We start from the raw sequence: 53,122 nt of genomic DNA on the forward strand, positions 1-53,122 counted from the left end.
GCTGTGTGAGGGCTACACCGCATCGGGCCAGCTACCCGAGCGATCCAGGGGGTCATTTTTGAATGCCGATAGGGGGTCAAGATTGCCTGCCGATTGACACTTTACGGGTGCAGCGGTGAGCCAGCTGCGGCGGTCGGCCTTATGCACGTGAAAAACGACAATGGCCCTGGCCTAAGGAACACCACCACTATCAGTGCCCTGATGCAACTTGGCAGCATCAACACCATTGGACGGACCTTCGAGGCGACGGACAAGTCCTACGTCGAACGCCTCTTCGGCACGTTGCAGGGCCAGGTCTTCCAAATGCTTCCTGGTTACACCGGAAGCGGGCCCGGCGATCTACCCGGATATGACGCCTTGAAAAATGGGGTGATTACCAAAGAGCAGCTTTATGGCATCGTGACGAGATACTTCATCGACGAGTATCCGTCCACCCGGCACCACGGAGCAGATATGCTCGGTCGACGCCCGCGGGAGGTCTATGACTTACTTAACCGAACCCGGGGGCAAATTGGGTTGATCGATCCGAACCAACGGCGCCTGAGCCTCGGCTGGGAGGAAAATGTCACACCGACTGATGAAGGTGTGCGCGTATTCGGAGGGATTTGGTTCAATTCTGACGAGTTCCAGATTTCGCGGGAGGGGCGCGAGGGGAAGATACAGGTTTTTGTAGATCCGGACGACCTGAACTTCGCCACGGCAGTTATTCCTGGCGTCCAAACAAGCGTCGAGCTCGAACTCCAGACAACGGCATTCGCCGACATGACGCTTCCCGGTGTGCTCAATCTGATGGCAGAATTGCGCAGGGAAGATCCGGCCGCGACAGAGTTCCATGATGACCAGATTATGCGGTCTCGCAAGCATCGCTACGCTCTGATCCACGCTCTCGAAATCGAGCACAATCTGCCGCGGAGCTATTCGACCATCGAAGAGTGCCGGGCGAAAGCAAAAGCGGTCTTTGCCGGGTCCCGCGTGGTGTCTGCGCCGGGGCTGCCAGGCACCACGCGGCCTGGGAACATCACGCAGCTCAATATCACCGAGGGGCTTTTCGAACTGGGCGGCGAAAACGCGGCGGAGCAGTCATCCAATCAGGCCCCTATTCCGGAGGAGGCGGTTTCCAACCCCATTGGTTCGGAGCAAGCGGACAGCGGTCCTGCGTCCGTTGTTCCAGGGACGGCGAAGGCCAAGCCCCGCAAGCGCAAGGCGACTTCTGAAAACGATGTGAAATTGGGGCGCCCCAGAAACCTGAAAGGGCTCAACTAATGAACTTTGTAAACCAATCCGTGGCCGAGGTCACCGCACCCCTTAAATCAGCGCACTTTCCGTTCCCAAGGGGTAAGGAACTGTTCGAAGCAATGACCTGGTGCACGACTGACTATTATGCGAAGGCGAAATCCGGCCAACCCTTCGAGGCGCGAGGCATCATGGTCATCGTGGAATCCCGTCAGGGCAAGTCCCGGGAAATTCAGCGGCTTCGAGAGAAGTTCAACGATGGCACCGTTATCATGCCCGACGGGCGTCCGGCCAAGATCCTTCACTGCATACTTTCGGGCAAGGTCACTTGGAAAGATCTGGGCGTAAAGATTCTCGGCCTGCTCGGCTACCCTCTTAAAGGGCGCCGGACCCAAGCCGAGATCTGGGAAAAGGTCATCAAATACGCCGAACTGCAAGGGGTAGTTGGTATCCACTTTGACGAATGCCAGCACGTCTTCGTCGAAAAGGGTGACCAAACCAACCAGCAGATACTCGACAGCTTCAAGATCCTGCTGAAAGAATCCCGCTGGCCGCTGATGCTCATCTTGTCTGGTGTTCCGAGCCTGGCGCAGCACATCGCCCGGGAGGAGCAACTTGCATTCCTCCTCAGGACCGTCCGCTTTGAAAACATCGACATGGGAAAGCAACGCGATGTGGATGAGATGCTACAACTGACTTTCACCTACGCCGAAAAGGCTGGATTGGATTTCGACCCGCTCGCAACGAAGGATTTTTTTGAGCGGCTTGCCTTCTCCTGCTGCAACCGTTGGGGACTTGTCATCGAAATGCTGATCGAGGCCTTGACCCATGGCCAGCAGAATGGAGACGAGGTCTGCACTAAAGACCATTTCGAACATGCCTATGCACAGATTTATTCGGCACCTCCCGGATACTCCCCATTCAGCATGTCGGAGTATCGCGACGGGTTCGATCACGCCCGGATGATGGAACTTGTCAGTCGCACTTAGCAACTCGGCATCGGCAATGTGAATTCAGGCTCGCTTCGGCGGGCCTTTTTCTTTGTCCGGTCTACTGGGCCGGTGCGCATGGTTTTGATGTCAGTGCGCACCCTTTTCCCGGCGCCGGAAAGTGAGTCAGTTTAATGCATTGAAAGCAATAACTTAGAACGCCCCGAATCGCCAATTTCAGGAGGTGCGCACGCTTTCGGTTAGTTGGCAACAGTACTTGCCTTGCATGGACTTGCGGTAGTTTCGTGCAGCCAGATCGAGGATTTGTGCACAATCCGTGGGGCGTCGGAAATGCTGCCGTTTGGCTAACCGGTGTGGCCCGCCGTTTTTCGAGGGGGGCGACCCACTGGTATGAGCACTCAATTTGGAAACTTATGCAAGCTTTAGCGAATGAGTGCTGTCAGCCCGAAGCGGTTGTAGACAAGGGGTGTCGTGCCAAAGATGCTGCCGGTGCGAAATTCCCTGGTCTTTTGCCGGAAAGCTGACCCTCGGAAAGCCAAGCTGCCTCATGTGTTGCCCCGGGTCACATCAGCGGCGGCGGAACGCAGGTAGTGGACATCGCACTACTGGGTTAAATGTCTGATAGTTGCCGTTCACGCGACCGCAACCATCGGCCTCACCGAACCTAAAATTACTAATGGGCGGGGCGAGTCAACGGTCGCTTCAAGCCTCTAATATGGGCCTAGACCCACCATCTGTTCCATTCCAAGCCGCAGGCGCGGCCCCGATGGAATGGGCCATTCATTCCACGGTGACGTGCTATAAAGGCGCATTTCAAGAGTCTTCATCGCCGGTCCCGTCGCCCAGGTCCGGCTGGCTAGCCAGCTTGAGCAAACCATCCACTCTCCTTGCAATCTTCACAAAGCGCATTCCGGCGTCGCTACCCGAAATCTGCGCTTCGAACTCGTGGGCGAAGTTGACGATCTGGTACGCCCGCGCAATGACGGTCTCCCGCTTCTCGGACGACACCGTTCCCGATACTGGATGACCACAATCCGGCCCGTCTGAACCCTTGAAAGATAGTTCCAAAAATTGCTCGACCGCGACGAGTTCGGGCGTCGTGCCCATCGCTTGCTCCACGGCATGGAGCCGCGCGCTCATGGCGATCCCATCGAGTATTCTGTCCTCGACACTCTTAGTAAGGAACATCGAGAAGACAATGCCCAGGGCGGCGGCAGAGGCGCCGAGGGCCGCATCCAGCAACCCGCCATCAACCCCCTTTAGAACCACCCAGGAAAGCAGTAGCAGCAGAACGCCAAGGGTAGCCGTCAGAGCGAAGACGAGGCTCGGAAGCTCGTTTTCGAACACCAGCCTGTCATGCCCGCGGAACTTAGGGTCCGAGGAAGCGATCCCGCCCGCAACGGCCCCCATAACTACGACGACCCGCCCATCGTCCACTTCCCTTAGGATGTCACACAAGTCCAGCGTGAGGTGCAGCCCGGTCTGATCACCCGGGTCGGCACCCTTTGCGCCCTGTTCGCGGAAGTTACAATTATAAACGATCGGCAGCTTTTCTTTAGGAAGCCCATCAAGATCCCGCTGGCCGTTGCGTGAGAAAGTCAGCCAACCTGGCCTAATCGGCGCCTTCCATTCTTCCCACGGTGCGTCCTCCTTCGGCAGGGGGTAGCACCATCGCCATGCTTCCAATGCCAACCGAACGCCGACGGCCGCGGCCCGAGCTGGGAGTACCCTCCGAAGAGTGCGCACGGACGTCGTGAGGCCATCCGCGTTCTGTGCGGGAGACTGCTTCATGCCGGGTCCCTCACCAGTTTCGGGCCCTAGGTACTAAGAGGCCAACACGCCGCACAATCGCGTTGCCGAAGCGGTCGCGGACTCTCCCGATCATAGGCTCGTCAAGAGTACTGATGTAGCGATCAACAGTTCCGATAAATTCTGAAAGCATCTTCAAATTCACCATGAACTCAATACGGACGCCATTGTGCTGACGACTCCGCGGCACGTTGAATAGGCTAAGCGATTTCCGTGAAGTTAGTACTTCCTGGTAGTAATTGGGGGAACCATCGGACTCGGTACGCCTTGAAAACAGCCCCGCAGTACCGGACTGAATGGTGAATGCCACCGATGCATGCCGAAGCACGGATAGCCCGGTCCCGCGGTTTGCACCGCCGTCACGATCACCTCTAGCCGCACTGGAGGAGCCGCCGAAAGGGACCAGTAGACGTAGGGCGGTGCGATCCGGAGATTCCAAAAACATTTCGCGCTGGTCCACATTTGCGTTGTCCAGAACGGGAATTCTTCGCGCCTCAACATCTTCAAATAAATCCGAGATCGTTGCCGCTAGGCCGCAGCCGTCGCCTTCGATGGACACTGAGACGAAGTACTGTGTCCTGATAACGAATAGTGTCGCGGAAAAGTCGTCGGACTCGGGGGCACCGTGGGTGACAGCGTTGCGCATCGCCTCCAACAGGCATCGCGCGAGCAGTCCAGACGCGTCTGGGAAGTCTGCGCCGCAGATCATATTGGCAATCTCTTGCGATATCTCAACGACGTTGCCAAGACGGAAGCTGCGGAAGGCTAGGCAAGCCTGCTTGCCGTTGCTCAGCCGGACGATACTATCCTGGTCCTCCTCTTGCTTGACGAAGTCCGCAATCTGCTTGGAGGTGGGCCCAGCGAGAATGGGGTTCGGCTCCTTAAGGCCTCGCATAGCGAGGTACGTGCTTGATGAGATGACTGCTTTGTCGAAAGCTGGCTCCTTGGCACCTCTTTTATAGAATTCGTATCAATCGTACATGAGCTTTCAAAGTTAGTTCTTCTGGATCATCACGAACACCCTTTCCGGGCCGACATGACCCCAAATGCTTCAAACCTCCATATAAAGCAACAAGATAAAACCGCAGAAAAGCAGCGGTCCTTCATTCACCGAAATCCCAAGCCTGCTTCAACTCGCTCCTTAAACGGAAAGCGGCTCCAAGGTGAAGGTCCGCTTGGCCCGGCAAGGCGCCTCGAGGCGAAGGTCACGTTTGGGCTGGCTGTCGACATCCGGTGCAGCCAGACTGTCAGAGGGTGATCAGCTTCACCGGACCGGCCTTTCGATGCATTTGCGAACTCCAACCGCAATGACAATAACACGGCGAGGACCGAGCTCGGTACTGTTCTGGCGAAGGAACTCTCCCAAGGCGGGCCGTACTCTCCAGGCTACACCAATCCCGCCGCTTCGTTGTACCGCTGGACGCAGCGCTGCACATGGCCTGAGATGAGCGCATCCGGGTCGGTCGGCATGCCGCCAAACTCCAGACCGGTGAAGTATTGCGAGACGATGGTCTCGGAGACCTCGGCACCCTTGAGGTTCGCAATGAGCGTGTCGAGCGCCTCGGCAATCTCCGGATCGGTCCAGTAGTACCGAATGCGATCGCTGTAGCTGAAGATCCGCAAAAGCGCGGTTTCACTCTCGGAGCCGTGGTAGTAGTCGCGCCAGTAGCCGTCGTTCTCGGCCATGCGGCGCTTGACGATGCTCTTGAGGCCGGAGGGTTTTTCGGGCGCAATCTGGGCTTCGATCTCGGCCAAGGCAAAGACGGCCTCGCGGAAGCGGAAGGTCAGTTCGGGCCCGACTTTCAGAAAGAAGAAGTGGTTTTCGACCAGTTGTGCCAAAGCCTCTGTGGGCTGGTAATCGGTCGAATGGGCCTCATAGCTGATGGCCGGTTCCGTCAGGATGGCCTCGGCCAGTGGCTTTGCGGGCGCCGGATCGAAGGTGAAGACCGAGGTGTGGCCGAAATCAACGCCCGGTTGGGTGACGACCGAGACGATGCGCGACCAGGCGGCGTCGAGGCCGCGCTTGGCAAAGGCCTCGCGGTGGGTCTCGATCGTGTCCTTGAAGCGGGGCACGGAGGTCACGTCAAGCGCATCGGGCTCTTTGGTTTCGCCGCCGGGGATCGGGACCTCGGTGCCGATGATGTAGACCAGCTTGTCCGGGTCCGGCGCGTGTTCTTCGGCAACGGTGCAGAGATCGGCGGCGCGTTCGGCGATCTGGGCAAAGCTGAGCGGCGGTTCACCGCCAAGCTGCATCGAGGCGTCGAGGTGGATCTTGCGAAAGCCTGCCGACACGTAGAGCCGCACCAGTTCCCGGGCCTTCTCCATTGCGGTATCCGCCGCTTCCTTGCGCCATGGGTTGGGGCCGAGGTGGTCGCCGCCCATGATGATCTGGTCCATCGGCACGCCGGCCTCGGCCGCCATCTCGCCAATCCAGGAAAAATAGTCCGCGGGGGTCATGCCGGTGTAGCCGCCATCCTGGTTCACCTGGTTGCAGGTCGCCTCGATCACAGTGGGCAGGCCGGTCCTGGCCGCGTCCTGAAGGATCGCACGAATGACATGCTCGTTGGCGGTGCAGAAGCAGGGCAGGCCCTTGGCCTCTCCGTTGCGATTGGCTTCGATCATCGATTTGATATCGATCATGACGATACTCCTGCGTTCGGGGCGTCCTGTCCTGAGAGAAACGCCTTGATGTCTTCGGGTGTGGAATTGCCCTCCATCGGGCCGCGCCGCGTCACCGCGAGGGCGCCGGCGGCATTGGCCATCCGGCCTGCCTCTTCCAGCGAGGCGCCGAGGGTGACGAGCGAGACGAAGGTGCCGCAAAAGCAATCGCCGGCGCCGGTGGGGTCGATCTCGTCGACCCTGTGGCCGGTAAAATCGTGACGTTCGCCGTTGCCGATGACGGTGGAGCCGCCTGCGCCGCGCTTGACGACGACGATCTCGGCACTGCTTTGCAGCATTTTCTCCACAGCGGCCTCTTCATCCAGATCGGGATAGAGGAAACCGAGGTCGCTGGTGCTTGGCATCAGAATGTGGCTCTGCGCCACGACCTCTTGCAGGGCATCCTTGGCCGCGGTGTCGCGCATCAACTCCGGCCGCGCGTTGGGATCGCAGCAGATCTTGCCGCCGGTCTCCAGCACATGGCGCACGGCTTTCATGATCTCGGCGCGCAACGGGGCGCTGCCAAGGGATGCCGCGGAGACATGCAGCATCACCGACCCGCCCTTCAGGCTGGCAGGGTCAAAGGTGAAGGTGTCCGCCGCCGTGTTGGCGAGGTGGAAGATGAAGTCGCGGCTGCCGTCCTCATAGTAAGAGACGAAGGCCGTGCCCGTGCTCTTGCCGTCAACCACCGACACACCGTCGGTGTCGATGCCGTCATCGCGCAGGCGTGTCAGCACCGCGCGGCCGAACCCGTCGTCGCCGACGCCACCGAACATCTGGGTTTTCGCCCCCATCCGCGCGGCCTGATCGAGGAAGATCGCGGGGGCGCCACTGGGGAACGGGCCCGAGTAGGGACCGATCCGCTCAAGCGCACAGCCCTTGGTGTGAGAGACGAACTCGACGAGAATTTCGCCGACGGTTGCAATGGAGCTTATCTGTTGCACGACGCCACCTTTCGTTTGCCTGCTTGATGCGCCTGTGTTTTACATATGTCAAGATACTTTGGTGGAGAGGACATAGTTGACGCGGTCAGGCGCACCGCTAGGGGTGGTGCCGACATCAAGAGAGGCCACATGAAGAAACCCAGGATCAACACGATGAAGGAGCTGTCGACGGCGATCGGCGTCTCACGTCCGACGCTGTCGCGGTTCTTTCAGGATCCGGAGAGCGTCAGCGCAGTGTCGCGCAAGAAGATCCAGCAGGCGCTCGAGACGGTCGATTATGTCCCGAACTTCTTCTTCACCCGGCTGAACCGCAAATCCACCGGCGTCATCGGGGTGATCCTGCCGCATTTCAACGACCCGTTCTTTACCAGCCTGCTGGACGTGATCGAGCTTGAGGCGATCAAGGCCGGCTTTACCATCATCACGCAAGGCTCGCACGGCGACCCGGAACTCGAAGCGCGTGCCGCCGAAAAGGTCCTGTCGATGAGCCCCGATGGCGTGCTCGTAGCGCCGCTGGGGGGCCGCGAAGGTGGCGACGCCTTCGAACGCCTTGCCCGCAAGGTACCCCTGGTCTTTGTCGACTCGCGGCCCGCCGACACCACGACCGGGATCGACTTCGTCGGCACGGATAACGCGCAAAGCATTGGTGTTATTGTAAATTACCTCTGTCGGACCGGTGCGCCGCCGGCCCTGCTCGGGATGCCGAAACTGAACTCCAACAGCTATGAGCGCGAGACCGCATATATAGAGAGGATGGAGGCCCTGGGTCACGAACCCCTGCTCATCGATCCCAGCGGCGTCGCGCCTGACTGGCGATTCGAAGAGTATGGCTTCAATATCATGGAGGCGCATTTCAGCCGTGGCAGGTTCGATGACAGCACGATCCTCTGTGCCAACGATCGTCTGGCCTTCGGCGCGCTGCGGGCCGCAAACAACCATGGCCTTTTCCCGGGCGGCGGGAAATCCAGCGCCGCGATTCGCATCGCGGGCCATGACGACAACCCGGTCAGCCGCTTCATGACACCGTCGCTGACGACCATGGCGCAGGATGTCGAGTCCCTCGGGCGGGCCGCGATCCACAAGCTCTCGACGCTGATCGATCCGAAGCCCGACGCCGAGGAAACGCCGGGAATCCAATTGTTTGACGCCGCGTTAAGGCTGCGCGACTCCGCCTGAACACAGGCAAATGCCGCGTCGAACATGGCCGCCTCCACGGGAGGCGCCGGACATTTTTCTTGACTTTGAAGCCGCCTCCACCGACAACATGTTTACACATGTAAAGGGAGGACAACATGTCTGTGAAACACATGCTGCTTGGCACGGCTGCCGGCCTTGGGATGGTCACCGCCGCGACTGCAGAAGAGATCACCATCGCCACCGTGAACAACGGCGACATGATCATCATGCAAGAGCTGTCGTCGAAGTGGGAGGAAGACACCGGCAACACGATCGCCTGGGTGACCCTGGAGGAGAACGTGCTGCGCTCGCGTGTCACGACCGATATCGCCAGCGGCGGCGGTCAGTTCGACATCATGACCATCGGCTCTTACGAAGCGCCGATCTGGGGCGCCAACGACTGGCTGGTGCCGGTCGGCGACATCGAAGGCTATGACTACGACGACCTGATCCCCGCGGTGAAGGCCGGCCTGTCGCACGACGGCACCCTCTATGCGCTGCCGTTCTATGCGGAAAGCTCGTTCACCATGTACCGCACCGACCTGTTCGAAGAGGCCGGTCTGGAAATGCCCGAGCAGCCGACCTACGAACAGATCATGGACTTCGCCGAAAAGCTGACCGATCGTGAAAACGACGTCAACGGCATCTGCCTGCGCGGCAAGGCCGGCTGGGGCGAGAACATGGCCTTCATCGGCACGCTGATCAACACCCATGGCGGCCGCTGGTTCGACGAGAACTGGGTGCCCCAGGCGGATCAGCCGGCGTGGGAGAACGCGCTGAACTACTATCTCGAGCTGATGAACAACTACGGCCCCCCGGGCGCGTCGAGCAACGGCTACAACGAGAACCAGGCACTGTTCCAGCAGGGCAAATGCGCCATGTGGATCGACGCGACCTCGGCCGCGGGCCGGGTGTTTGACCCCAGCCAGTCGGAATATGCCGACAAGGTGGGCTTCGCCGCCGCACCGGTCGCAGAAACCGAAAAAGGCAATGCGTGGTTCTGGGCCTGGTCGCTGGCCATCCCGGCAAGCTCGCAGAAACAGGACGCCGCCAAGGACTTCCTGGCCTGGGCCACCAGCGAGGAATATGTGAACATGGTCGGCGAAGCCAAGGGCTGGGTCGCGGTGCCTCCGGGCACGCGTCAGTCGACCTATGCGAACCCGAACTACACCGAAGCGGCGCCCTTCGCCGAAACGGTGCTCGAGTCGATCCTCGCGGCCGATCCGTCTGACGCCACCGCCGATCCGGTGCCCTACACCGGCATCCAGTACGTGGCGATCCCGGAATTCGCGGGTCTCGGCAGCCAGGTGGGGCAGAACTTCTCCGAAGCGCTTGCCGGCACCAAATCCGCGGAAGAAGCTCTGAGCCAGTCGCAAGATCTGCTGGTCGAAGAGATGGAAGCCGCCGGTTACAACTAAGTACCCTCCCAGGCGGTGGGGCCGGCCCCGCATGACGTCGGCCCCATTCCATATCACTTCCGAAACCACCACGGCCGCCGGGAACCCCCGGCGGCCGGACCCTCAACCAAGGAAATCCAGGCCATGAAAGCTGTAGTCTATGACGCTCTTGGGTCTGTCGGCCTCTCCGACATCGACGTTCCGAAACCTGCTGCCGATGAGGTGCTGATCCGGGTCGAGGCCAGCGGCGTCTGCCACACGGATATCGAGATCCTTCACGGCGGCTATGGCAATGCGGATTTCCCGCTGGTGCCCGGCCATGAATACGCCGGCACAGTCGAAGAAGTCGGTGCAGACGTCAAAGGCTTCAAGGCCGGAGACCGCGTCGTCGTGGACCCGAACCTCAGCTGCGGCACCTGTCGCGCTTGCCGCCGGGGCCTGACCAACCTGTGCGAAACGCTGGGCGCTTACGGCGTGTCGACCAACGGCGGCTTCGCCGAATACAGCACGGTCAAGGCCGAAAATCTGGTGTCCATTGGCGACATGCCCTTCGATATGGCGGCTCTGGCCGAGCCGATGGGCTGCGTTCTGAACGGTGGACCGTAGCGCCGATCGGTTTGGTTAAATGAACCTATTCTTGTGCCATCGCCGAACGCAGCCGAGGGGGTGGCGGAAGGTCGACGGCGGGCGTGATCCTTCAGGGATCGCCGGTCTCGGAATGAAAAAATAGTGTCTACAGTGCCTTGCGCGTTTTCAGTGCGGCTCGATCGGGGCTTCGTGCAAGTCCGCAGGCTCGCGGTCAAGCTGGTGACGACACCCCAAAATCATACGATATTGCAGTCGCCATGCTTGGTGCGGACCCGAAACGGATGGCCTGCGCGAGAACTTATCCAAAGAGAACCACGGGCGAATGGCCCTGCCGCGCCGGGCGAGCTCGCCGTCTGCGGGGTCAGACCTGTCGACGCCCCCTCTGTTGCGCCGGCGTGCGTATCGGATACCCTTGCCGCGTTGACGCGAAAGAAGACGGAAGGACACGGGATGAGCAGCTTTGACGAAGACCTGTTTCTCAAGGGGCTCTCGCAGCGAAAGGCGACGCTGGGAGAGGCCTATGTGGCCAAGAACCTCGATGCCGCCGATGATTTCAACCGGCCGTTCCAAGAGGCGATGACCGCTTGGTGCTGGGGCTTCGGATGGGGCGACGAGGTGATCGATGCCAAGACGCGCTCGATGATGAACCTGTCGATGATCGGCGCATTGGGCAAGATGACCGAATGGGAAATCCATTGCCGCGGCGCGATCAACAATGGCGTCAGCAAGGAAGAAATCCGCGCCATCATTCATGTGGTCGGCATCTATTGCGGCGTGCCGCAGGCGCAGGAGTGCTTTCGCGTCGCGCGGCGGGTGCTCGAGGAAAACGACCTGTTGTGACCAGGCGCAGGCGTTGAGTGTCGCCCGCACGAGCCGCATTTGCTCGAAAAGTCGGCGCCTGGCGCGGATCATTGTGATGTAGATCACCGATCCAGGCTGAAATCCGGCCCGGGGCATGGCAAGATCTTTCTGTGCCGGCCGTGCCTGTGATATCCGGGACGGCAATATGACGCCGCCTCGTATCGCAAAAGGCTGCGCAGTGTAGAGCCTGGTGGTCACCCGCACGTACCGCTTCCGGGCCTCCGGCAAAGTGACGCCGGAGGCTCAGGCTGCGGTGTCGAGCCAGATGGTGACCGGGCCGTCATTGGTGAGGCTCACCTGCATGTCGGCACCGAACCTCCCGCACGCCGTGCAAATCCCCTCGGCCCGCAGCGCCGCGACAAAGGCCGCGTAGAGCGCCTCGCCGATCTCTGGCGCGGCGGCAGCGGAAAAGCCGGGGCGGTTGCCGCGGCGGGTGTCGGCGGCGAGGGTGAACTGGCTGACGACCAACGCGCTGCCGGCCACATCGGTGACCGAGCAGTTCATCTTGCCGGCCGCATCGGGAAAGATCCGCAGCCGGGCCACCTTGGCGGCGAGTTTGCGGGCCTCCTCTTCGCGGTCGCCCTGCATGGCGCAGACCAGGATCATCAGGCCACGACCGCAGTCGCCGATTGTCTCGCCATTGACCGCGACGCTGGCCTCGGTGACCCGTTGCAGCAGCGCCCTCACGCCAGTTCGTGTGCCCAGGGCGGGTTGGCACCGGCACGGCTGACGGTGACGGCGGCGGCGCGCATGCCAAGCGAGATCGCCGGTTTCAGGTCCTCGAGAGAGGCCGCCTTGAAGGCCGCTTTGGTGGCCAGCCCCTGCTGATGCAGACCCGCCAGCATGCCGGCGTTGAAGGTGTCGCCGGCGCCGACGGTATCGACCACCTCGACCTTGGTGGTGGGCAGGTCAAGGCTGCCGTCCGCGGTCTGCGCCAGAACGCCTTCGCCGCCGCGGGTCATCAGCACGAGGCCCACGCCCTTGTCGGTCAGCGCCTTGGGATCGGTGCCGCCGGTCAGCCACTCAAGGTCCTCGTCGGAGACCTTGACCACGTCGGCCACTGCCAGCATCCGGTCGAGCCGGGCGCGATAGCGGGCCTCGTTGCGGATGAAGCCGGGGCGGATGTTGGGATCGATCATGATCAGGCGGGTCTTGGCCTCGCGGGTGGCCAGCGCCGCATAGGTGTCGCCGCAGGGTTCCACCGGCAGACTGATGCCGCCGAAAAACAGCGCCGTCACCGTCTCGGGCACCTCGGGCAGATCGGCCTCGGAGAGCATCCGCCCGGCGGTGTTCTCGTCATAGAAGGCATAGGTGGCATGGCCGTCCTTCAGCGTCACGAAGGCCAGGGTGGTCGGCCGGTCGCTGCGTGGCGCCAGCGTGGTGTCGACCTTGGAGGCGATCAGGTCGGCCTCGAGCAGCTGGCCGAACATGTCAGAGCTGAGCCCGCCGAAATAGCCGGCCGGCGCGTCGAGGCGGCCCAGCGCGATCGCCGTGTTGTAGACTGCGCCGCCGGTATGCGGGGCAAAGGCCGGCTCATCCAGCGTGGATGTGCGCGGCAGCATGTCGATCAGCGATTCTCCGCAGCAGAGGATCATGGGCTCTTCCTGTATCTAGGGATAGATGTTGGCGCTAACTGTGGCGTAATCGGGCGGTTTGCGCAAGTATAGCGCAGGTTTCGCCCCAAGGCAGGTGCGGATTTTTGCGGCCGGATATGCCATACTGCCCCGCACCGGAAGGGCCGCACGTCGCGTCGGGTCAGGGAGCGTATTGACACCCTCGTGACATCCGCCCGGCCAGGGGAGCTTGCATTGGCCGGGTGGGGACGGACTTCCGGTACTGGCTGGCGTGCCAAGGGGAGGCGCGTCAGCCTATTGCTGCGTGGTGGCCCAGAGATAGCCCAGCCCTCCTGCCACGATCAGCCCGAGGATCACCGCGATGGCGATCTTGATCGCCGACCAGGGCCGTTCGCCCTGCACCCGCCCGGTGCGGCCGTTGACCACGAAACGGTAGCTCTTGCCGCGATACTTGTAGGCCGCCAGCCAGACCGGCAGCAGGATGTGCTTGAAGGTGACATCATCGACCGTGGTGTCGATGGCGGTGATCCTCTGGCGGTCGCCGCCGATGTCGAACTTGACGTCGCGCTGGATCATCCGGTCCATCTGCGCGCGCGCCTCGGCAAAGCCCTCGGTCAGCTCGACCGAATACCCCTCGGCGCGGAACCCTGCGAGAAACTCCGGGCGATAGGGTTCGAGCGCGGCAAGGTCCCAGGGCTCGAGACCGTCGGTGTAGCGTTTCGGCAGCGACCGCGAGGCCAGCACCAGCACATCGTCGAAGAACCGCGCCACCCGGCCAGAGACCGAGCGCCAGCGCACCTTCTGCACCCGCTGGGTGACCCGCTTGCCGTTGCGGGTGACGGTGCGGCTCTCATAATAGACCGTGCCGCGCTGGCCGCTGTAGCGTGACTTGGTGTCGGCGTCGAAGGTCCAGTACGGCACATAGATGCCGTCCATCTTGCGGCCCTTGCGGGCATAGTCCTGCAGCCCGTTGGGCGCGAACCAGAGCTTGCTCTGCCAGTCGGTCATCGCCTTGTGAGCCTGGCGTTCCTCGAGCGCGAAGGGCAGCAGGCCGCGCGGCTTGATATGGCGGTGTGTGCCGGTGTCGATCACCACCGGCGTGGCGCAGAACGGGCACTCGCGGGAATGCACCTCGGCGTCGAACTCGACCTGTGCGCCGCAGTTGGGGCATTTCGAGACCCGGGTCTCCTCGATCTCTTCCTGCGGCAGGCGCTGCGCCAGGGCCGCCTCGAAATCCAGCTCGCGCAGGGCGCTGCCGCCCCAGGGGCTGGTGGCGATCTCGGCGGTATTGCCGCAGTGGTCGCATTTCAGCTCGCCGGAGGCCGGATCGAACCGCATGTCGGCGCCGCATTCATCGCAGGGAAAGCGGTGCTCGGCCTCTGGGGCAGGCGGCGGGGACAGCGTGTCGGTCATGCGGGGCTCGGTCACAGGGGGCAAGGGGTCAGGCGGAACCTGCCACAGGTGGGGCCGGGGCTGCAATGTCCTTGCACCCCGGCCGGCGCCGTGCGGCCCTGATCAGCCCTGAGCGCTACATCGCGAGCTTGTGGCTGCAGGTCACGTCAAGAACCTCGAGCTGGGTCTCGACGAAGGCAAATCCCAGCACATCCTCGAGCAGGGTCTGCACCAGCCCGCCCTCGGTCGTCCGCGGGGTGACGACATTGGCCTGTGTCAGCGACAGGGCAGACGTCACGGTGCCCAACACGCCAAACAGTCCGGCACCTTGACCGGAGGTCTGACCGGCGCCGTGCCCCAGCCCGGTCGAGCCCACCGTACAGCCCAGACCCCGGCAGGCCTGCGGCGCGCGCTGATCTTCGATATCCTGGCCAAAGGCGCCGACAAGGTCCGACAGCGCGTCGGTGACCCGAGACAGCCCGTGGATGTCAATCTGGTAGTCGTCGGCGCGGATCTCCTTGACCACGCCGCGCGCCACCTCGTCATGGGTGAACTCCAGTGCGGTGGTGCTGCTGTCCATCAGCTTGAGCGATTTCACCGGCGCCAGCCGCTGGTCCAGCGGCAGGCCCAGAAGCTCGAGCGAAAGATCGACGTTCAGCAGCTCGGCGGTGACAGGGTCGAAGACAGCGGCGGTGTCAGTCGCCTCGCGAGAGCAGTGCCGGCCGTCGCCCGCGAGCGTGGCGGTGCTGTGGGCGACGTTGATCCCGAGGCTCAGGCGCAGCAGCGGCGACAGTTTCAGGTCGTTCACCGCCACGCGGATCTGGGCGCTTTCGGCCTGCGCCATATCACTGCCGGGACGGGCGCCGAGCACGATCACCCGCGGCTCGGAGACCGTGACCTCGATGCCTGCGCCGGCGAAGGTGCCCAGCGACAGCTCGGTCTCAAGCTCGACGATCCGCGCGCCGAGCACCTCGAGCGAGCCGAAGACGAGGTCAGCGAGGTTCAGCTCGAGCGGTGGCAGCAAGGTGTTGGTGACCTGAAGTTCGCGGATGCCCTCGCCGACGCTCAGCAAGGAGCCAAGCTGCAGCGGCTCGAAGGCAAAGACCGGGGTGGCCAGTCGGGTCGGCAGCCCCGCCTGCGCGTAGGCCGCCTCAAGGATGTCGAACAGCGGCAGTTCGGCGTCCAGAACGTCGCCGAAGGTGGTGTCGGGCGACAGCAGCGCGCCGCGCAGCGCAAGCTGCCGGAACAGCGAGATCGCGTCGATCCGGAGACCGTGGCCGGAACACAAGAGGTCGGCCTCGGTGCCCACCAACTGCTCCAGCATCCCGTTCAGAAGGTGCAGCGACAGCAGGCAGTTCGAGAGAGCAAAACTGACCCGCGGATCGACCACCGCCACCGCCGAGCGGGTGACCAGAGGCGCATCCTCGCGCAGGAAAAAGCGGCCGAGGATGGGGAAGCGGGCCGGAGAGGCGCCCACCACCCTGACCGCGGTCACCCCGCCAAGATGCGACTGGTCGGCGTTGGCGACAAACGTTCCATTCTCCAGCCGGCCGAACTGGATGTGTCCGGGGGCGGGGGGGTGCATCTCGTAGGCGTCGGTGCGCAGCAGGGTGTCTGCGGCGGCGGTGCGCGCGCCAGAGGCGCTGGAGAGGTTGCGCACCGCCGAGAGCGCCGCGAGATCGGCCTGTCCCTGCACCAGCTTGCGCTGGGCATTCAGGTCGGAGATGTCGATGGCGATGCCGGCGACCATGATCATCGCTGGCAGCAGAATGGCGATCACCACGCTGAGGGAGCCGTTCTGGCGGCGGGTGAAGTTTCGGAGGTCGGGGCGGGGGAGCGGGAAGCGAGGAGGCATGTCGGGGTCTCAGAGCACGATCTGCGCCGAACGCTCGATCCGGTCCATGTCGAGGCCGAACAGCCCCGCGGCGCGTTCGAGAAAGCTCTGGTCGACAGAGTAGGAGACGGTGACGCTGCCGATGGTGCCGGTCTCGTCAAGCGAACAGGCCAGCGAATGCACCCCCGAAAGATCGACAAAGGTGAACTGCGCGACCACGGTTTCGAGCGTCTGGGCCTGCAGTGCGGCGCAGACCGCCTCCTGCCCGAGACCTGAATCGATATACCTCAGGGCCTGTCTGGTCAGGTCATGCGCGGCCTGCTGAACCTCGCTGGTGGTGGCGATATGGATGGACAGTGAAACAAACATAATGATTACCAACATGATCGCCGTGAGAATGATCGAGAACTCGACTGTCACGCTGCCATTGTTGTTTCTGGCAAAGCGGCCGAGATGAAATTTCACACAGGTGTTGGACATGGTCTTCCTTTCCGTCATTGGCGAGTAATGCGCTCGCCTTAAGGATGTTTTGCCTTGGCAAATGCGGCGGAAATCAGGCGGACTGTGGCGGCTTTGCGGGATGAGGATGGCGGAATTCGGTCGACACGCAGAGGTGTTAAGAATTCGTTAATAGATTTCAGTCAGTTGCGGTTAACGTTCAGTCAATTTACATGTTAAAATTAATTGTTGAGGTGGAGCACAACCAAAGCGGTTGTGGGTGCTTGACTTCCCGATCCTATTGGCGGGTTTGCGACCAAAGTATTAGAGCTGAGGCATGTTTCCCAATTCCGGTCGCAATACTGACGATTGCACGCCAGACGCGATTCGCAGTCGCAGCATTTCTCCATGACACGGCAAGCCGCGCGACGCCGCCCAATGGCGACGCTGGATCAGGTCGCCACTTGCCGCCGAGGGCGGCCAGACAGGGGATTGATATGCTTTTGCGACAGCGGGCCAGAGACGCCGAGCCTTGCGCCCGGCGTCCTGGCCTCGGCCGTCAGTGCCCGGGCGGGGGCGGCGGCAGAATGGTGAAAAGCTGCGCCAGTTCCTGCACGTCCTCGGCGCGTTTCCAGCCGTCCTGGCCGGCGGTCCAGACATAGGTCTCGCGGGTGAGCTCGCCGTCCTGCGCCATGCGGCCCAGTCGCGCCTTGGAGAACGGGCCGCGGGTCTCGCCGGCCTCGGCGATGTGCCAGACATGTTCGACCGGCGGCGGCGGCGGGGCGGCGTGCGATTGCGGCTGCTGACCCCAGGGGCCGGGATTGCCCGACGTCTGGCCCGTCGTCTGGCCTGACGTCTGACCCGACATCTGGTGCGCCATCTGGTTCGCCATCGCCATGCCCATCCCCATGCCGAGCCCGGCGCCCATGCCGCCGCCGCCGTTGGGATTGCTGGCGGCGCGGGTCATCGCCTCGGCGGCGGAATACTGGGTGAACTTGCCGAGATCTCCGGCCAGCCCCATCGAGGTGCGCTTGTCGAGTGCTTCTTCGACCGCCGGCGGCAGCGAGATGTTCTCGATATAGAACTCGGGGATCTCGAGCCCGTAGCCGGCGACGATCTGGCTGATCTCGGCGGCGATCATCCGGCCGAGGTCGGCGGTGTTGGCCGCCATGTCGAGCACCGGGATGCCCGAGCCGGCAATGACGCGGGAGAACTCCTGAACGATGATGTTGCGGATCTGGTAGGAAATCTCGTCCATGGTGAACTCGCCATCGGTGCCGACGATCTCGGTCATGAAGAGGGCGGGCTCCTTGACGCGCACGCTATAGGTGCCGAAGGCGCGGATGCGGGTCGGGCCGAATTCCGGATCGCGCAGCATGATCGGGTTCTTGGTGCCCCATTTCAGATCGGTGAAACGGGTGGTGTTGACGAAGTAGATCTCGGACTTGAACGGGCTCTTGAAGCCGTGGTCCCAGTGCTGCAGCGTCGTCATGATCGGCATGTTGTTGGTCTCGAGCATGTAGAGACCGGGGGTGAAGACATCCGCCAACTGGCCCTCGTGGACAAAGACCGCCGCCTGGCCTTCGCGCACCGTCAGCTTGGCGCCATACTTGATCTCGTGGCCATGCCGCTCGAAGCGCCAGACCATGGTATCGCGGCTGTCATCGGTCCAGTGGATGACGTCGATGAACTGGCCACTGAGAAAATCGAAAATTCCCATCGGGGGGCTCCCTTGGTTCAGCTGGGTCCGCCCAGCATTTCGTCGGCGATGGTCTCGACGATCGGCTTCGCCTCGTCCCAGGACATGCCGGCGCGCAGGCGGCGGTCATAGAGCATCTTGAGCAGAAGCTCGTCATGGCTGGTGAGCAGGGCAAATTCGTCGTCGTCGTTGAAGATCGAGGGCCGGGCGCGGGGGCTGTCATTGGCCAGGCCAAGGCCCTGCGCCAGTTCCTCGTGCACGCAGCTCTTGCGCAGCAGCGAGGGGTGCTCGGTGCGGATCAGGGCGATCGACTTGGCGTATTCATGACCGCCCGGCTCCGAGGAAAAGGCGATCACCAGACAATGGATCGAGCGCGGCAGGCCACGGAAGATGTCGAGCGCATTGGCGTTGATATTGGGCACGATCTGCTTGATCCGGGCGGGCAACTCGGCGCCGTCATCCTCGGACATGTAGAGCACGTAGTAGTTGGGGTCCTTGTCGGTCATGCTGATCGGATGGCCGGTCACCCGCGACAGCCGCGCGGCATAGCGCGCCACTTCGGCGCGATCGATCGCCTGCTGCGCCTCTGGCACGGTGCTGCCGAATTCCACCGACATGCGGATCGGCTGGCCCCAGCGCTTGAGCCGGCTGGCACCGCCGCGGCCCGACTGCAGCCCGGCGCCGCGGACGTATTCGTCGAAGAACGCGATCCGCTCGAAGTTGTTGACCAGCATGCGGCGGCTGAACTCGGTGTCCGGCCCGCCGCCGTCGGTGCGCAGCAGCCCCTGCGCCACCAGCTCGGCCTCGACCCGGGTGTAGTACGCCGCGAGCTTGCGGCTGTCTTCCGAAGGCGCAGCGGGGCGCACGGCCTCGGGCGGCTTGGGCGAGACCGGTGTGGCCGGGCGGTCGGGGGGCACGGGCACCGGATCGACCGGCATGGTGCAGGCCGCCAGCGCCAGGGCGCCAGAGGTCAGTGCAAGGAGGAACGCGCGCCCGCCCATCATGCGCTCAGGCCGCCGGAACGGCGGTGCCGGCGTTGTCGCCCAGCCCGGTCTTTTTCGCCTTGGCCGAGGCCAGCGTGTCGCGCAACTCCTGCTCCATCCGTTTCAGCTCCTCTTCGGCCGCCGCCCGGCGGGCCTTGCCTTCGTCGGCGATCTGCAGGCTTTCCTGAATGGTGCCGATCAGATCGGCATTGGCCTGTTTCACCGCCTCGATGTCGAACACGCCGCGCTCCATCTCCTGACGGATCATCTTGTTGCTGTCGCGCAGGTTCTTGGCGTTGGCGGTCAGAAGTTCGTTGGTCAGGTCGTTGGCCTCGCGCACCGCGCCGGCGGCCTCGGCCGAGCGCTGGATGGTGACCGCCTGCGCCAGCTGGGTTTCCCAAAGCGGCACGGTGTTGACCAGCGTCGAGTTGATCTTGGTCACCAGCGACTTGTCGTTTTCCTGCACCAGCCGGATCGAGGGCAGGGACTGCATGGTCACTTGGCGGGTCAGCTTGAGGTCATGCACCCGGCGCTCGAGATCGTCGCGCGCGGCGCGCAGATCGCGCAGCTCCTGGGCCTGCATGACCTGTTGGTCCTCGGATGCCGCCTTGACCTCGGCCTCCTTGGCCGGAATGGCCTCGGCGTCGAGCTGTCTCAGCTTCTCTGCGCCGGCGGCGATATAGAGCGCCAGTTCGTCGTAGAAGTTCAGCGTCTTCTCGTAGAGCATGTCGAGCGACTTGATGTCCTTCAGGAGCTTGTGCTCATGCTCGAGCAGGTTGTCGGTCACCCGGTCGATCTGGCCCTGAACCTCTTCGAACCGCGCGGTGAACTTGGCAAAGGGCGTGGCGCGGCCCAGCAGCTTTTCCCACCACGAGCGTTCGCGGCGCACGTCGAGCTCCGAGACCGAGAAGCCGCGGATGGTCGAGACGATCGAGCGCAGCGAGTCGCCGGCCGGGCCCACATCCTTGTTGCGCACGTCGGCCAGCATGGCCTGGCTGATTTCCTGCAGTTCGGCCTGCGCGGCCGAGCCGAAGGAAACGATCGAATTGGTGTCGGCCATGTCGATCTCGTCCATTCGCTGGCGGATCTCGCTGCTCACCACCGGGTCGGCCTGTTCCAGCGAGACGATCTCCTGTGCGTTTTTCGGCTCGGGCAGGACCACGGCGCTCACCTCTTCAACCAGGGCCAAATCCTGTTTGGCCTTCTCTCTCACATTGTCCGACATGGGTGTGTCCTTCCCCGTTTTGACTGTCTCGGGCTCAGTCGAGCCTGACCCCTTCGCGCTGCAAGCGGTCGCGCAGCACATCGATTTCGATCGCCAGATCGGCGTTGCTGTCGGTCAAGAGCTTGCGCGTCTTGGCGACATAGTTCTCTTCCAGATCGGACAGCAGCGACAGGTACTCTGATTTCGCCGCCACGTCGCGGTCGCGGGCATAGATGTCGGCGAACTTGATCGTCGCGTCGCGCGCGCCCATCAGGTAGACGCCGAGATACCTGCGCGCCGAGGTCAGATCGCGCGGATCCTCCTCGACCGTGCGCAGCATCTCGCGGACCGTCTGCTGAAACCGTTCGACCCGCGCCTCGAGCCGCGGATCCCGGGCCCGGCGGATCGCGCCCATCATCGCCGCCAGATGCGCCTCGGCCTCGTCGATCACCCGGGCCACCCGGTCCTGCTGGAATTCGTCGACGCCCTCGAGCGACTTGTTCTTCAACGGATCGGGGCCGAAGGCGGTGATGTGCAGTGCAGCGGCGATCACCCCGTAGAGCGCGCTGGCGGTCAGGCCGACGTCATGGCTGAGCCCGGCCAGCGTGGTGCCGACGCCGATCAGCGCCATGCCCAGAAGCTTGCGGGGCAGGGCCGGGCGGCGGGCCACCTTGCGGGCATTGTACGCGGCCTCGGCCTTGAGCCCTTCGCGGGTGAGCCAGGCCGCCAGCGTCCAGACCCCGGCGCCGGCAAGGCCCAGCGCCAGCGCTTCGGGTCCGGAGCCGAAGGCGGTGAACGCCAAAAGCGCGCCGGGCACGAACAGCAGGTTGGAGCGTGCGCCGGTGGGGCTGACCGTGGCCTTGAACGGCCGCGCGTCCTGCTGCGCCGTCCCGGGCTGCGCGTCGGGGCTGTAGGTTCCGCCGAACTTGCGTGCCATCACTCTGCCCCCAGCCAGCCGACGGCGACGCCGGACATCAGAAAGAACAGGCAGGCATAGGCAACCTTCTGAACGCCGTTCAGCCGACCGCCGCGGTCACCCGTCGACCAGACGGCCACCGCCATGGCGCCCACCGCAACGATCACCGCAGCCAGAACCAGCAGCGTGACAAACCGGATCATCCGAATACCCCCTCAACCACGTTCACAAGATAGGCGATGACTGGCGCGACTGCTAGTGCCGTGCTGTGGTGCGGCGTTCGGCATTCAGCTTGCGGGTATAGCCCGATTGCAGGATTTCCACCGCAAAGAGCACCACGACCGCAAAGTAGAAGGTGGTCTTGGACATCGGGATCACCTCGTAGCCGAAGACCCTGAGCGCCAGCGTCTCGTCATGCATCGCATGTGCCGCCGCCTGTCCGGCCTCGCCCAGCAGGACCACGCCGACAATCAGCAGGATGAAGAGGCCGAGCACCTCGTACATGCGGTTTTTCTCCAGAAACCGCGTCACCCCGTCGGCCAGCAGCAGCATCGCCAGCCCCGACAGCACAATCGCCGTGGCCAAAATCGGGAAGACATCGGTGATGGCAATGGCCGAGAGCACGCTGTCGAACGAGAAGATCAGGTTCATCGTCACGATTAGCCCGATCACCTGCGCGGCGCTCTTGCCGGGTTTGCCCTCCACATCCGTGGTCAGATGCTCGATCGAGAGCATGTGGCCGATCTCCTTGACCGCGGTATAGATGATGAACACCCCGCCGAGGATGAAGACCAATGTGGCGAAATTCACCCCGCCGGTCAGCACGCCCTCCCAATTGAGCACGAAGAACGGCTCTGACAGCCCGTCGATCAGCCGGACCATCACGAAAAGCAGCACCACCCTGAGCACCACAGCGATGATGATCCCCCAGTAGCGCACCGCCTTTTGATGCGCCACCGGGGCGCGCTGGCTTTCGATTGAAATGTAGAGCAGGTTGTCGAACCCGAGCACCGCCTGCAGGAAGCAGAGCATCAGCAGATTGCCCAGGTTCTCGATGGTCAGAAGATCGGCCATGGTCCTGAAATTCCCCTTAAAAATCCTGTCGCTTCTGCATAGCGCAGAAGATCGTCAAAGAACAACGACAGGCAGGGGGAAAAAGGTCCGCGCGCGCTCAGCGAATGCGTTTTCTGCGGGTCCGCTGCGGTTTTGGGCGGTCGGGCTGGGCGCCGTCGAGACCAAGCTGGTCGCGGACGATCTTGGAGCGCACCTCTTCCACTTCGCCGGGTTTCAGCTGGCCCAGTTGGAACGGCCCGTAGGACACCCGGATCAGCCGGTTCACGCTCAGCCCGATGCTCTCCATGGCGCGGCGGATTTCGCGGTTCTTGCCCTCGCGCAGCCCGATGGTGAGCCAGGCGTTGGCGCCCTGCTGGCGGTCGATGGTGACAATCATCGGCAGGTAGTCGGTGCCCTCGACCCGGGTCCCCTTGCGCAGCGGCTCGAGCAGGTCGTCGTTCGGCCGGCCCTTGACCCGCACCCGGTAGCGCCTGAGCCAGCCGGTCGAGGGCAGCTCGAGCTTGCGCTTGATGCCGCCGTCGTTGGTCAAGAGCAGCAGCCCCTCGGAATTGAGGTCGAGCCGGCCCACCGACATCACCCGCGGCATGTCTTCGGGCAGCTCGTCAAAGATCGTCGACCGGCCCTGTTCGTCGCGGTGCGTGGTCACAAGGCCCGCGGGCTTGTGATAGAGCCAGAGCCGCTCGGGTTCGGGCGCGTCCAGCGGCTTGCCGTCGACTTCGATCTTGTCCTTGTCGGTGACGTTGAGCGCGGCACGGGCGATGATCTCGCCATTGACGCGCACGCGGCCGGCTTCGATCATGCGTTCCGCCTCGCGCCGCGAGGCGACGCCGGCGCGGGCGAGGACCTTGGCGATCCGGTCGCCTTCGGGGGTGTTCTGAGCCATGCCGCAGCCTTAGTCAGTTGCGCGGGATCGCGCAAGCGGGCAAGAGGGGCCATGACCTTCCGTTCCCACATGGATCTGGCCCTCGAAGAGGCCCGCGCCGCCGCCTTGCGCGGCGAGGTGCCGGTGGGCGCGGTCGTCGTCTCGCCTTCGGGGGAGGTGGTGGCGCGCGCCGGCAACCGCACCCGCGCGCTCTGCGATCCCACGGCCCATGCCGAGGTGCTGGCGATCCGCAGCGCCTGCGCCGCGCTGGGGTCCGAGCGGCTGGTGGGCCATGATCTCTATGTCACGCTGGAGCCTTGCGCGATCTGCGCCGGCACCATCGCCGCGGCACGGATCGCGCGGGTCTATTACGGCGCCTCCGATCCGAAATCCGGCGGCGTGGCACATGGCGCGCGGGTGTTCTCGCACCCGCAAGCGCATCATTGCCCCGAAGTCTATGACGGCATCGGTGCGGCCGCGGCCGAAACCCTGCTGAAATCCTTCTTCGCCGAGCGCCGGTGAGCTGCCCATGACCAGACTGATCCTGTTTCACAAGCCCTTCGGCGTGCTGTCGCAATTCACCGACAAGGGCACCGAGGGCTCCGCCCGCCCGACGCTTTCGAGCTACATCGACGTGCCCAAGGTCTATCCCGCCGGCCGGCTCGACCGCGACAGCGAGGGGCTCTTGCTGCTGACCGACGGCGGCAAGCTGCAGCACCGCATTGCCCACCCCAAGGCCAAGCAACCCAAGACCTATTGGGTGCAGGTCGAGGGTCTGCCCGACGATGCGGCACTCGCGGCCCTGCGCGCCGGGGTGACCCTCAAGGATGGCCGGACGCGGCCTGCCAAGGTGCGCCGGATCGCGGCGCCACGCCCGCTCTTCGACCGCGATCCGCCGGTGCGGTTCCGCAAATCGGTGCCCGACTGCTGGCTCGAGCTGGTGATCACCGAGGGCAGGAACCGACAGGTGCGCCGGATGACCGCCCATGTCGGCCATCCCACCCTGCGGCTGATCCGGGCGCAGATCGGGCCGTGGCACCTTGGCGGGCTGCGGCCGGGGGAATGGCGCGACGGGTGAGGCGTGGTGGGTTGCAAACCCACCCTACGGCGATGTTCTCCGCAGCATTCCCGCCCCGCGTAGGGTGGGTTTGCAACCCACCGCCCCGCCTAGACCCACTTTGCCAGCGGCGGCAGCGACATCAGCACCGCATCCGGATCATGCCCGGTGGCCAGCCCGAACTTGGTCCCGCGGTCGTAGACCAGGTTGTACTCGGCATAGAGCCCGCGATGGATCAGCTGCTGCTCCTTCTCGGCCGCGCCGAAATCCATCTCGCGGCGTTTCTCCACCAGAGGCAGATAGGCCGGCAGGAAGGCCCGCCCGATATCCTGGGTCAGGGCGAAATCCGCCGCCCAGTCGCCGGTGCAACGGTCGTCCATGAAGATGCCGCCGACGCCGCGCGCCCGCTTGCGGTGCGGGATGTAGAAATACTCGTCGGCCCAGTCTTTCAGCCGCGGGTATTCCGCTTCGCCATGCGGGTCGAGATGCGCCTTCTGCACGGCGTGGAAATGCGCCGTGTCCGCATCGTATTCGATGCAGGGGTTCAAATCCGAGCCGCCGCCGAACCACCAGGCATGCGGCGTCCAGAACATCCGGGTGTTCATGTGCACCGCCGGCACATGCGGGTTGCGCATATGCGCCACCAGCGAAATCCCCGAGGCCCAGAACCGCGGGTCCTCGGTCATCCCCGGCAGCCCCTTGCGTGCTGCCATCGCCGATTGTGCCGCCGCGCCCAGCTCGCCGTAGACGGTCGAGACATTCACCCCCACCTTCTCGAACACCCGGCCCTCGCGCATCACGCTCATCAGCCCGCCGCCGGCGTCGGATCCGTCGTCAGAAGCGCGCGTGGTCTCGGTCACCTCGAACCGCCCGGCCGGCAGATCGGCGAAGGGCCCGCGCGCATGGCTCTCTTCCAGCGCCTCAAAGGCCGCGACAATGCCATCGCGCAGATCGCGGAACCAATCCGCGGCCTGCGCCTTCTCGGCGGCAAACTCTTCTGTCATGTGAACTCCCATCGCTCGTGCCACAAATCCCCGGCTTTGGTGTGTCCCCGGTTGGCAAATATCCTCGGGGGGTGGGGGCCGCTGGCCAAAGCACCAGACAGCCCCCGGCAGACGCCGGCCAAAACCACCTGGCGGCGATCAATGCGCCGGCGCGGTCACCGGGTCAACCAGGGTGCGGCCGCCATCCACCGTCATGATCTGGCCGGTGACAAAGCCCGCGCCCTCCGAGGCCAGAAACTGCGTCGCCTCGGCCAGCTCGCCCGGCGAGGCGATGCGGCCCAGCGGCGTGTTGTCCTCGATCTCGCTGCGGAACTCGCGATTTTCCTTGAGCGCGCCCTTGAGACTGGCCGACATCACCGACCCGAAGGCCACGCCGTTGACCCGGATGCGATGCGGCGCCAGCGCCACCGCCAGCGACCGGGTCATCTGGTCGAGCGCCGCGGTCGAGACCGAATAAGCGAGGAGTTCGGGATGCGTCCGTCGCGCCGCGATCGACGAGACGTTGACGATCGCGCCCAATTGGCCTTCCTCCTGGCCCTCGCCCTGCTTGATCATCCGCTTGGCCACCAGCTGCGACAGCCGCAGCGAGGTCAGCAGGTTCTGCTGTATCAGCATCTCGACGGTATCATCGTCGATGTCGAGCGGATCCGAGGGCAGAATTTGCCGGCTACCGTTGACCAGGATATCGACCCGGTCAAAGGCGTCGAGTGTCGCCGACAGCAGGTTCGCCAGTGTCAGCCGCTCGCGCAGGTCGCCGGCGAAATAGCGTGCCGGGCCGTCATCGGGGGTGTCGCCGATCTCCTCGATCAGCTTGGCCTCGTCCATGTCGGCAAAGACCACATTGGCGCCCTTGTCGATGAAATGCCGGCCAATGGCGAGGCCGATGCCATTGGCGCCGCCGGTCACGATGGCGGTCTTGCCTTCGATCGAGAAACCCATGTGTCGCTCCTGATTCCCTTGCGCCAGCCTAATCCGTCTCAGCGGTGGCCGCGAGCGGGGCGTGACGCCTGCAGTATCTTGAATTTTCCGTCGCCGGCCAGTTCCTCGACCTTGCCGAAGGCGCCCGCGAGCGTTGCTTCATAGGGCAAATGGCGGTTGGCCACCAGCAGCAGCCGGCCGCCGGGCCGCAGGATGCGCCGGGCGGTGGCGATGAAGCTCTGGCCCAGCTCGGGCACGCCCTTGCGGCCCTGGTGAAACGGCGGGTTGGTGATCACCGTGTCGAACAGCACCGGCGGCTCCCAGCGCCGCACGTCGGCCCAGTGGAACCGCGCCCGCGGATCGGTCACGTTGTGGCGCGCGCAGTCCAGCGCTGCGGCGTCGCTCTCGACCAGGTGCAGCTCCTCGATGCCGGTGTTCTCCAGCGCCCGGGCCGAGAGATACCCCCAGCCGGCCCCCAGATCGGCCAGGTGCCGCCCCGGTTTCGCCGGCAGGTGCTGCGCCAGCAGCGCCGACGCCGGATCGATCCCGTCGGCCGAGAACACCCCGGGCAGGGTGCGGAACCCATCGGCCGTGGCCGGCGCGGCCTGCCAGTCGTCAAAGACCGGTGCAGCGGTGAACCAGAAGGCGCGGCCATGCGCCTTGGTCATCTGGCCGATAATCTGCGTCCGGGCGCGGCAGGCCTTGAACAGGCTGTCGGTGCCGTCGGTCTTCTGGCCATCGACCAGGATCATGCCGCCTGGGCAGTGGCGCACTGCCTCGGCCAGCAGCGCCCGCGCCTCGGCCTTGGCGCGCGGCACGATGACCACGGCGGCGGCATAGGGGCCCTGCGCTTGGGTCACGCAGTCAAGCCGCGCCAGCGCGTTGTGCACCTGCGCCTCGCGGCTGATCACCTGCACACGCGCGGCGGGCAGGGCAGAGAGATCGGTCTCGGCGTCGGGCGCAAAGACCGCGATACGGCCCGCCTCGGGCATCGTGGCCTCGGCCAGCGCTAGGGATAAACGGGAGGCAGCCATGGCAGGGGCGCGCGACAGGGCGCGGCTATTCCTTTTCCATGGTGCATTGCAGCGGATGCTGGTGCCGTCGGGCGAAATCCATCACCTGCGCCACCTTGGTCTCGGCAATCTCGTGGCTGAACACGCCGACCACGGCGATTCCCTTCTTGTGCACCGTCAGCATGATCTCGAAGGCCTGGGCGTGGTTGAGCCCGAAGAACCGCTCGAGCACATGCACCACGAATTCCATCGGCGTATAGTCGTCGTTGAGCAGCAACACCTTGTAGAGCGGTGGCCGCTTGGTCTTGGGGCGGGTCTGGACCGCGATGCCGCTGTCGGCGTCGTCATCCTTGTCCGGAGACACGGGCGGGCGTGCCATCGAGAAGGGAGATATGATCATGTCCGTCAGTCGCGTCCAAGCTGATGCAGGTCGGTTCCTCTATATAACGCGCCGCGCGGCTTAGAAAAGGGGCCGGGGCCGCTTTGTCGAGATTCCGTCGTGGCGATTCCACCTGTCAGGCGCGGCCGGGCCGGCAAATGGATTCGCCACATTCCCGCCACAATGGCCGGTTTAGTAAGGCCGCCGCGCTTCGCCCCAACATGTGGCTGATTTCTAAAGCGATTTGGTGAATTCCTGTGGTTGATTAAGGGTTTAAACAAAGAACTTCATATGATAAGCTCCAATTAATAATAAGCTGACCAGAATACTGGCGGCACGAGAGGCAAAAGGCAGTTTTATCGTGAAGGTCCGGAACATCGAGTCCGCCCGCCTGGGCGTCATGTGTATCGCACTGATCTGGCTGTGCGTGGTCATCCCGCTCAGCGTCGCGGCCGCGCCCTATGCCGCGATGGTGATGGATGCGCGATCTGGCAAGGTGCTGCATTCCGAGAATGCCAATACCAGGCTCCATCCCGCCTCGCTGACCAAAATGATGACTTTATATGTCACGTTTGAGGCCGTGCAGAACGGCGAGATCTCGATGGACACCATGGTGACGGTCTCGCGCAAGGCAGCCTCCGAGCCGCCGTCGAAACTCGGCCTGCGCGCCGGTCAGAAGATCAAGCTGCGCTATCTGGTGCGCGCCGCGGCGGTAAAATCGGCCAATGACGCGGCCACCGCGATCGGCGAGGCGATCTCGGGGTCCGAGGCGGCCTTTGCGCTGCGGATGAACCGCACCGCGAAATCGATGGGCATGACCCGCACCACCTTCAAGAACGCGCATGGTCTGACCGAAGAGGGTCATCTGAGCACCGCGCGTGACATGACCATCCTGGGGCGTCACGTGATCTATGACTTCCCGATGTATTACAATCTGTTCAGCCGCAAGACCGCCGATGCCGGCGTGCGCAGCGTGAGTCACACCAACTCCCGCCTGCTGTCCAGCTACAAGGGTGCCGACGGCATCAAGACCGGCTACACCCGCGCGGCGGGCTTTAACCTGACCGCCTCGGCCGAGCGTGGCCGCGAGCGGGTGATCGCCACCGTGTTCGGCGGCCGCTCGACCACCACCCGCAACGCCCGCGTGGCCGAGCTGCTCGATCTCGGCTTCAACCGCGCGCCGACGCATGTGGCACTGAACCTGCCGCGCAAGCCGCAGTACCGTGGCAATCAAGGCTTGGTGACCGGTGGCAGCGACGCCGCCGTCGCCTCGCTCGCGCCGGTCGGCGGCGAGCGTCCTGCGGCCGGCAAGACCATCGCCGTCAAGCTCGACGTGACCCGAAGCCTGCGGCCGCGCGCCCGGCCCGGGGCCACCATCCGGATGCCGGAGGCAACCATCGTCGCTGCGGTCAAGGAAGGGGTGGCCGACGCCGTGGCCGAGGCCACCGCGGCCAAGATCGCCAAGGCCTCGCTGGCCGATATCGCCGAGACCCCGGCGGTGCGCCCGGAGCCGCGCCCGGCCGAGGTCGTGCTGGCCAGCGCCGGGGCGATCGCTGCCCCGCCGGTGCCTGATCCGGTCATTCGCGAGCAGGTGCAGGAGATCATCACCCGCGTCTCGACCTCTGGCGGTCGTCACTGGGGCATCAACATCGGCCGCTACGGCTCTCACTTCGCGGCGGAAAAGGTGCTGCTGAAGACCGCACTGACCGAGATGTCGACGCTGGACGGCGCGCTGCGCAAGGTGGTCAGGCGCTCCTCGGGCTTCGACGCCAACTTCATGGGTCTGTCGCGAGAGACCGCAGACCTCGCCTGCCGCCGGCTTCAGGCGCGCAACATTTCCTGCTTCATGATCGGGCCGTCGTGAGGGCCTGTGACCAAGCCGGAAACTGCCGCTGTCGCAACAGCTTGAAAAGCCCTGCTCACGCAGGGCTTTCGCTTTTGCGGGTGGTGGCAATGAGGGTCCGAGGCGCGCGGAACGCGTTGCTGAATTCGGACTCGAAAGGCCAGGTTATCCCCGGACGCAGCCTCGATACTTTCAAAATCCGGACACTGCCCGACCGTTCTCCACAGCGTCAGAGCCAGGTCTGGCGATCGGTGCCGACGGCTTCTGCCACCGTGTCGAACCCGTCCCGCGCCAGCAGCCGGTCGAGGCCGGTGACGATGTCATGCACCAGTGACAGCCCGCCAAAGACCAGCGCGGTATAGAGCTGCACCGCGCTGGCGCCGGCGCGGATCTTGGCATAGGCCTGCTCGGCCGTGGCGACGCCGCCGACACCCACCAGCGGCAGGTCGCCACCGGTCAGCTCAGAGAGCCGCGCCAGCACCCGGGTCGAGCTGGCAAAGAGCGGCGCGCCCGAAAGGCCGCCCGCTTCGCCGTGGTGCGGCGAGCGCAGGCCGCTGCGGTCGAGCGTGGTGTTGGTGGCGATGATGCCGCTGATGCCACTGGCGCCGGCGACCTCGGCGATCTCCGCCAGCGCGGCGTCGTCGAGATCGGGGGCGATCTTGAGGAACGCCGGGATCGGCCGGGCCATGCCGGCGCGGACCTCCATCACCCCGGCCAAGAGCGCCATCAGCGCGTCGCGACCCTGCAGGTCGCGCAGCCGTTCGGTGTTGGGCGAGCTGACGTTAACGGTGGCAAAATCCACGTACGGGCCGCAGCAGGCCAACACCTTGGCGAAATCGCCGGCGCGGTCTTCCGAGGTCTTGTTGGCGCCGAGATTGAGGCCGATCACCGCGCCTTCGGGCCGCTCCGCCAGACGGGCGGCGATCGCGTCCATGCCGTCGTTGTTAAAGCCGAAGCGATTGATCGCCGCGCCGTCCTCGGTCAGGCGGAAGAGGCGCGGTTTCGGATTGCCGGGCTGGGGCAGGGGGGTGGCGGCGCCGACCTCGACAAAGCCGAAGCCGGCGCGCGACAGACCCTTGAGCGCGGTGGCGTTCTTGTCGAAACCGGCGGCCAGACCCAGAGGGTTGGGCAGTTCGAGGCCGGCCACTTGGGTGCGCAGGCGCGGCGTGGTGACCGCGCCGGGGGACGGTGTCAGCCCCATCTGCAGCGCCCGGATCGCCAGCCCGTGAGCGGCCTCAGGGTCCAGCCGGTGGAGCGCCCTGAGGCCGAGCGACTCGAGCAGGCTCATGCCAGGTCCTCCGGAAAGACGTGGCCGCCGTCCGAGAGTGGCAGCTCGCGGTGCCAGAGCACGTCGGAGTGGCGCAGCCTGCGATAGAGATGCGGAAACAGCGCGCCGCCGCGGGAGGGCTCCCAGGTGAGGTCGTCCTGCAGTGCGTCGCTGTCGCAGGCCAGCAGCAGCAGGCCGGTCTCGCCGGCGAAATGCTTGGCAGCGGTCTCGCGGACCTGCGCGGCGGTGGAGAAATGCACGTAGCCATCGGCCACGTCGATCGGTGCGCCGGCGGTTTCCCCGTCACGCACCAGGGCGGCCCATTCGTCGGCCCGGAAGATTTTGTAGATCAGCATGGGGCTGCATATCCCGCGCCCATGCCCTTTGGTCAAGAGCCGCGCGCTGTCACCGGCCTGTCGCAATCAGGCGCGATGGATGTGCCGTTCGCGGCCGGTGCCGCAGGGTGGCCTTGCGTAGCCTTTGACAAGCCCCCGGTCCCGATGCAGCATCGTCGCATAAAACCAATGGAGAGGTTCCACGTCATGTCAGTTCGCCTTTTGACGAGCGCCGCAGCGCTCGCCCTGAGCGCCGGGGTCGCCAGCGCAGATTATTCGCTGACCATCCTGCATACCAATGACTTCCACGCCCGGTTCGAGCCGATCAGCAAGTATGACGGCCCCTGTTCGGCCGAGGACGACGCCGCCGGCGAGTGCTTCGGCAGCTCGGCCCGGCTGATGACCGCGATCAACGAGGCCAAGGCGCGCAGCAACAACTGGGTGCTGGTGGATGGCGGCGACCAGTTCCAGGGCTCGCTGTTCTATACCTATTACAAGGGCAAGCTCGCCGCCGAGATGATGAACCAGATGGGCTATACCGCGATGACCGTGGGCAACCACGAGTTCGACGACGGCCCCGAGGTGCTGCGCGGCTTCATGGATGCGATCGATTTTCCGATCCTGATGTCGAACGCCGATGTCAGCCGCGAGCCGCTCCTGGCCGACGTGCTGCAGAAATCCACGGTGATCGAGCAGAACGGCGAGAAGATCGGCCTGATCGGCCTGACCCCGCAGGACACCGACGAGCTGGCCAGCCCCGGTCCCAACATCACCTTTACCGATCCGTCTGATGCGGTGCAGCACGAGGTCGATGCGCTGACCGGGATGGGGGTGAACAAGATCATCGTGCTCAGCCACTCGGGCTACAAGGTCGACCAGCAGGTGGCCGAGAACACCACCGGTGTCGACGTGATCGTCGGCGGCCATTCCAACACGCTGCTCGCCAATGACGACGACAATGCCGACGGCCCCTATCCGACGGTGGTCAATGGCGTGCAGATCGTGCAGGCCTATGCCTATGGCAAGTACCTGGGCGAACTGAACGTCACCTTCGACGACGCGGGCACGGTCACCGAGGCCTCCGGCAACCCGATCCTGGTCGATGCGGCGATTGGTGCCGATGAGGCGGTGGCGGCGCGGATCGCCGAGGCGGCCAAGCCGCTCGACGAGATCCGCAACAAGGTGGTGGCCGAAGCGGCCGAGATGATCGAGGGCGACCGCGCGGTCTGCCGGGCGATGGAATGCTCGATGGGCAACCTGATCGCCGACGCGATGCTGGCCCGGGTCGCCGACCAGGGCATCGACATCGCCATCGCCAACAGCGGCGGCATCCGGTCCTCGATCGACGCCGGCGAGGTGACCATGGGCGAGGTGCTGACGGTACTGCCGTTCCAGAACACGCTCTCGACCTTCCAGGTCAGCGGCGCGACGGTGATGGAGGCGCTGGAGAACGGTGTCAGCCAGGTCGAGGAGGGCGCCGGGCGCTTTCCGCAGGTGGCCGGCATGAGCTTTGCCTTCGACGCCGCGGCGCCGGCAGGCGAGCGGATCTCGGATGTCATGGTCGGCGGTCAGCCGCTCGAGATGGACAAGACCTACGGTCTGGTCTCGAACAACTACGTGCGCAACGGCGGTGATGGATATGCGATGTTCGTCGATGCCGAGAACGCCTATGACTACGGCCCCGACCTGGCCGACGTGACCGCGGAGTATCTGGCCGAGCAGGGCCCCTATGCGCCCTATACAGACGGCCGCATCACCGCGAAATGAGCCTTGGCGCGGCGCCTTGCGAGGCGCCGCTCCTCGCCCCCTTGCGGGGGCTCCTCGCTTGGGCGAAACTGGTGGCATGGACCATCCGCTGATCGATCTGATTTCCGCCCGCATTCGCGAGGCCGAGGCGCAGGGCGCCTTTGACAACCTGCCCGGCGCGGGCCAGCCCTTGCCGCCCTGTGACGACCCCGAAAACGCGCTGCTCAACCGGCTGGTGAAGGAAAGCGGCGGCGAGCCGGAATTCGTCAGCCTGTCGCGCGAGCTGCGCCGGCTGCGCGCGGAGTTGCGCGAGACCGGTGACCGGGTGCGGCGGCGCGATCTCCTGAAGGAGATCTCGATGATGGACGCGCGGATCGAGCTGGCGCGCAAGGCGTTCCGGTGAGCTGAGGGACGGGGGCTTTGCCCCCAGGCCTGCGGCCTTCCCCCAAGGGTATTTCTGAACAGAAGAAGAGTTGGATCGGGATGGTCAGCGTCAAGGAACATTACGAGGCCTTTCCCTATCCGGAGCGCGACCCGGAGGATGAACGGCATCGGCTGATCACCGGCTCGCCGTCACATCCGGTGGAGCTCGATCATTTCGTCTTTGGCGGCCTGCGCGACTGGCGCACGCCGCTGCGGGTGCTGGTGGCGGGCGGCGGCACCGGTGACGGGCTGATCCAGATCGCCCATTACCTGGCGCTGGCGGGGCACCCGCATGAGATCACCTATCTCGACCTGTCGGAGGCGTCGCGGCGGGTGGCGGAGGCGCGCGCCAGGGTGCGCGGGCTTGAGGCGATCCGGTTTCACACCGGTAGCCTGCTGGAGGCGGCGGACCACGGAGAATTCGACTACATCGACTGCTGCGGGGTGCTGCATCACCTGCCCGACCCGGAGGCCGGGTTTCGCGCGTTGCGCACGGCGCTGGCGCCCGGCGGCGGGATGGGCTTCATGGTCTATGCGCCGCTTGGCCGTTCAGGGGTCTATCCGCTGCAGGAGGCCTTTGGGGCGCTGTTTGCCGATCTGCCGCCGAAGAAACGGCTGAAGGCGGCGAAGGCGGTGTTCGACAGGCTGCCAGAGGGGCATCCGTTCAAGCGCAATCCGCATCTGACCGATCACCGGGCGTCGGATGCCGGGTTCTACGACCTGTTGCTGCACGGCCAGGACCGGGCCTATGACGTGGCATCGCTGGTGGACGTGCTGGAGCGGACCGGCTGGGCGTTGTCGTCCTTCACTCCGCCGGCGGCGTATGATCCGGGGCGGTTTGCACAGGTGCCCGCGGGCATGGACCCGGTGGCGCGGATGGCGCTGGCCGAGAAGCTCTCCGGCGCCATGCGGGTGCATATAGCCTATGCGGTGGGCGGCGGTGCGCCGCGGGTGGCCGACGGGCGCGATCCGCGGCTGGTGCCGCATCTGATTGGCGTGGCGCCGGCGGCGCTGGCCCGGGCGGTGGCCGAGGGCCGCGCGGTGCCGGTGACCACCGGCGGCGGCCGCATCGAGCTGAAGTTGCCGCGGGCGGCGGCCCGGCTGCTGGCGATGGTCAACGGCACGCGGTGCCTCGGCGAAATCGCTCAGGCGGCGGGGCTGCCGGAGGCGCGTTTCGCGGCGCTCTGGGGGCGGGCCACCGAGGGGCTGACCGGCTGGGGGCTGCTGCTCTATTCCAGTTTCCTGAGGTCGGGCTGATGTGTGGCCGCTTTGCCGTGACCCTGCCGCACGACGCCATGGCGCAGCTCTTTGACGCGCTGCCGGCGAACGATCTGCCGGAGGGGCCGAATTACAACGTCTGCCCGACCACGCAGATCGCCACGGTGCGCGCCGAAGAAGGGGAGCGCCGGCTGGCGCCGATGCGCTGGGGCTTCCTGCCGCATTGGTACAAGAGCCCGACCGACGGGCCGCTGCTGATCAATGCCCGCGCCGAGACGATTGCCGAGAAGCCGGCGTTTCGCGCCGCCTGTCGCGCGCGGCGCTGCCTGATCCCGGCGACCGGCTTTTATGAATGGACCAAGGACCCGGAGGGCAAGCGGCTGCCCTGGTACATCCGGCGCGCCGATGGCGGGACGCTGGCCTTTGCCGGGGTCTGGCAGGATTGGCAGCGTGACGGCGAGGCCTTGCGGACCTGCGCCATCGTGACCACCGCCGCCAATGCGCCGATGCAGGCGATCCATCACCGGATGCCGGTGGTGCTGGAGGCGGACGCCTGGCCGCTCTGGCTCGGCGAAGATGGCAAGGGCGCGGCGACGCTGATGCAGCCGGCCGGCGAGGACGTGCTCGCGTATTACCGCGTCGATCCGAAGGTGAATTCCAACCGGGCCAGCGGCGAAGCGCTGATCGCCCCGCTGCAGGCCTAGGCGGTCAGCGTATCCAGACCCGCGCATAGGGCGGCAGCGGCACCGCGCCGTGGCTGTCGCCGACCGGGGATTGGCTCAGCACATCGACCCTCTGTCGCGCACCCTGGGCCTGAAGCCAGTCCGCCGGGATCACCTGCCAGGTTTCGGTGAAGTTGAACAGGCAGACCAGGCTGCCGGTGGGGGCGCGGCGGGCGAAGGCAAAGAGCGCCGGATTGCCGGTCTGCAGCACCTCGGTGGCGTTGCCGGCGTGCAGCTCGGGCGTCTCGGCCCGGCGCGCGAGGATCGTGGTGATCCCGGCCAGAACCTGCCCCGGCGCGCTCTCTGGCGCGGCGCGGGCCAGCGCCACCCGGTCCCAGTCCATCTTCGGGCGGTGCAGCCAGCGGCTGTCATGGGCATGCTCGGGCCTGTCGCGGTAGCCGTGATCGTTGAGCAGCGCCACCTCGTCGCCCATGTAGATCAGGGGAATGCCGCCGTAGCTCGCGATCAGCGCATGGCCCATCAGGATGCGGTCGACCGCGAGGCCGATGTCCTGGGTCTGGCCACTGGCGCTGGCGCGCTCCAGCCCGGCGAGCGCGGCGGTGGTGCCGCTGTTGCGCTTGTCGCCGGTCTCGGGGTTGTGCTGGAACAGCGCGCCTTTGGCGAAGCTGCCGGGGAAGACGCCCTCGTAGAAATCGGCAAGGAACTGGCGGTGCAGATAGCCGTTCAGCCCGACCGCGGCGGCGTCGGCATCGGTCACGGCCCAGCCGATGTCATCGTGGCAACGCAGGTAGGTGGCATAGGTGGCATTGGTCAGCACCGGCGGGAAATGCGTGGCCAGCACATGGGTCATCAGCCGGGTGTCACGCGCGGCCAGCGCCGACCAGACCTGCACCATCAGCGAGTTGTGATAGGCAAGGTTGCCCTCCTTGCCGTCGTGTTCGCCACGGCCGAGATAGGGCAGCATCTCTTCGGGGCCGACGATCGCCTCTTCAAGGTGGATCACCGAGGGCGCGGCGATGCGGGTGGCGGCGCGCAGGGCCTGCAGCAGCATGTGCACCTCGGGCTCCGACTGGCATCTGGTGCCCATGCGTTTCCACATGAAGGCCACCGCGTCGAGCCGCAGCACATCGACCCCGCGGTTGGCGAGAAACAGCATGGTCGCGAGCATCTCGAGAAAGACCTGCGGATTGGCCCAGTTCAGATCCCACTGGTGTTCGTTGAAGGTGGTCCAGACCCAGCGCTGCATGTCACCATACCAGGTAAAGCTGCCGGGCGCGGTATCGGGAAATATCTCGATCAGGGACTGTTCGTAGGCCTGCGGCAGGCGCGCGTCCTCGTACATCAGGTAATAGTCGCGAAACACCGGATCGCCGGCGCGGGCCTTTTGCGCCCAGGCGTGTTCCTTGGCAGTGTGGTTGACCACCATGTCGACGCAGACGCTGATGCCACGGGCGCGGCAGGCGGCGGTCACTGCCTCGAAATCGGCCATGTCGCCATAGGCCGGATTGATCGCGCGGTAATCCATCACCGAATAGCCACCATCGCTGTCGCCGGGGCGCGGCTTGAGGCAGGGCATGAAATGCACATAGGTGATACCCAGCCCGGACAGGTAGTCGAGCTTGTCGATCACCCCGCGCAGGTCGCCGGCGAAGCGGTCGATATAGAAGACATAGCCGGTCATCTGCGGCCTTTGGAACCAGTCAGGTTCGAGATCGCGGGTCAGATCGAGCCGCTTGAGATCGCTGGGCCGGTCGTCCCACGCGCGGCGCAGCGTCGCATCGAGCGCCGGGCGGAAGCTGTCATAGCCGGGGTGAGCACCATAGAGCCGGTCGAGCATGCTCCAGAGATCGTCGCGGCTGCGGGCGTAGCGCATCTCGAAGATGTCGGCATCAGTGACGCTGGCCGGAGAAACATGGGCGCTCATGGCGATCCTCTGAAAAGGCTGTGGAAGATAGGAAAGCAGTGTAGCGGCGGTGGAGCAATGTGTCCAAGCGCTTTGAAGCAGCTGGCGCCATGCCGCCGGGCAGGGGAGGGATCGCCGGATGCGGGCCGGGGGGGCGGGAATATCTCGCGCGATCCTGTTGACCTGCCTTTCGGCTTGAATTAATCACCGGCACAGCCCGAGCGGGCGTTGTGTAATGGTAAGACCCTTGCCTTCCAAGCAAGAGATACGGGTTCGATTCCCGTCGCCCGCTCCAGAGCTCTTTCCCCCACGTCTGCACAGATCGGCGCCGGCCGGACAGATCGCCGCCCCCGCCGCGCGGCTCTCTTGCCCCTTGCCGCCCTATTCAATACACCCTTGCCGGAACAGCGAGGAGCGCCGGATGCCGCGTGGAATGGGCCAGCCGCAGGAAGAGCGGGACAAGTCGAAACGCATTGGGGCGCTGGGCGCGCTCTGGCCGTTTCTGAAGCCCTACCGGCTGTTGCTGGTGGCGTCGATTCTGGCACTGGTGGCGACCGCCGGTATCTCTTTGACCTTGCCGCTGGCGGTGCGCCGGGTGGTCGACAATTTCCGTGCCGAGGATGGCGCGCTGCTCGATCTCTACTTCGGCGCGGCACTGGGCATCGCCGCGGCTCTCGCGATCGGCACGGCGCTGCGCTACGCGCTGGTGACGCGGCTGGGCGAGCAGGTGGTGACCGATATCCGCAAGGCGGTCTTCGACCGGGTGATGGGGTTGAGCCCGGCGTTCTATGAAAACATCATGACCGGCGAGGTGGTCAGCCGGATCACCACCGACACCACGCTGATCCTGTCGGTGATCGGCTCGTCGATCTCGATCGCGCTGCGCAACGTGCTGATCTTTGCCGGCGGCATGGGGCTGATGCTCCTGACCTCGCCCAAGCTGACCGGTCTGGTGCTGCTGATCGTGCCGGCCGTGGTGGTGCCGATCCTGACGTTGGGCCGACGCCTGCGGGTGCTCTCGCGCGAGAACCAGGACTGGATTGCCGCCTCCTCTGGCAGCGCCTCCGAGAGCCTGACGGCGGTGCAGACGGTGCAGGCCTTCACCCATGAGCTGCTGACCCGCCGGGCGTTTTCCGACATCACCGACAAGTCGCTGGATGCCGCCAAGCGCCGGATCACCACCCGGGCGCTGATGACCGCCATCGTGATCTTTCTGGTGTTCACCGGCGTGGTCGGCGTGCTCTGGATCGGGGCCCGCGACGTGCGCGCCGGCGAGATGAGCGCCGGGTCGCTGGTGCAATTCGTGATCTATGCGGTGATGGTGGCGGGCTCGGTGGCGGCGCTGTCGGAGATCTTCGGCGAGTTGCAGCGCGCCGCCGGGGCCACCGAACGGCTGGTCGAGCTGCTGCATGCCGAGGACGCGGTGGACGATCCCACCGATCCGCTGCCGCTGCCGGAAAAGGTCACCGGGGCGATCCGCTTCGACGATGTGAGCTTTACCTATCCGCAGCGGCCGGATGTCTCGGCGCTGGACCGGGTCTCGCTCGATATCGCGCCGGGCGAGACTGTGGCGCTGGTCGGCCCCTCCGGCGCCGGCAAGACCACGATCATCCAGATGCTCCTGCGATTCTACGATCCTGCCTCGGGCCGGATCACGCTTGATGGCGTTGATATCTCGGCGATGCGCCGCGACGCCTTTCGCCGGGCGATCGCACTGGTGCCGCAGGACCCGGTGATCTTCGCCGCCTCGGCGCGCGACAACATCCGGTTTGGCCGCCCCGAGGCCAGCGACGCCGAGATCGAGGCCGCCGCCCGCGCCGCCGCCGCGCATGAGTTCATCTCGAAGCTGCCGCAGGGCTATGACAGCGGGCTGGGCGAGCGCGGCGTGATGCTCTCTGGCGGCCAGAAACAGCGCGTGGCCATCGCCCGCGCCATCCTGCGCGACGCGCCGGTGCTGCTGCTTGACGAGGCCACCAGCGCGCTTGATGCCGAAAGCGAGCGGGCGGTGCAGAGCGCCGTCGATGCGCTGTCGCGCGACCGGACGACGCTGATCGTGGCGCACCGGCTGGCGACGGTGAAGAAGGCCGACCGCATCGTGGTGATGGACCAGGGCCGCATCGTCGCCGTGGGTCCGCATGACCAGCTGGTGGCGCAGGACGGGCTTTACGCGCGGCTGGCGCGCATGCAGTTTACCGACGGGATCGCGGCGGAATAGCCCCAAAGGGACGCAGCGTCTGACCTTGCGCTACCATGCGTCACTCTTGCGTGAGGCGCCGTTCGCCCGCATCCTGCGACCAATGACGAGCCCGCAGAAGACGGGGCATGGGAGAGAGATTGATGGGATTTGCCTCGGTTGCCGACCGCGACGCGATTGAAAACGAAATGCCGTGGAGCGCGCGTGACGTGCCGGTCACGATCTACGGGTTGCTCGACAAGGTCAGGACACGCTTTCCCGACCGTCCGGCGATCAGCTATCAGCTGATGTCCGGTCCCGGCGACCCGGCGCAGACGGTCAGCTGGTCGGAACTGCACGGCAAGGTCTGTCAGGCCGCCAACCTGTTCCGCGGCCTTGGCATCAAGGAGAGGGATGTGGTGGCCTTCGTGCTGCCCAACTGCCTCGAGACCTCTTACGCGCTGCTTGGCGGGATGATCGCCGGCATCGTCAACCCGATCAACCCGCTGCTCGAACCCGAGCAGATCGCTGCCATCCTGCGCGAGACCGGCGCCAAGGTCGTGGTCACCCTCAAGAGCTTTCCCAAGACCGATGTCGGCCAGAAGGTCGCCGAGGCGGTGCGCCAGGCGCCCGGGGTCACCGATGTGCTCGAGATCGACCTCAACCGCTATCTCAGCCCGCCGAAAAGCTGGATCGTGCCGATGGTGCGACCGAAGAACCCGGTCCGGCATCAGGCCACGGTAAAGAATTTCGTTGCCGAACTGAAGCGGCAGAACAAGACGCTCGATTTCGAGGACATCCAGAAGGACCGGGTCGGCGCCTATTTCCACACCGGCGGCACCACCGGCATGCCCAAGGTGGCGCAGCATCTCTATTCCGGCATGATCTACAACGGCTGGCTCGGCGACCGGCTGCTGTTTGACGAGACCTCGAACATCATGTGCCCGCTGCCGATGTTCCACGTCTTTGCCGTGCATGTGATCCTGATGGCGGCGCTCAGTTCCGGCGCGCAGGTGGTGTTTCCAACGCCCGCCGGCTATCGCGGCGAGGGGGTGTTCGACAACTTCTGGAAGCTCATCGAGCGCTGGCAGATCACCTTCATCATCACCGTGCCGACCGCGGTCTCGGCGCTGATGCAGCGGCCGGTGGATGCGGATATCTCCACGGTGCAATCGGCCTTCTCAGGCTCGGCGCCGATGCCTTTGGAGCTGTTCAAACGGTTCGAGAGCGCCTCCAATGTGCAGATCATCGAGGGCTACGGGTTGACCGAAGCAACCTGCCTGGTCTCGGTCAACCCGACCGAGGGGCTCAAGAAGGTGGGATCGGTGGGCGTGCCGCTGCCCTACAGCCACGTCAAGATCGTCAAGCGCGCCGGCAACGGCCCCGAGGAATGCGCGGTCGACGAAATCGGCGAGATCTGCGTGGCCAACCCCGGCGTCTATGCCGGCTCGACCTATACCGAGCAGGACAAGAACCACGATCTATTCCACGAGGACATCTATCTGCGCACCGGCGATCTCGGACGCATCGACGAAGACGGCTATCTCTGGATCACCGGCCGTGCCAAGGACCTGATCATCCGCGGCGGCCACAACATCGACCCGGCCGAGATCGAGGATGCGCTGCTGTCGCATCCGGCAGTGGCCATGGCCGGCGCGATCGGCCAGCCCGACGCGCATTCCGGCGAGCTGCCTTGCGCCTTTGTCGAACTGGTGGCCGGCGGCAATGTCACCGAAGACGAGCTGATGGCGCATTGCAAGGAGCACGTGCACGAGCGCGCCGCGATCCCCAAGCACCTTGCTATCCTCGACGAGCTGCCCAAGACGGCGGTCGGCAAGGTGTTCAAGCCCCACCTGCGCAAGATGGCAATCACCCGGGTCTATGACGCGGCGCTGTCAGAACGGGGGGTCAACGCCCATGTCGCCGAGGTGATCGACGACAAGAAACGCGGACTTGTGGCCCGGATCGCCAAGTCCGGCGTGGCCCGTGAAGAAGATGTGAGCCATGTGCTCGGCGCCTATACGCGACCCTGGGAATGGGCCGAGTGAGCCCCCCCGCCGCGCCCCGGGCCTGACCCGGGGCCTCTCCATCGAAAGGGCGAGGTCCCGGCCCGGAGGCCGGGACGCGTCGAGCTTTCTGCCCGCATCTTGTTGCCGACATAGACGTCCAGGATCAGGTCCGGGACGCGGCGCGCCCGCTCGGGCGGCGCGCGGGCGTCCGCCACGGGGCGGCGCGGCCGGGGCCTGAGATACCTGATGCCAAGAGGTCCCAGCGCGGGGACGGGACGGGGTCTCGCTGTCTTTGTTGGTGGCTCAGCCGGCCGCGTTTTCGCGCAACACCTCGAGCGAGACGATCTGCAGGGCCTTGCGATGCGTCGCGGCGAGGTTGACCTTCGGCGCGCAGCCCTCGTCATGGGCCTGCAGGAAGCGACCGGCGCAGAGACACCAGTGATCGCCGGGTTTGAGCCCGGCAAAGCCGAACTCCGGCCGGGGCGTCGACAGGTCGTTGCCGAGGTATTTCGAGACCGCCAGAAACTCTGCCGTCATCACCGCGCAGACCGTGTGGCTGCCGCGATCCTCGGCGCAGGTGTTGCAGGCCCCGTCACGGAAAAAGCCGGTGAGCGGCTCGGCAGAGCAGGGCGCGAGCGCCTCGCCCAGAACATTGATCGAAGGATCTTTCTGCATGGTGCCTCCTGTGGCCGGCTCAGCGGAACCTGTCGGCCAGCTTTTGCAACGGCGTGCGTGTGTCTTCTTCGGGCTCTGACGGCGCGGCGGCCGCCGGCCCGGCCCGGGTCGGGGCCTTGGCCTTGGGCGAGGTCGAGCTGCGCGGCGGCGCCACCCGCAACGCCACGGCATTGAGAAACCTGGCGCTGTCACCCGCCGCCAGCTCTGGCGCGCCCTGGCCGATGCCGGTCAGCAGCGGCTCGAGCCAGTCGGCATCCGCCTTGGCGAAATCATGCAGCACATAGCCCGAGACCAGCTCCTTGCGCCCCGGGTGGCCGATCCCCAGCCGCACCCGGTGATAGGCCTCGCCGATATGGCCGTGGATCGAGCGCAAGCCGTTGTGCCCAGCGTGGCCGCCGCCGGTCTTGACCCGGCATTTGCCCGGCGCGAGGTCAAGCTCGTCGTGAAACACGGTGACGTCATCGGCCTCGAGTTTGTAGAAGCGCATCGCCTCGCCCACCGACTGACCCGAGCGGTTCATGTAGGTGTCGGGCTTGAGCAGCAGCACCTTGTCGCCGCCCAGCCGGCCCTCGGCCACCCGGCCCAGAAAGCGCGATTTCCACGGGCCAAAGCTGTGATCCTCGGCGATCCGGTCGACCGCCATGAAGCCGATATTGTGCCGGTTGCCCGCATACTCGCCGCCGGGATTGCCCAAACCCACGAAAATCTGCATCTGCTCCGCTCCTCTGGCCCTGTTCCGTTTGTGCCCGCTTTCCTGCCCGGGCTTCAATGCAAAAAGCCCCGGACCTGCGCCCGGGGCTTTTGCTCAATTCGGTCGCAGCGAAGATCAGTCTTCGGTCTGCTCGGTCGCCGGAACCTCGTCGGCGTCCACATCCTCGTCACCGTCATCCGCGGACTTGAGGCCCGAGGGGGCGGAGATGTTGCAGATCACGAAGTCACGCTCGACGGTCGGCTTGGCGCCTTCCGGCAGGGTCACGTCGGAAATGTGCACGATGTCGCCGATGTCCATGCCGGTCAGGTCGACCGTGATGTGATCGGGGATGTCACCGGCGGTCACAACCAGCTCGACCTCGGGGCGAACGACGGTCAGAACGCCGCCCTTCTTGATGCCGGGGGCCGCGTCCTCGTTGATGAAATCAACATGGATGAAGAGGTTGATCTTGGTGGTGCGGCGCAGGCGCATCAGGTCGAGGTGCGTCGGCAGGTCCTTGACCACGTCGCGCTGCACGTCGCGGCAGATCACGCGGACGTCGTCGTGACCCTCAACCTTGAGGTTGAACAGGGTCGACTTGAAGCGGCCTGCCTTCAGGCGCTTGAGCAGCACGTTGAACGGCACCTGAATCGGAAGCGGATCAGTCTCGCCACCAAAAACGATACCCGGAACCATGCCGTCGCGGCGGGCCTGACGAGCGGCGCCCTTGCCTGTCCCCGTACGTTCCTGGGCAATAAGATCTGGGATCTCACCAGCCATGTCATATTCTCCTAAAACAAGGCGGGAATCCTCCAAGGCTGTATCCCCGCGTGAAGGCGCGCGTATAGACCGGATCGCGCCGATTGGAAACCCCATTTCCGGCCAGGTTTTGCGAGCAGGGTCCTGGCCAGGATTTCGGGCCGGCCCCGGACCGCGATTTTTGCCGATTGCCAGCACGCCGCTGTCATGGCACGGCTTGGCGATGATTTCACGTGACGATATCCGCGCCGCCCGCGCGCCGCTCTCCTGCTTCCTGACGCTGGGGCTGCTCTGGGGCGCCTTTGCCGCCCAGGTGCCCGGCATCAAGGCGCGGATCGCGGTCTCTGACGGGGTGTTCGGCCTCTGCCTGCTGGTGGCGGCGATGGGCACGATCCTGGCGATGTGGCTGGCGCCGCGGCTCGACGCCCGGCTGGGCCAGCGCACCATGGCGGCGCTGGCGCTGGCGGCGGGCGGGCTCTTCCTGCTGCCGGGGCTGGCCACCGGACCCATCGGTTTCGCACCGCTGCTGCTGTTCGCGGCCGCCGCCACCGGCGCGCTCGACGTGGTGATGAACGCGCGGATTTCGGGCGTCGAGGCGCGCCGCGGACGGCCGCTGATGAACTTCGCCCATGCGGTCTTTTCCATGGCCTACGCGGTCTCGGCCCTCACCGCCGGCCTGCTGCGCGAGCTGGGCTGGCCACCGGTGGCGGTCTTTGCGCTGATCGCTCTGGTCAACCTGGCGCTGGTCCGGCTGGCGCTGGCCGACCGCGCCCAACCGCTCGACGACGCGGCCGACCCGCGCGGCGCCGCCGCCCGCGGGCTGATCCTGCTCGGCGGGCTGGTGATCCTGATCGGCTTCATGGCAGAGAATGCCACCGAGGGCTGGTCGGCGCTGCATCTCGAACGCAGCCTCGGTGGCGGTGCCACCGAAGGCGCGCTCGGCCCCGCGATCCTCGGTGCCACCATGGCGCTGGGGCGGCTCGGCGGACAGGCGCTGGTCACCCGCTACAGCGAGATCACGGTGCTGGCACTGGCCGCCGCACTCTCGGCGATGGGCGCCTTTGCCGCCGGCCTCGCCGAGGGGCTGGCTCTCGCCTATGCCGGCTTCGCGGTGCTGGGGCTCGGGGTCTCTGTGGTGGCGCCGATGGCGTTTTCCCACGTCGGCCGCAACGTCGGCAACCGCGCCCGCACCGCCGCCATCGCCCGGGTCTCGATGATCGGCTACAGCGGCTTTTTCATCGGTCCGCCGGTGATGGGCTTCGTCTCAGAGGCGATCGGCCTCGGCTGGTCCTTCGTCGCCATGGGCGGCGCGCTGCTCTTCATCACCTTCATTCTCGCCCCGCTTCTCGCGGCCCAGGACAGGAGAGGCCATGCTGGCTGACGGCACCTATGACATCCCCCCCGGCAAGGTGGTCGAGGTCACCACCTATCTGGAAATGCGCAGCCCGCCGTCAATGCCGGCCGCCGAGATGCCGCCGGGCCAGTCCCTCCGCCGCATCACCGCCCCCGATCCGGCCTGGTACCGCGATCTCTTCCTCAGGGTGGGCGGTGCCGACTGGCTCTGGTTCTCGCGGCTGCGGCTGAGCCAGGACGCGCTCGGCGCAACGCTCGCCGACCCGGCGGTCGAGGTCTATGCGGTGGAGCACGCGGGCCGCGCCGAGGGGCTGCTCGAGCTCGATTTCCGCGAGCCCCGCGCCTGCGAGCTGGCTTATTTCGGTCTCACCCCGGCGCTGATCGGCAAGGGCGTCGGCCGGGCGCTGATGTCCTTTGCCACGCACCGCGCCTTCAAGGCCGATATCGACCTGTTCCACGTCCACACCTGCCAGCTTGACAGCCCGCAGGCGCTGGGCTTCTACCGCCGCAGCGGCTTCACCCCGTTCAGACAGAGCGTCACCGTCGGCGACGACCCCCGGCTGACCGGCGATCTGCCACCCACGGCCGGCCCCCACATCCCGCTCTTCACCCCCTGAGGCCCGCGGCCTGCCGCGCCTCTCCAGGACTTCTTCTGTTCAAAAATACCCTCGGGGGAGGCGCCGCAGGCGACGGGGGCAGAGCCCCCACACCCCGGCCTGCCAAAGGCGCCGGCCTCAGCGTTGCCAGCGCCCGGCGAAATCCTCCGGCACCAGCAGGATATCGCGATCGACATCATTGATGTCGCGCTTGCCGCAAAGCGCCATCGACACGTCGAGCTCCTTGCGGATCACCTCCAGCGCCCGGGTCACACCGGCCTCGCCCATGGCGCCCAGGCCGTAGACATAGGCGCGGCCGATGAAGGTGCTCTTGGCCCCCATCGCCACCGCCTTGAGCACGTCCTGGCCCGAACGGATGCCGCTGTCGAGATGCACCTCGACCTGATCCCCGACGGCATCGAGGATCTCGGGCAGCACCCGGATCGAGGACAGCGCGCCATCGAGCTGGCGGCCGCCGTGGTTCGACACCACGATGGCATCGGCGCCGACCTTGAGCGCCATCTTGGCGTCCTCGGCATCGAGAATGCCCTTGAGGATCACCTTGCCGCCCCACATCTCCTTGAGCTTGGCGATCTTGGCCCAATCGAGGGTGAGGTCGAAATTTTCCGCCGTCCAGGCCATCAGCGAGGCCGGATCGGAGATCTCCTTGACGTGACCCACGATGTTGCGGAAGCCGCGGCGCTCGGTCTGCAGCATGCCGAGACCCCAGCGCCAGCGGGTGGCGAGATCGGCGATCACTGCCGGGGTCAGCTTGGGCGGGGCAGAGAGCCCGTTCTTGAGGTCCTTGTGGCGCTGGCCGAGGATCTGCAGGTCGAGGGTGATCACCAGCGCCGAGCAGTTTGCCGCCTTGGCCCGTTCCACCAGCCGGCGGACGTAATCCTCGTCCTTCATGGTGTAGAGCTGGAACCAGAACGGCTTGGTGGTGTTCTCGGCGACGTCTTCGATCGAGCAGATCGACATTGTCGACAGGGTGAAGGGCACGCCGAATTTCTCGGCCGCGCGGGCGGCGTGGATCTCGCCATCGGCATGCTGCATCCCCGTCAGCCCCACCGGCGCCAGTGCCACCGGCATCGCCACGTCCTGACCCACCATCTGCGTCGCCAGCGTGCGGTTCGACATGTCGACCGCCACCCGCTGGCGCAGGCGGATCTGGTCGAAATCCGAGGTGTTCTCGCGAAAGGTCTGCTCGGTCCAGCTGCCGGATTCGCAGTAGTCATAGAACATCTTCGGCGCCCGCGACTTGTAGAGGCGTTTGAGGTCGTCGATCGAGGTAATCACGGGCATGAGCGGCTCACTTGCTGAATTGGTAATGTTTCCTTACCGGTTTGGCGGTTTTCTCGCAAGTGGGGTTTAAGCGCCTTTTTACCTCTCTGCGCTAGACCGGAGGCGCTAGAAGTGGAGACGGCGCATGAAGGGCATGGTTTTTACCGAATTGCTGAGCATGGCGGAACACGCCTTGGGCGAGGATGCGGTTGACGATATCCTCGATACCCTGGCGCTGGACAGCGACGGCGCCTACAGCGCGGTGGGCAACTATCCCTGCGGCGAGCTGATGCGCATCGTCGGTGCGATCAGCGAGCAGACCGCGATCCCGGTGCCGGATCTGCAGCGCCAGTTCGGCCAATGGGTTCACGGCCGCTTTGTCGAGGGCTATCCCGGGTTCTTTGCCGACAAGCCCAATGCCCTCGCCATGCTCGATGCGATCGAGAACGAGGTGCATGTCGAGGTGCGCAAGCTCTATCCCGACGCCGAACTGCCGGTGTTCGAGGTCGAGTGGCACGGCACGCGGGCGCTGACCATGACCTATCGCTCGGAACGCCCGCTGGTGCCGTTCTGCCACGGCATGATCGAGGCCTGCGTGGCGCATTTCGGCGAGCCGGCCGAGATCGCGGTGACCGAATTCGGCGATGCGGCGGCGCGGGCCGCCCGGTTTCACGTGCGGTTGACGGGGTAGGGCGGTGAACGGCGATCCGCCTTCGCCCCAGAATGCACCGGTCTCGTCGCAGGAGGCACCGGATGTGCCCCCGGTCGGACCGGACCCGCCGTCAGATGGGCCGGTCTTGCCGCTGGATGCGCCCGCCTTGCCGCTGGATGCGCCGAGCGCGCCGCTGAAAGCGTCCTACGCGCCGCCGAAGGCGTCCGCCCAGCCGGTGAAGGCGCGCGGCGCACCAGCACATGCGCCCGCCCCTCCGCAGGACGGGCCGGTCTCGCGCCGCCGCTACCTGCGCGAGCGTCGGGCGCGCGAAGAGGCCGAGGGCCTGCTCGACAACAAGAGCCGGGAACTCTTCGATGCCAATGCCGCGCTCAAGCGCCAGGCCGCCACGCTCGAGGACCAGGTGCGCGAACGCACTGCCGAGCTGACCCGCGCCACCGCCGAGGCGGAACGCGCCAATGCGGCCAAGACCGCCTTTCTGGCAATGATCAGCCATGAGATCCGCACCCCGCTCAACGGTGTGCTCGGCATGGCCGAGGCGCTGAGCGACACCGGGCTGGAACTGGCGCAACAGGACATGCTCGACGTGATGACCGCCTCGGGTCAGGCGCTCTTGTCGATCGTCAACGACATCCTCGACCTGTCCAAGATCGAGGCCGAGCAGATGGAGATCGAGGAGGTCGGCTTCAATCTCCACGAGCTGCTCGAAGGGGTGTGCCGGCTCTACGCGCTCAAGGCCGAGGAAAAGGGGCTGAGCTTTGAGCGTCGCTTCGATTTCGATGCCGCTTGCCGGGTGATGTCCGATCCGACCCGGATGCGACAGGTGATCTCGAACCTTGTCTCCAACGCCGTCAAGTTCACCCTGCGCGGCAGCATCCGGCTCGAGGCGCGACTGCGGGTGCCGGACAAGACCGGTCGCGCGCGGCTCGAGGTGCGGATCAGCGATACCGGCCCCGGCGTGCCCGCGGACAAGCGCGACCGGCTTTTCAAACCGTTCTCGCAGACCGACGCCTCGATCACCCGGCGTCACGGCGGCACCGGGCTGGGCCTGTGGATCGCCCGGCGGATCTGCGCGCTGATGGCGGGGGATCTGGTGTTCCATGCGCCCTCCGAGGGCGGGGCGGTCTTTGTCGCCAGCTTCCACGTCGGCGCCGGCGTTCTGCCGGAGGGCACCACCGCGCTGGGCCCGCGCGAGGCCGAGCGGCTGCTGTGCGCGCAGCCATGGAAGGTGCTGGTGGCCGAGGACAACAAGACCAACCGGCTGGTGCTGCATCACCTGCTGAAACGCTACCCGCTGGCGATGACCATGGTCGAGAACGGCGCCGAGGCGGTGGCGGCATTCAGCGCCGCCCGGTTCGATCTGGTGCTGATGGATGTGAACATGCCGGTGATGGGCGGGCTCGAGGCGGTGTCGCGCCTGCGCGCCCATGAGCAGGCCGCGGGGCGCGCCGCCTGTCCGGTGATTGCCCTGACCGCCAATGCCATGACCCACCAGGTCGAGGAGTACCTGCGCCGCGGCATCGACGCTCACGTCGCCAAGCCGGTCAAGCGCGAGGTGCTGGTGCAGCGCATGGCCGACGTGCTGACCGCGCGCCGTCCGGATGCGGGCGGCCGGGGCCTCAGGCCCGGTGCGCGCCCTCGGCCAGGGTAGCGACATAGGCCAGCACGTCCGCGACGCTCTCGCCGTCGCCGATGCGCTTGACGATGGCCGAGCCCACGACGCAGCCGTCCGCCACCGAGGCCACCGATTGCGCCTTCTCGGGCGAGTTGACGCCGAAGCCCACGATCACCGGCAGGTCGGTCTTGGCCTTGATCCGCGCCACCTCGGGGCCGACGTCGGTGGCCTGCGCCTCGGCCGCGCCGGTGATCCCGGTGATCGAGACGTAATAGACAAAGCCCGAGGTGTTGGTCAGCACTTTCGGCAGGCGCTTGTCGTCGGTGGTGGGGGTGGCCAGGCGAATGAAGTTCAGCCCCGCCGCCTGGGCCGGCAGGCAGAGCTCCTCGTCTTCCTCGGGCGGCAGGTCGACGACGATCAGACCATCGATCCCGGCCTCGCGGGCCTGCGCAAGAAAGGTGTCGACGCCGCGCGCATAGATCGGGTTGTAATAGCCCATCATCACGATCGGCGTGCTGTCGTCCTCTTCACGGAAGCGGCGGGCCAGTTCCAGCGTGCGGTCGAGTGTCATGCCCGCGCCGAGCGCGCGCTGACCGGCCAGCTGGATGGTCGGGCCATCGGCCATCGGATCGGTGAAGGGCAGGCCCAGCTCGATCACGTCGACGCCGGCAGCAGGCAGGCCGCGCACCAGTGCCAGCGAGGTGTCGAAGTCGGGATCGCCGGCCATGACATAGGCGACGAAAGCCTTGCGGTTCTGGTCTTTCAGAGCGGCGAATTTGGCGTCGATGCGGGTCATGGGGCTGTCCTTCGGTTTCGTCCTAGCCATGTGCCGAATTTACGCCGTCTTGGCAATGGGGCAGTGCGCCTGACCGAACCCTGCGCCGACGGGAGGGGCGCCACCGCTTGCCTTCGCGCCGCAGCCCCCCTAGAAGCGCTGCGACATCAGACAAAGGAGCGGCTCCCATGGGCTTCAGGATGGGGATTGTCGGCCTGCCCAATGTGGGCAAATCGACGCTTTTCAACGCGCTCACGCGCACCGCGGCGGCGCAGGCCGCAAATTTTCCCTTCTGCACCATCGAGCCCAATGTGGGCGATGTGGCGGTGCCCGACCCGCGGCTCGACAGGCTGGCTGAAATTGCCCAGTCGAAACAGATCATTCCGGCGCGGATGACCTTTGTCGACATTGCCGGCCTGGTAAAGGGCGCCTCCAAGGGCGAGGGCCTCGGCAACCAGTTCCTCGCCAATATCCGCGAGACCGACGCCATTGCCCATGTGCTGCGCTGTTTCGAGGATGGCGACGTCACCCATGTCGACGGCCGGGTCGATCCGGTGGCCGATGCCGATGTGATCGAGACCGAGCTGATGCTCGCCGATCTCGAAAGCGTCGAGAAGCGGCGCGCCGGCCTGGTGCGCAAGCTCAAGGGCGGCGACAAAGAGGCCGCCCAGCAGGAGCGTCTGCTCGCCGCGGCCCAGGCGATGCTCGAAGAGGGCAAACCGGCGCGCCTCGTCGAGGTTGACGCCGAGGACGCCAAGGCCTGGAGAACCCTGCAGCTGCTGACCGCCAAGAAGATCCTCTATGTCTGCAATGTCGACGAGGGCAGCGCCGCCGAGGGCAACGAACATTCCGCCAAGGTGGCCGAGATGGCCGCCGAGCAGGGGGCCGGTCACGTGATCATCTCGGCTCAGATCGAGGAGGAGATCAGCCAGCTCGACGCCGAGGAGGCCGAGATGTTCCTCAGCGAGATGGGTCTCGAAGAGGCCGGCCTCGACCGGTTGATCCGCGCCGGCTACGACCTCTTGCACCTCGAGACCTATTTCACCGTCGGCCCCAAGGAGGCCCGCGCCTGGACGATCCGCGAAGGCACCCGTGCGCCGCAGGCCGCCGGGGTGATCCACGGCGATTTCGAGAAGGGCTTCATCCGCGCCGAGACCATTGCCTATGACGATTACATCGCCGGCAATGGCGAGCAGGGCGCCAAGGAGGCGGGCAAGATGCGCGCCGAGGGCAAGACCTATGTGGTCCAGGACGGTGACGTGATGCACTTCCTGTTCAACACCTGAGGCCTGGTCGCGGCGTCGACGCCGGTCCCGCCGGAGGGATCGGTGCTAGGCGAGGAATGGTTTTTCAGAAACTTGCCAATTTCGCCTTGTACTCCCGGTACCTGCTTGGCTATACGCGTCGGCGGAGACGTGGCCGAGTGGTCGAAGGCGCTCCCCTGCTAAGGGAGTAGGCGGGAAACCGTCTCGAGGGTTCGAATCCCTTCGTCTCCGCCACCATTGCTGTACATATGTCTGATTTTATTGTGTCTTTCGGATTTGTGCGGTGTGTTATCCCCCTTTGCTTCCTCCACTTCGGCAAGGATCACTAAGGACTTTGCCGGAACTCGTTGTATCGATTGCCGCATTCACACGGTAACCGGATGGTGGATACGTCTTTATAGCCGGTTACCCAAACGGCGTCGGAATCACCGAGATCCAATATGCGCGGCGCGATGCGGAGTATCGCCTCGAAGTCTGAATAGCCCCGTGTATCGTGGACGCCGCCTTCGCTAATTTTGAGGCAAGGAGGCCATGATGAGCAGCAGCAAGGTCAGCGATGAGTTCAAGCGGGACGCGCTCGCGCAGATCACCGAGCGGGGCTACCCGGTGAGGGAAGTATCGGAGCGTCTCGGGGTCAGCCCGTATTCGCTCTACGCCTGGAAGAAGAAGTTCGCGGAACCTCGGCGGCGAACGAATGGGCGCTATGCGGACTTAGCCGCCGTTGCCCTTCCCGGTGTTTGCTGACGCAGCATCTGTTTGCAGGTGCGGCACGCGCATCGCTGCGTTGCAGCCGATGTCGCCAGACCGGTCATTCAAAGCCACGACGATGCCCAAATCTCAAACCATCTTTTCGCTGCAACCAGGATCAATAATCAAGGAGCAGGAGAAACCAGACCTACGCGCGGGCAGCGATAGTACGTTCAGAAAGCCCATAGTATAGTTCGCAGGTAGTGCCCCACGGAGTGGTGTAAGAGGCCGCGCGCGGAGCTTTTTGGCGTAGCTCAGCACGCGGCCGGGCTGGCGGCCACCGCGCTTCTTTGTAGTCTGAGGTTGTTCAACGACCGATGACAACGAAAGAGAGCACGATGACCGAGACCCTGATTGACCTTCCGGGTGTGATCGCCAAGAGCGATGACACGGATTTTCTGCGCGATCTGATCCAGGACGCCGCCCAACGACTGGTGGACATCGAGGTAACCGCCGTTTGCGGCGCCGGGCGCGTCGAGCGCAGCCCGGATCGGGATAACCAGCGGAATGGCTGCCGGCCGCGGCGATGGGACACCCGCGCGGGCACCATCGGCCTGAACATCCCGAAGCTGCGCAAGGGCAGCCATTTTCCGGCTTTCTTTGAACCCCGCAGTACCGCCGAGAAGGCGCTGATGGCGGTGGTTCAGGAAGCCTAAATCCAAGGAGTATCCACCCGTGCGGTGGACGACCTGGTTCGCGCAATGGGATTGACGGGAACCTCGAAGAGCCACGTATCGCCCCTTTGCGAGGAGATCGACGAGCGAGTGCAGGCATTCCTGAACCGCCCTCTGGAAGGCGACTGGCCCTTCCTGTGGCTCGACGCCACCCATGTAAAGCTGCGTGAAGGCGGACGGATCGTCTCTATGGCCGTGATAGTGGCTGTCGCGGTCAACACCGACGGGCGCCGTTAAATCCTAGGCATCACCGTCATGCCATCCGATGCCGAAACGTTCTGTGCTGACTTCTTACGCACGCTCACTCGGCGCGGCCTGCGGGGCATACAGGGCGGATTCAACTGGTCGTCGCAACGGTTCCAGATTGGAGGTTGTGATGACAACACACAAACGAGCTTCGGATCGAAGCACCCGAGACAAGATGCGCTCGCCAGGACGGCCCAAAGTGGCAGATC

48 protein-coding genes, 2 tRNA genes and 2 pseudogenes are annotated in these 53,122 nt (G+C 65.1%); 24 read left to right on the plus strand and 28 right to left on the minus strand.

Features of this window, described 5'->3' with window-relative positions:
* Positions 1–201: 201 nt before the first annotated feature.
* Both VOI27_RS18640 and VOI27_RS18645 read left to right on the plus strand, forming a co-directional pair.
* Complete coding sequence (locus VOI27_RS18640) at positions 202–1,263, plus strand: hypothetical protein (RefSeq protein WP_323767324.1); 1,062 nt, start codon at positions 202–204, stop codon at positions 1,261–1,263.
* Entirely contained in the window at positions 1,263–2,222 is a 960-nt protein-coding gene (locus tag VOI27_RS18645) for an AAA family ATPase (protein ID WP_323767326.1), read from the plus strand. The genes VOI27_RS18640 and VOI27_RS18645 overlap by 1 nt, the downstream gene beginning before the upstream one ends.
* 774 nt (positions 2,223–2,996) lie before the next feature.
* On the opposite strand, the gene VOI27_RS18650 is transcribed toward VOI27_RS18645, so the two are convergent.
* From VOI27_RS18650 to VOI27_RS18665, 4 genes are all read right to left on the minus strand, one after another.
* On the minus strand, positions 2,997–3,974 hold the full coding sequence (locus tag VOI27_RS18650) for a hypothetical protein (protein WP_323767328.1): 978 nt from the start codon (positions 3,972–3,974) through the stop codon (positions 2,997–2,999).
* 10 nt (positions 3,975–3,984) lie between these two features.
* Entirely contained in the window at positions 3,985–4,887 is a 903-nt protein-coding gene (locus tag VOI27_RS18655; protein WP_323767330.1) for a hypothetical protein, read from the minus strand.
* A gap of 491 nt (positions 4,888–5,378) precedes the next feature.
* Positions 5,379–6,632 (minus strand): class II D-tagatose-bisphosphate aldolase, non-catalytic subunit, encoded by a 1,254-nt coding sequence (locus VOI27_RS18660; protein ID WP_323767332.1) that lies wholly within the window; start codon positions 6,630–6,632, stop codon positions 5,379–5,381.
* The gene (locus VOI27_RS18665) at positions 6,629–7,594 is read right to left on the minus strand and encodes a sugar kinase (RefSeq protein ID WP_323767334.1); all 966 of its coding nucleotides are present in this window, start codon (positions 7,592–7,594) and stop codon (positions 6,629–6,631) included. Before VOI27_RS18665 ends, VOI27_RS18660 begins: the two co-directional genes overlap by 4 nt.
* Before the next feature lie 153 nt (positions 7,595–7,747).
* Here VOI27_RS18665 and VOI27_RS18670 point away from each other — a divergent pair, with 153 nt between their 5' ends.
* The 4 genes from VOI27_RS18670 to VOI27_RS18685 all read left to right on the plus strand — a co-directional run bounded on the left by VOI27_RS18670 (position 7,748) and on the right by VOI27_RS18685 (position 11,595).
* A complete protein-coding gene (locus tag VOI27_RS18670; RefSeq protein WP_323767336.1) occupies positions 7,748–8,770 on the plus strand; it encodes a LacI family DNA-binding transcriptional regulator in 1,023 nt (340 codons plus the stop codon).
* Between the two features lie 116 nt (positions 8,771–8,886).
* Positions 8,887–10,188, plus strand: a complete 1,302-nt coding sequence (locus VOI27_RS18675) for a sugar ABC transporter substrate-binding protein (RefSeq protein ID WP_323767338.1) — start codon at positions 8,887–8,889, stop codon at positions 10,186–10,188.
* 123 nt (positions 10,189–10,311) lie between these two features.
* A complete protein-coding gene (locus VOI27_RS18680) occupies positions 10,312–10,773 on the plus strand; it encodes an alcohol dehydrogenase catalytic domain-containing protein (protein WP_323767340.1) in 462 nt (153 codons plus the stop codon).
* 432 nt (positions 10,774–11,205) lie between these two features.
* Entirely contained in the window at positions 11,206–11,595 is a 390-nt protein-coding gene (locus VOI27_RS18685) for a carboxymuconolactone decarboxylase family protein (protein ID WP_323767342.1), read from the plus strand.
* Between the two features lie 264 nt (positions 11,596–11,859).
* Here the strand turns inward: VOI27_RS18685 and dtd are convergent, their stop codons facing one another.
* From dtd to VOI27_RS18745, 12 genes are all read right to left on the minus strand, one after another.
* The gene (dtd, locus tag VOI27_RS18690) at positions 11,860–12,303 is read right to left on the minus strand and encodes a D-aminoacyl-tRNA deacylase (RefSeq protein WP_323767344.1); all 444 of its coding nucleotides are present in this window, start codon (positions 12,301–12,303) and stop codon (positions 11,860–11,862) included.
* Positions 12,300–13,211 (minus strand): carbohydrate kinase, encoded by a 912-nt coding sequence (locus tag VOI27_RS18695; protein WP_323767345.1) that lies wholly within the window; start codon positions 13,209–13,211, stop codon positions 12,300–12,302. The genes dtd and VOI27_RS18695 overlap by 4 nt, the downstream gene beginning before the upstream one ends.
* 273 nt (positions 13,212–13,484) lie before the next feature.
* Positions 13,485–14,603: a primosomal protein N' (replication factor Y) - superfamily II helicase gene (locus tag VOI27_RS18700; protein ID WP_323767347.1), complete on the minus strand. Its 1,119-nt coding sequence runs from the start codon at positions 14,601–14,603 to the stop codon at positions 13,485–13,487.
* A 115-nt stretch (positions 14,604–14,718) separates the two neighbouring features.
* Positions 14,719–16,437 (minus strand): hypothetical protein, encoded by a 1,719-nt coding sequence (locus VOI27_RS18705; protein ID WP_323767349.1) that lies wholly within the window; start codon positions 16,435–16,437, stop codon positions 14,719–14,721.
* 9 nt (positions 16,438–16,446) lie between these two features.
* The gene (locus tag VOI27_RS18710; protein WP_323767351.1) at positions 16,447–16,896 is read right to left on the minus strand and encodes a TadE/TadG family type IV pilus assembly protein; all 450 of its coding nucleotides are present in this window, start codon (positions 16,894–16,896) and stop codon (positions 16,447–16,449) included.
* 517 nt (positions 16,897–17,413) lie between these two features.
* Positions 17,414–18,574, minus strand: coding sequence for an SPFH domain-containing protein (locus VOI27_RS18715; protein ID WP_323767353.1), 1,161 nt, complete (start codon positions 18,572–18,574; stop codon positions 17,414–17,416).
* Between the two features lie 17 nt (positions 18,575–18,591).
* Positions 18,592–19,554 carry a DUF2927 domain-containing protein gene (locus VOI27_RS18720; RefSeq protein ID WP_323767355.1) on the minus strand — a complete coding sequence of 321 codons (963 nt, stop codon included), beginning with the start codon at positions 19,552–19,554 and terminating at the stop codon, positions 18,592–18,594.
* Positions 19,555–19,561: 7 nt separating this feature from the next.
* Positions 19,562–20,761: a toxic anion resistance protein gene (locus VOI27_RS18725; protein WP_323767357.1), complete on the minus strand. Its 1,200-nt coding sequence runs from the start codon at positions 20,759–20,761 to the stop codon at positions 19,562–19,564.
* 34 nt (positions 20,762–20,795) lie between these two features.
* Complete coding sequence (locus VOI27_RS18730; RefSeq protein ID WP_323767359.1) at positions 20,796–21,677, minus strand: 5-bromo-4-chloroindolyl phosphate hydrolysis family protein; 882 nt, start codon at positions 21,675–21,677, stop codon at positions 20,796–20,798.
* Complete coding sequence (locus VOI27_RS18735) at positions 21,677–21,859, minus strand: hypothetical protein (protein ID WP_323767361.1); 183 nt, start codon at positions 21,857–21,859, stop codon at positions 21,677–21,679. Before VOI27_RS18735 ends, VOI27_RS18730 begins: the two co-directional genes overlap by 1 nt.
* A 52-nt stretch (positions 21,860–21,911) precedes the next feature.
* Positions 21,912–22,730 carry a TerC family protein gene (locus tag VOI27_RS18740; RefSeq protein ID WP_323767363.1) on the minus strand — a complete coding sequence of 273 codons (819 nt, stop codon included), beginning with the start codon at positions 22,728–22,730 and terminating at the stop codon, positions 21,912–21,914.
* A 97-nt stretch (positions 22,731–22,827) separates the two neighbouring features.
* On the minus strand, positions 22,828–23,613 hold the full coding sequence (locus VOI27_RS18745) for a pseudouridine synthase (RefSeq protein WP_323767365.1): 786 nt from the start codon (positions 23,611–23,613) through the stop codon (positions 22,828–22,830).
* A gap of 51 nt (positions 23,614–23,664) precedes the next feature.
* On the opposite strand from VOI27_RS18745, the gene VOI27_RS18750 reads away from it, so the two are divergent.
* Both VOI27_RS18750 and VOI27_RS18755 read left to right on the plus strand, forming a co-directional pair.
* Positions 23,665–24,114: a nucleoside deaminase gene (locus VOI27_RS18750; RefSeq protein ID WP_323767367.1), complete on the plus strand. Its 450-nt coding sequence runs from the start codon at positions 23,665–23,667 to the stop codon at positions 24,112–24,114.
* Positions 24,115–24,121: 7 nt separating this feature from the next.
* The gene (locus VOI27_RS18755; RefSeq protein ID WP_323767369.1) at positions 24,122–24,670 is read left to right on the plus strand and encodes a pseudouridine synthase; all 549 of its coding nucleotides are present in this window, start codon (positions 24,122–24,124) and stop codon (positions 24,668–24,670) included.
* 89 nt (positions 24,671–24,759) lie between these two features.
* Here VOI27_RS18755 and hemF read toward each other — a convergent pair whose 3' ends face one another.
* From hemF to clpS, 4 genes are all read right to left on the minus strand, one after another.
* Positions 24,760–25,653: an oxygen-dependent coproporphyrinogen oxidase gene (hemF, locus tag VOI27_RS18760; RefSeq protein ID WP_323767371.1), complete on the minus strand. Its 894-nt coding sequence runs from the start codon at positions 25,651–25,653 to the stop codon at positions 24,760–24,762.
* A 138-nt stretch (positions 25,654–25,791) separates the two neighbouring features.
* Positions 25,792–26,592 carry an SDR family NAD(P)-dependent oxidoreductase gene (locus VOI27_RS18765; protein ID WP_323767373.1) on the minus strand — a complete coding sequence of 267 codons (801 nt, stop codon included), beginning with the start codon at positions 26,590–26,592 and terminating at the stop codon, positions 25,792–25,794.
* Between the two features lie 38 nt (positions 26,593–26,630).
* Positions 26,631–27,605, minus strand: coding sequence for a class I SAM-dependent methyltransferase (locus VOI27_RS18770; RefSeq protein ID WP_323767375.1), 975 nt, complete (start codon positions 27,603–27,605; stop codon positions 26,631–26,633).
* Between the two features lie 25 nt (positions 27,606–27,630).
* Positions 27,631–27,963: an ATP-dependent Clp protease adapter ClpS gene (clpS, locus tag VOI27_RS18775; RefSeq protein WP_323767414.1), complete on the minus strand. Its 333-nt coding sequence runs from the start codon at positions 27,961–27,963 to the stop codon at positions 27,631–27,633.
* A 400-nt stretch (positions 27,964–28,363) separates the two neighbouring features.
* On the opposite strand from clpS, the gene VOI27_RS18780 reads away from it, so the two are divergent.
* Positions 28,364–29,827 (plus strand): D-alanyl-D-alanine carboxypeptidase family protein, encoded by a 1,464-nt coding sequence (locus VOI27_RS18780; protein ID WP_323767377.1) that lies wholly within the window; start codon positions 28,364–28,366, stop codon positions 29,825–29,827.
* A gap of 208 nt (positions 29,828–30,035) precedes the next feature.
* On the opposite strand, the gene VOI27_RS18785 is transcribed toward VOI27_RS18780, so the two are convergent.
* Positions 30,036–31,094, minus strand: a complete 1,059-nt coding sequence (locus tag VOI27_RS18785; protein WP_323767379.1) for a quinone-dependent dihydroorotate dehydrogenase — start codon at positions 31,092–31,094, stop codon at positions 30,036–30,038.
* Entirely contained in the window at positions 31,091–31,429 is a 339-nt protein-coding gene (locus tag VOI27_RS18790; RefSeq protein WP_323767381.1) for a DUF952 domain-containing protein, read from the minus strand. Before VOI27_RS18790 ends, VOI27_RS18785 begins: the two co-directional genes overlap by 4 nt.
* A 186-nt stretch (positions 31,430–31,615) precedes the next feature.
* Between VOI27_RS18790 and VOI27_RS18795 the strand changes: the two genes are divergently transcribed.
* The 4 genes from VOI27_RS18795 to VOI27_RS18810 all read left to right on the plus strand — a co-directional run bounded on the left by VOI27_RS18795 (position 31,616) and on the right by VOI27_RS18810 (position 35,499).
* Positions 31,616–33,175, plus strand: coding sequence for a bifunctional metallophosphatase/5'-nucleotidase (locus VOI27_RS18795; protein ID WP_323767383.1), 1,560 nt, complete (start codon positions 31,616–31,618; stop codon positions 33,173–33,175).
* Positions 33,176–33,251: 76 nt separating this feature from the next.
* Positions 33,252–33,557, plus strand: a complete 306-nt coding sequence (locus tag VOI27_RS18800; protein ID WP_323767385.1) for a DUF1992 domain-containing protein — start codon at positions 33,252–33,254, stop codon at positions 33,555–33,557.
* An 80-nt stretch (positions 33,558–33,637) separates the two neighbouring features.
* Positions 33,638–34,834 (plus strand): class I SAM-dependent methyltransferase, encoded by a 1,197-nt coding sequence (locus tag VOI27_RS18805; RefSeq protein WP_323767387.1) that lies wholly within the window; start codon positions 33,638–33,640, stop codon positions 34,832–34,834.
* Positions 34,834–35,499 carry an SOS response-associated peptidase gene (locus VOI27_RS18810; RefSeq protein WP_323767389.1) on the plus strand — a complete coding sequence of 222 codons (666 nt, stop codon included), beginning with the start codon at positions 34,834–34,836 and terminating at the stop codon, positions 35,497–35,499. Before VOI27_RS18805 ends, VOI27_RS18810 begins: the two co-directional genes overlap by 1 nt.
* 4 nt (positions 35,500–35,503) lie before the next feature.
* On the opposite strand, the gene VOI27_RS18815 is transcribed toward VOI27_RS18810, so the two are convergent.
* The gene (locus VOI27_RS18815; protein WP_323767391.1) at positions 35,504–37,402 is read right to left on the minus strand and encodes an amylosucrase; all 1,899 of its coding nucleotides are present in this window, start codon (positions 37,400–37,402) and stop codon (positions 35,504–35,506) included.
* Between the two features lie 200 nt (positions 37,403–37,602).
* On the opposite strand from VOI27_RS18815, the gene VOI27_RS18820 reads away from it, so the two are divergent.
* The 3 genes from VOI27_RS18820 (at position 37,603) to VOI27_RS18830 (ending at position 41,602) form a co-directional block, all read left to right on the plus strand.
* A tRNA-Gly gene (locus VOI27_RS18820) sits at positions 37,603–37,676 on the plus strand.
* 126 nt (positions 37,677–37,802) lie between these two features.
* On the plus strand, positions 37,803–39,596 hold the full coding sequence (locus VOI27_RS18825) for an ABC transporter transmembrane domain-containing protein (protein WP_323767393.1): 1,794 nt from the start codon (positions 37,803–37,805) through the stop codon (positions 39,594–39,596).
* 122 nt (positions 39,597–39,718) lie between these two features.
* Positions 39,719–41,602 (plus strand): acyl-CoA synthetase, encoded by a 1,884-nt coding sequence (locus VOI27_RS18830; protein ID WP_323767416.1) that lies wholly within the window; start codon positions 39,719–39,721, stop codon positions 41,600–41,602.
* A gap of 264 nt (positions 41,603–41,866) precedes the next feature.
* Here VOI27_RS18830 and VOI27_RS18835 read toward each other — a convergent pair whose 3' ends face one another.
* The 3 genes from VOI27_RS18835 to VOI27_RS18845 all read right to left on the minus strand — a co-directional run bounded on the left by VOI27_RS18835 (position 41,867) and on the right by VOI27_RS18845 (position 43,709).
* Complete coding sequence (locus VOI27_RS18835; RefSeq protein WP_323767395.1) at positions 41,867–42,238, minus strand: DUF2237 domain-containing protein; 372 nt, start codon at positions 42,236–42,238, stop codon at positions 41,867–41,869.
* A 19-nt stretch (positions 42,239–42,257) separates the two neighbouring features.
* On the minus strand, positions 42,258–42,950 hold the full coding sequence (gene pth / locus VOI27_RS18840; protein ID WP_323767398.1) for an aminoacyl-tRNA hydrolase: 693 nt from the start codon (positions 42,948–42,950) through the stop codon (positions 42,258–42,260).
* A gap of 114 nt (positions 42,951–43,064) precedes the next feature.
* Positions 43,065–43,709: a 50S ribosomal protein L25/general stress protein Ctc gene (locus tag VOI27_RS18845; RefSeq protein WP_323767418.1), complete on the minus strand. Its 645-nt coding sequence runs from the start codon at positions 43,707–43,709 to the stop codon at positions 43,065–43,067.
* A gap of 202 nt (positions 43,710–43,911) precedes the next feature.
* Between VOI27_RS18845 and VOI27_RS18850 the strand changes: the two genes are divergently transcribed.
* Positions 43,912–45,069: an MFS transporter gene (locus VOI27_RS18850; RefSeq protein ID WP_323767400.1), complete on the plus strand. Its 1,158-nt coding sequence runs from the start codon at positions 43,912–43,914 to the stop codon at positions 45,067–45,069.
* Positions 45,059–45,658 (plus strand): GNAT family N-acetyltransferase, encoded by a 600-nt coding sequence (locus VOI27_RS18855; RefSeq protein WP_323767402.1) that lies wholly within the window; start codon positions 45,059–45,061, stop codon positions 45,656–45,658. The genes VOI27_RS18850 and VOI27_RS18855 overlap by 11 nt, the downstream gene beginning before the upstream one ends.
* A gap of 117 nt (positions 45,659–45,775) precedes the next feature.
* Here the strand turns inward: VOI27_RS18855 and VOI27_RS18860 are convergent, their stop codons facing one another.
* Positions 45,776–46,942, minus strand: a complete 1,167-nt coding sequence (locus VOI27_RS18860; RefSeq protein WP_323767404.1) for an alpha-hydroxy acid oxidase — start codon at positions 46,940–46,942, stop codon at positions 45,776–45,778.
* A gap of 124 nt (positions 46,943–47,066) precedes the next feature.
* Between VOI27_RS18860 and VOI27_RS18865 the strand changes: the two genes are divergently transcribed.
* The gene (locus tag VOI27_RS18865) at positions 47,067–47,612 is read left to right on the plus strand and encodes a heme NO-binding domain-containing protein (RefSeq protein WP_323767406.1); all 546 of its coding nucleotides are present in this window, start codon (positions 47,067–47,069) and stop codon (positions 47,610–47,612) included.
* Positions 47,613–47,676: 64 nt separating this feature from the next.
* Positions 47,677–49,242 (plus strand): ATP-binding protein, encoded by a 1,566-nt coding sequence (locus VOI27_RS18870; protein ID WP_323767408.1) that lies wholly within the window; start codon positions 47,677–47,679, stop codon positions 49,240–49,242.
* Here the strand turns inward: VOI27_RS18870 and trpA are convergent.
* On the minus strand, positions 49,211–50,002 hold the full coding sequence (trpA, locus tag VOI27_RS18875) for a tryptophan synthase subunit alpha (protein WP_323767410.1): 792 nt from the start codon (positions 50,000–50,002) through the stop codon (positions 49,211–49,213). The genes VOI27_RS18870 and trpA overlap by 32 nt on opposite strands.
* A gap of 167 nt (positions 50,003–50,169) precedes the next feature.
* Here trpA and ychF point away from each other — a divergent pair, with 167 nt between their 5' ends.
* From ychF to VOI27_RS18895, 4 genes and pseudogenes are all read left to right on the plus strand, one after another.
* The gene (gene ychF / locus VOI27_RS18880; protein ID WP_323767412.1) at positions 50,170–51,267 is read left to right on the plus strand and encodes a redox-regulated ATPase YchF; all 1,098 of its coding nucleotides are present in this window, start codon (positions 50,170–50,172) and stop codon (positions 51,265–51,267) included.
* 123 nt (positions 51,268–51,390) lie between these two features.
* Positions 51,391–51,480: transfer RNA gene (locus VOI27_RS18885), tRNA-Ser, on the plus strand.
* Positions 51,481–51,777: 297 nt separating this feature from the next.
* A pseudogene (locus VOI27_RS18890) lies at positions 51,778–51,924 on the plus strand (transposase); the annotation flags it as partial.
* Positions 51,925–52,331: 407 nt separating this feature from the next.
* A pseudogene (locus VOI27_RS18895) lies at positions 52,332–52,997 on the plus strand (IS256 family transposase); the annotation flags it as partial.
* Positions 52,998–53,122: the final 125 nt, after the last annotated feature.

Source organism: Marinovum sp. (assembly GCF_034669705.1).
Classification (GTDB): Bacteria; Pseudomonadota; Alphaproteobacteria; order Rhodobacterales; family Rhodobacteraceae; genus Marinovum.

What these genes read in the sequence shown, in the direction of transcription:
- VOI27_RS18855 (WP_323767402.1), top strand. Translation starts at nt 45,059, where the DNA reads ATGCTGGCTGACGGCACCTATGACATCCCCCCCGGCAAGGTGGTCGAG.
- VOI27_RS18750 (WP_323767367.1), top strand. Translation starts at nt 23,665, where the DNA reads ATGACCTTCCGTTCCCACATGGATCTGGCCCTCGAAGAGGCCCGCGCC.
- VOI27_RS18735 (WP_323767361.1), bottom strand. Translation starts at nt 21,859, where the DNA reads ATGATCCGGTTTGTCACGCTGCTGGTTCTGGCTGCGGTGATCGTTGCG.
- VOI27_RS18835 (WP_323767395.1), bottom strand. Translation starts at nt 42,238, where the DNA reads ATGCAGAAAGATCCTTCGATCAATGTTCTGGGCGAGGCGCTCGCGCCC.
- VOI27_RS18860 (WP_323767404.1), bottom strand. Translation starts at nt 46,942, where the DNA reads ATGCCCGTGATTACCTCGATCGACGACCTCAAACGCCTCTACAAGTCG.
- VOI27_RS18780 (WP_323767377.1), top strand. Translation starts at nt 28,364, where the DNA reads ATGTGTATCGCACTGATCTGGCTGTGCGTGGTCATCCCGCTCAGCGTC.
- VOI27_RS18640 (WP_323767324.1), top strand. Translation starts at nt 202, where the DNA reads ATGCAACTTGGCAGCATCAACACCATTGGACGGACCTTCGAGGCGACG.
- VOI27_RS18720 (WP_323767355.1), bottom strand. Translation starts at nt 19,554, where the DNA reads ATGGGCGGGCGCGCGTTCCTCCTTGCACTGACCTCTGGCGCCCTGGCG.
- VOI27_RS18655 (WP_323767330.1), bottom strand. Translation starts at nt 4,887, where the DNA reads ATGCGAGGCCTTAAGGAGCCGAACCCCATTCTCGCTGGGCCCACCTCC.
- VOI27_RS18710 (WP_323767351.1), bottom strand. Translation starts at nt 16,896, where the DNA reads ATGTCCAACACCTGTGTGAAATTTCATCTCGGCCGCTTTGCCAGAAAC.
- VOI27_RS18700 (WP_323767347.1), bottom strand. Translation starts at nt 14,603, where the DNA reads ATGACCGACACGCTGTCCCCGCCGCCTGCCCCAGAGGCCGAGCACCGC.
- ychF (WP_323767412.1), top strand. Translation starts at nt 50,170, where the DNA reads ATGGGCTTCAGGATGGGGATTGTCGGCCTGCCCAATGTGGGCAAATCG.
- hemF (WP_323767371.1), bottom strand. Translation starts at nt 25,653, where the DNA reads ATGACAGAAGAGTTTGCCGCCGAGAAGGCGCAGGCCGCGGATTGGTTC.
- VOI27_RS18730 (WP_323767359.1), bottom strand. Translation starts at nt 21,677, where the DNA reads ATGGCACGCAAGTTCGGCGGAACCTACAGCCCCGACGCGCAGCCCGGG.
- VOI27_RS18715 (WP_323767353.1), bottom strand. Translation starts at nt 18,574, where the DNA reads ATGGGAATTTTCGATTTTCTCAGTGGCCAGTTCATCGACGTCATCCAC.
- VOI27_RS18680 (WP_323767340.1), top strand. Translation starts at nt 10,312, where the DNA reads ATGAAAGCTGTAGTCTATGACGCTCTTGGGTCTGTCGGCCTCTCCGAC.
- VOI27_RS18705 (WP_323767349.1), bottom strand. Translation starts at nt 16,437, where the DNA reads ATGCCTCCTCGCTTCCCGCTCCCCCGCCCCGACCTCCGAAACTTCACC.
- VOI27_RS18745 (WP_323767365.1), bottom strand. Translation starts at nt 23,613, where the DNA reads ATGGCTCAGAACACCCCCGAAGGCGACCGGATCGCCAAGGTCCTCGCC.
- VOI27_RS18685 (WP_323767342.1), top strand. Translation starts at nt 11,206, where the DNA reads ATGAGCAGCTTTGACGAAGACCTGTTTCTCAAGGGGCTCTCGCAGCGA.
- VOI27_RS18650 (WP_323767328.1), bottom strand. Translation starts at nt 3,974, where the DNA reads ATGAAGCAGTCTCCCGCACAGAACGCGGATGGCCTCACGACGTCCGTG.
- VOI27_RS18790 (WP_323767381.1), bottom strand. Translation starts at nt 31,429, where the DNA reads ATGCTGATCTACAAAATCTTCCGGGCCGACGAATGGGCCGCCCTGGTG.
- clpS (WP_323767414.1), bottom strand. Translation starts at nt 27,963, where the DNA reads ATGGCACGCCCGCCCGTGTCTCCGGACAAGGATGACGACGCCGACAGC.
- VOI27_RS18845 (WP_323767418.1), bottom strand. Translation starts at nt 43,709, where the DNA reads ATGGCTGGTGAGATCCCAGATCTTATTGCCCAGGAACGTACGGGGACA.
- VOI27_RS18800 (WP_323767385.1), top strand. Translation starts at nt 33,252, where the DNA reads ATGGACCATCCGCTGATCGATCTGATTTCCGCCCGCATTCGCGAGGCC.
- VOI27_RS18645 (WP_323767326.1), top strand. Translation starts at nt 1,263, where the DNA reads ATGAACTTTGTAAACCAATCCGTGGCCGAGGTCACCGCACCCCTTAAA.
- VOI27_RS18740 (WP_323767363.1), bottom strand. Translation starts at nt 22,730, where the DNA reads ATGGCCGATCTTCTGACCATCGAGAACCTGGGCAATCTGCTGATGCTC.
- VOI27_RS18830 (WP_323767416.1), top strand. Translation starts at nt 39,719, where the DNA reads ATGGGATTTGCCTCGGTTGCCGACCGCGACGCGATTGAAAACGAAATG.
- VOI27_RS18810 (WP_323767389.1), top strand. Translation starts at nt 34,834, where the DNA reads ATGTGTGGCCGCTTTGCCGTGACCCTGCCGCACGACGCCATGGCGCAG.
- VOI27_RS18825 (WP_323767393.1), top strand. Translation starts at nt 37,803, where the DNA reads ATGCCGCGTGGAATGGGCCAGCCGCAGGAAGAGCGGGACAAGTCGAAA.
- VOI27_RS18695 (WP_323767345.1), bottom strand. Translation starts at nt 13,211, where the DNA reads ATGATCCTCTGCTGCGGAGAATCGCTGATCGACATGCTGCCGCGCACA.
- VOI27_RS18765 (WP_323767373.1), bottom strand. Translation starts at nt 26,592, where the DNA reads ATGGGTTTCTCGATCGAAGGCAAGACCGCCATCGTGACCGGCGGCGCC.
- VOI27_RS18725 (WP_323767357.1), bottom strand. Translation starts at nt 20,761, where the DNA reads ATGTCGGACAATGTGAGAGAGAAGGCCAAACAGGATTTGGCCCTGGTT.
- VOI27_RS18670 (WP_323767336.1), top strand. Translation starts at nt 7,748, where the DNA reads ATGAAGGAGCTGTCGACGGCGATCGGCGTCTCACGTCCGACGCTGTCG.
- VOI27_RS18675 (WP_323767338.1), top strand. Translation starts at nt 8,887, where the DNA reads ATGTCTGTGAAACACATGCTGCTTGGCACGGCTGCCGGCCTTGGGATG.
- VOI27_RS18815 (WP_323767391.1), bottom strand. Translation starts at nt 37,402, where the DNA reads ATGAGCGCCCATGTTTCTCCGGCCAGCGTCACTGATGCCGACATCTTC.
- VOI27_RS18795 (WP_323767383.1), top strand. Translation starts at nt 31,616, where the DNA reads ATGTCAGTTCGCCTTTTGACGAGCGCCGCAGCGCTCGCCCTGAGCGCC.
- VOI27_RS18770 (WP_323767375.1), bottom strand. Translation starts at nt 27,605, where the DNA reads ATGGCTGCCTCCCGTTTATCCCTAGCGCTGGCCGAGGCCACGATGCCC.
- trpA (WP_323767410.1), bottom strand. Translation starts at nt 50,002, where the DNA reads ATGACCCGCATCGACGCCAAATTCGCCGCTCTGAAAGACCAGAACCGC.
- VOI27_RS18805 (WP_323767387.1), top strand. Translation starts at nt 33,638, where the DNA reads ATGGTCAGCGTCAAGGAACATTACGAGGCCTTTCCCTATCCGGAGCGC.
- pth (WP_323767398.1), bottom strand. Translation starts at nt 42,950, where the DNA reads ATGCAGATTTTCGTGGGTTTGGGCAATCCCGGCGGCGAGTATGCGGGC.
- VOI27_RS18865 (WP_323767406.1), top strand. Translation starts at nt 47,067, where the DNA reads ATGAAGGGCATGGTTTTTACCGAATTGCTGAGCATGGCGGAACACGCC.
- VOI27_RS18785 (WP_323767379.1), bottom strand. Translation starts at nt 31,094, where the DNA reads ATGAGCCTGCTCGAGTCGCTCGGCCTCAGGGCGCTCCACCGGCTGGAC.
- VOI27_RS18755 (WP_323767369.1), top strand. Translation starts at nt 24,122, where the DNA reads ATGACCAGACTGATCCTGTTTCACAAGCCCTTCGGCGTGCTGTCGCAA.
- VOI27_RS18660 (WP_323767332.1), bottom strand. Translation starts at nt 6,632, where the DNA reads ATGATCGATATCAAATCGATGATCGAAGCCAATCGCAACGGAGAGGCC.
- VOI27_RS18850 (WP_323767400.1), top strand. Translation starts at nt 43,912, where the DNA reads ATGATTTCACGTGACGATATCCGCGCCGCCCGCGCGCCGCTCTCCTGC.